Source organism: Sphingomonas immobilis (genome assembly GCF_030580995.1).
Lineage (GTDB): Bacteria > Pseudomonadota > Alphaproteobacteria > Sphingomonadales > Sphingomonadaceae > Sphingomonas > Sphingomonas immobilis.
In genome coordinates this window covers 561,440-602,035 of sequence record NZ_JAUQSZ010000001.1, presented here as the reverse complement: position 1 = coordinate 602,035, position 40,596 = coordinate 561,440, and the positions used below count along the sequence as shown (strand labels likewise).

The 40,596-nt window shown below is 68.2% G+C and carries 36 protein-coding genes and 2 tRNA genes (1 of these 38 running past the window's edge); 7 read left to right on the top strand and 31 right to left on the bottom strand.

Annotation, left to right across the window (positions count from 1 at the left end; genetic code table 11):
• Positions 1-159: 159 nt before the first annotated feature.
• The 3 genes from def to Q5H94_RS02990 form a co-directional block, all read right to left on the bottom strand.
• Complete coding sequence (gene def, locus Q5H94_RS03000; protein ID WP_304559730.1) at positions 160-699, bottom strand: peptide deformylase; 540 nt, start codon at positions 697-699, stop codon at positions 160-162.
• A 125-nt stretch (positions 700-824) separates the two neighbouring features.
• Complete coding sequence (gene recR / locus Q5H94_RS02995) at positions 825-1,421, bottom strand: recombination mediator RecR (protein WP_304559729.1); 597 nt, start codon at positions 1,419-1,421, stop codon at positions 825-827.
• 56 nt (positions 1,422-1,477) lie between these two features.
• Positions 1,478-2,488, bottom strand: a complete 1,011-nt coding sequence (locus Q5H94_RS02990) for a glycosyltransferase family 2 protein (protein WP_304559728.1) — start codon at positions 2,486-2,488, stop codon at positions 1,478-1,480.
• Positions 2,489-2,632: 144 nt separating this feature from the next.
• On the opposite strand from Q5H94_RS02990, the gene fmt reads away from it, so the two are divergent.
• Together fmt and truA are read left to right on the top strand one after the other, a co-directional pair.
• A complete protein-coding gene (gene fmt / locus Q5H94_RS02985; protein ID WP_304559727.1) occupies positions 2,633-3,586 on the top strand; it encodes a methionyl-tRNA formyltransferase in 954 nt (317 codons plus the stop codon).
• A 100-nt stretch (positions 3,587-3,686) separates the two neighbouring features.
• A complete protein-coding gene (gene truA / locus Q5H94_RS02980) occupies positions 3,687-4,427 on the top strand; it encodes a tRNA pseudouridine(38-40) synthase TruA (protein ID WP_304559726.1) in 741 nt (246 codons plus the stop codon).
• A gap of 110 nt (positions 4,428-4,537) precedes the next feature.
• Here truA and Q5H94_RS02975 read toward each other — a convergent pair whose 3' ends face one another.
• The 7 genes from Q5H94_RS02975 to Q5H94_RS02945 all read right to left on the bottom strand — a co-directional run bounded on the left by Q5H94_RS02975 (position 4,538) and on the right by Q5H94_RS02945 (position 12,936).
• Positions 4,538-5,722 carry a class I SAM-dependent RNA methyltransferase gene (locus tag Q5H94_RS02975; RefSeq protein ID WP_304559725.1) on the bottom strand — a complete coding sequence of 395 codons (1,185 nt, stop codon included), beginning with the start codon at positions 5,720-5,722 and terminating at the stop codon, positions 4,538-4,540.
• The gene (locus tag Q5H94_RS02970; RefSeq protein WP_304559724.1) at positions 5,719-7,113 is read right to left on the bottom strand and encodes an NAD(P)H-hydrate epimerase; all 1,395 of its coding nucleotides are present in this window, start codon (positions 7,111-7,113) and stop codon (positions 5,719-5,721) included. The genes Q5H94_RS02975 and Q5H94_RS02970 overlap by 4 nt, the downstream gene beginning before the upstream one ends.
• Positions 7,110-7,514, bottom strand: a complete 405-nt coding sequence (locus Q5H94_RS02965) for a hypothetical protein (RefSeq protein WP_304559723.1) — start codon at positions 7,512-7,514, stop codon at positions 7,110-7,112. The genes Q5H94_RS02970 and Q5H94_RS02965 overlap by 4 nt, the downstream gene beginning before the upstream one ends.
• Positions 7,495-9,216 carry a dihydroxy-acid dehydratase gene (gene ilvD, locus Q5H94_RS02960; protein ID WP_304559722.1) on the bottom strand — a complete coding sequence of 574 codons (1,722 nt, stop codon included), beginning with the start codon at positions 9,214-9,216 and terminating at the stop codon, positions 7,495-7,497. Before ilvD ends, Q5H94_RS02965 begins: the two co-directional genes overlap by 20 nt.
• 10 nt (positions 9,217-9,226) lie before the next feature.
• Positions 9,227-9,919: an N-formylglutamate amidohydrolase gene (locus Q5H94_RS02955; RefSeq protein ID WP_304559751.1), complete on the bottom strand. Its 693-nt coding sequence runs from the start codon at positions 9,917-9,919 to the stop codon at positions 9,227-9,229.
• A 325-nt stretch (positions 9,920-10,244) separates the two neighbouring features.
• Positions 10,245-11,069, bottom strand: coding sequence for a 4-(cytidine 5'-diphospho)-2-C-methyl-D-erythritol kinase (locus tag Q5H94_RS02950; RefSeq protein WP_304559721.1), 825 nt, complete (start codon positions 11,067-11,069; stop codon positions 10,245-10,247).
• Positions 11,070-11,274: 205 nt separating this feature from the next.
• Entirely contained in the window at positions 11,275-12,936 is a 1,662-nt protein-coding gene (locus tag Q5H94_RS02945; RefSeq protein WP_304559720.1) for an electron transfer flavoprotein-ubiquinone oxidoreductase, read from the bottom strand.
• A gap of 115 nt (positions 12,937-13,051) precedes the next feature.
• On the opposite strand from Q5H94_RS02945, the gene Q5H94_RS02940 reads away from it, so the two are divergent.
• Genes Q5H94_RS02940 through moaB form a run of 3 tightly spaced genes read left to right on the top strand, consistent with a single transcriptional unit; the run spans position 13,052 to position 16,084 of the window.
• On the top strand, positions 13,052-13,798 hold the full coding sequence (locus tag Q5H94_RS02940; protein WP_304559719.1) for a uracil-DNA glycosylase family protein: 747 nt from the start codon (positions 13,052-13,054) through the stop codon (positions 13,796-13,798).
• Between the two features lie 17 nt (positions 13,799-13,815).
• Positions 13,816-15,570, top strand: a complete 1,755-nt coding sequence (locus Q5H94_RS02935; protein ID WP_304559718.1) for a lytic transglycosylase domain-containing protein — start codon at positions 13,816-13,818, stop codon at positions 15,568-15,570.
• Positions 15,560-16,084, top strand: a complete 525-nt coding sequence (gene moaB / locus Q5H94_RS02930) for a molybdenum cofactor biosynthesis protein B (protein ID WP_304559717.1) — start codon at positions 15,560-15,562, stop codon at positions 16,082-16,084. The genes Q5H94_RS02935 and moaB overlap by 11 nt, the downstream gene beginning before the upstream one ends.
• Before the next feature lie 7 nt (positions 16,085-16,091).
• On the opposite strand, the gene Q5H94_RS02925 is transcribed toward moaB, so the two are convergent.
• From Q5H94_RS02925 to Q5H94_RS02850, 16 genes are all read right to left on the bottom strand, one after another.
• Positions 16,092-17,207, bottom strand: coding sequence for an acyltransferase family protein (locus tag Q5H94_RS02925; RefSeq protein ID WP_304559716.1), 1,116 nt, complete (start codon positions 17,205-17,207; stop codon positions 16,092-16,094).
• 122 nt (positions 17,208-17,329) lie between these two features.
• A complete protein-coding gene (locus Q5H94_RS02920; RefSeq protein ID WP_304559715.1) occupies positions 17,330-18,193 on the bottom strand; it encodes a flagellin N-terminal helical domain-containing protein in 864 nt (287 codons plus the stop codon).
• Between the two features lie 119 nt (positions 18,194-18,312).
• Positions 18,313-19,362, bottom strand: a complete 1,050-nt coding sequence (locus tag Q5H94_RS02915; protein ID WP_304559714.1) for a Glu/Leu/Phe/Val family dehydrogenase — start codon at positions 19,360-19,362, stop codon at positions 18,313-18,315.
• Positions 19,363-19,384: 22 nt separating this feature from the next.
• Positions 19,385-19,461 (bottom strand) — tRNA-His (locus tag Q5H94_RS02910).
• Between the two features lie 62 nt (positions 19,462-19,523).
• On the bottom strand, positions 19,524-20,243 hold the full coding sequence (gene gspN / locus Q5H94_RS02905; protein ID WP_304559713.1) for a type II secretion system protein N: 720 nt from the start codon (positions 20,241-20,243) through the stop codon (positions 19,524-19,526).
• Complete coding sequence (gene gspM / locus Q5H94_RS02900; protein ID WP_304559712.1) at positions 20,240-20,716, bottom strand: type II secretion system protein GspM; 477 nt, start codon at positions 20,714-20,716, stop codon at positions 20,240-20,242. The genes gspN and gspM overlap by 4 nt, the downstream gene beginning before the upstream one ends.
• Positions 20,713-21,810, bottom strand: a complete 1,098-nt coding sequence (gspL, locus tag Q5H94_RS02895) for a type II secretion system protein GspL (protein WP_304559711.1) — start codon at positions 21,808-21,810, stop codon at positions 20,713-20,715. The genes gspM and gspL overlap by 4 nt, the downstream gene beginning before the upstream one ends.
• Positions 21,807-22,790 carry a type II secretion system minor pseudopilin GspK gene (gene gspK / locus Q5H94_RS02890; protein ID WP_304559710.1) on the bottom strand — a complete coding sequence of 328 codons (984 nt, stop codon included), beginning with the start codon at positions 22,788-22,790 and terminating at the stop codon, positions 21,807-21,809. Before gspK ends, gspL begins: the two co-directional genes overlap by 4 nt.
• On the bottom strand, positions 22,780-23,433 hold the full coding sequence (gspJ, locus tag Q5H94_RS02885; protein WP_304559709.1) for a type II secretion system minor pseudopilin GspJ: 654 nt from the start codon (positions 23,431-23,433) through the stop codon (positions 22,780-22,782). The genes gspK and gspJ overlap by 11 nt, the downstream gene beginning before the upstream one ends.
• Positions 23,430-23,840, bottom strand: coding sequence for a type II secretion system minor pseudopilin GspI (gene gspI / locus Q5H94_RS02880; protein WP_304559708.1), 411 nt, complete (start codon positions 23,838-23,840; stop codon positions 23,430-23,432). Before gspI ends, gspJ begins: the two co-directional genes overlap by 4 nt.
• Positions 23,833-24,306 carry a GspH/FimT family pseudopilin gene (locus Q5H94_RS02875; RefSeq protein WP_304559707.1) on the bottom strand — a complete coding sequence of 158 codons (474 nt, stop codon included), beginning with the start codon at positions 24,304-24,306 and terminating at the stop codon, positions 23,833-23,835. Before Q5H94_RS02875 ends, gspI begins: the two co-directional genes overlap by 8 nt.
• A complete protein-coding gene (gene gspG / locus Q5H94_RS02870; RefSeq protein WP_304559706.1) occupies positions 24,281-24,748 on the bottom strand; it encodes a type II secretion system major pseudopilin GspG in 468 nt (155 codons plus the stop codon). Before gspG ends, Q5H94_RS02875 begins: the two co-directional genes overlap by 26 nt.
• A gap of 11 nt (positions 24,749-24,759) precedes the next feature.
• A complete protein-coding gene (gspF, locus tag Q5H94_RS02865) occupies positions 24,760-25,986 on the bottom strand; it encodes a type II secretion system inner membrane protein GspF (protein ID WP_304559705.1) in 1,227 nt (408 codons plus the stop codon).
• Positions 25,987-26,132: 146 nt separating this feature from the next.
• Positions 26,133-27,635: a GspE/PulE family protein gene (locus tag Q5H94_RS02860; RefSeq protein ID WP_431312131.1), complete on the bottom strand. Its 1,503-nt coding sequence runs from the start codon at positions 27,633-27,635 to the stop codon at positions 26,133-26,135.
• A gap of 65 nt (positions 27,636-27,700) precedes the next feature.
• Positions 27,701-29,905 carry a type II secretion system secretin GspD gene (gspD, locus tag Q5H94_RS02855; protein WP_304559703.1) on the bottom strand — a complete coding sequence of 735 codons (2,205 nt, stop codon included), beginning with the start codon at positions 29,903-29,905 and terminating at the stop codon, positions 27,701-27,703.
• The gene (locus tag Q5H94_RS02850; protein ID WP_304559702.1) at positions 29,902-30,738 is read right to left on the bottom strand and encodes a type II secretion system protein N; all 837 of its coding nucleotides are present in this window, start codon (positions 30,736-30,738) and stop codon (positions 29,902-29,904) included. Before Q5H94_RS02850 ends, gspD begins: the two co-directional genes overlap by 4 nt.
• A gap of 134 nt (positions 30,739-30,872) precedes the next feature.
• On the opposite strand from Q5H94_RS02850, the gene Q5H94_RS02845 reads away from it, so the two are divergent.
• Complete coding sequence (locus tag Q5H94_RS02845; RefSeq protein WP_304559701.1) at positions 30,873-31,541, top strand: prolyl hydroxylase family protein; 669 nt, start codon at positions 30,873-30,875, stop codon at positions 31,539-31,541.
• Positions 31,542-31,612: 71 nt separating this feature from the next.
• On the opposite strand, the gene Q5H94_RS02840 is transcribed toward Q5H94_RS02845, so the two are convergent.
• The 4 genes from Q5H94_RS02840 to lon all read right to left on the bottom strand — a co-directional run bounded on the left by Q5H94_RS02840 (position 31,613) and on the right by lon (position 37,601).
• Positions 31,613-34,201 (bottom strand): TonB-dependent receptor, encoded by a 2,589-nt coding sequence (locus tag Q5H94_RS02840; RefSeq protein WP_304559700.1) that lies wholly within the window; start codon positions 34,199-34,201, stop codon positions 31,613-31,615.
• A gap of 353 nt (positions 34,202-34,554) precedes the next feature.
• Positions 34,555-34,629: transfer RNA gene (locus Q5H94_RS02835), tRNA-Val, on the bottom strand.
• Positions 34,630-34,775: 146 nt separating this feature from the next.
• Positions 34,776-35,048: an HU family DNA-binding protein gene (locus Q5H94_RS02830; RefSeq protein ID WP_304559699.1), complete on the bottom strand. Its 273-nt coding sequence runs from the start codon at positions 35,046-35,048 to the stop codon at positions 34,776-34,778.
• 138 nt (positions 35,049-35,186) lie between these two features.
• Positions 35,187-37,601: an endopeptidase La gene (lon, locus tag Q5H94_RS02825; RefSeq protein ID WP_304559698.1), complete on the bottom strand. Its 2,415-nt coding sequence runs from the start codon at positions 37,599-37,601 to the stop codon at positions 35,187-35,189.
• A gap of 98 nt (positions 37,602-37,699) precedes the next feature.
• Here lon and Q5H94_RS02820 point away from each other — a divergent pair, with 98 nt between their 5' ends.
• Positions 37,700-39,418: a M1 family metallopeptidase gene (locus tag Q5H94_RS02820; protein ID WP_304559697.1), complete on the top strand. Its 1,719-nt coding sequence runs from the start codon at positions 37,700-37,702 to the stop codon at positions 39,416-39,418.
• 33 nt (positions 39,419-39,451) lie between these two features.
• Here Q5H94_RS02820 and clpX read toward each other — a convergent pair whose 3' ends face one another.
• Positions 39,452-40,596, bottom strand: partial view of an ATP-dependent Clp protease ATP-binding subunit ClpX gene (clpX, locus tag Q5H94_RS02815; RefSeq protein ID WP_304559696.1) — the 3' portion only. The gene runs 124 nt beyond the window's last position; only the last 1,145 of its 1,269 coding nucleotides appear in the window; the start codon falls outside the window, past its right edge — the gene reads right to left on this strand; it ends in the stop codon at positions 39,452-39,454.

Sequence of the window (40,596 nt, the reverse complement as noted above, 5' to 3'; positions counted from 1 at the left end):
AGACCCCCGGAACGAAGGGCGAACTTACCGCGTCACGTCGCGTTCGACAACGGAGACTGCGACGAACCGCTCGTCGTGCCGGCGCAGGCCGGGACCGCTGGGGAATTGGCAAGCCGTTCGCCCCGAACACAGCGGCCCCGGCCTGCGCCGGGGCGACGGCTAGGCGGCCCGCCGCGCCTTCGCCAGCTTCTTGAGGATCATGTCGCGCTTCAACCGCGAGACGTGATCGATGAAGACGATGCCGTTGAGGTGATCCATCTCGTGCTGGATGCACGTCGCCATCAGCCCGTCGAACTCCTGCTCGTGGCTCCCGCCGTCGAGGTCGAGCCACGTCGCGCGGCACCGCACCGGCCGGTCCACGTCGGCATAATGTTCCGGCACCGACAGACATCCTTCGGAATAGGTCGCGAGCTCGTCGCTCTGCCAGGTGATTTCGGGGTTGATGAAAACCTGCGGCTGGCGGCCGGGGCGCGGCTCGCCGCCTTCTTCCTCGGGCGGCAGATCCTCCTGCAGGTCGATCACGACGATCGCCTGCTCGATCCCAACCTGGATCGAGGCGAGCCCGATACCGCGCGCGTCGTACATCGTGTCGAACATATCGGACACGATTTTCCGCACCCCGTCGTCGATCGCGGCGACCGGCTTCGCCTTCGCGCGCAAACGGGGATCGGGGACTTCGAGAATTTCCATGATGGCCATGTCAGCGAGCTAGGAAGCGCGCGGTTTCCCGTCAAGCGGCACGATCCCAAACCCCGCTCGCCCTGAGCGAAGTCGAAGGGCACGCGCCTGTGCTTCGACTTCGCTCAGCACGAACGGAAGTTGGATCACGCCACCGGCCGCCGCGCGCGCAATGCCTGCGCCAGCGTGCCCTCGTCGAGATAGTCGAGCTCGCCCCCCACCGGCAGGCCGTGCGCGAGCTGCGTGACGCGCACCGGAAAGCGCTCGATCCGCTCGGCGATATAGTGCGCGGTGGTCTGCCCCTCCAACGTCGCGTTCATCGCCAGCACGACCTCGTCGATACCGCCCGCCTCGATCCGCCGGATCAGCGAATCGATGCCGAGATCCTCCGGCCGCACGCCCTCCAGCGCCGACAGCCGCCCGCCGAGCACATGGAAGCGCCCCGGAAACAGCCGCGACCGGTCGAGCGCCCACAGGTCCGCCACTTCCTCCACCACGCACAGCGCACGCTGGTCGCGGCGCGGATCGGCGCAGATGCCGCACGGATCGGTCGTGTCGACATTGCCGCAGATCGAACAATCGGTCAGCCGCGCCTCGACCGCCGAGAGCGCCGCGAGCAACGGCCCGAGCGCACCCTCGCGCTTCTTGAGCAGATACAGCACCGCGCGCCGTGCCGAACGGGGGCCCAGCCCCGGCAGGCGGGACAGCGCCTGCGTCAGCGCATCGATTTCGGGAGAGGCCATGCGGAACAGATAGGGGGTTTCTGTGCGTCAGTCACCCTATGGCCTCACCTGCGGTGTTATGCCGCCAGCGCCGCCATCTGCCCACGCACCATGTCGAGGTTGCGCCGCGCCAGATGGCTTCCGCGCCCGGCGACGCTGCCCTCCAGATCGGGCCGCTCGCCGATCTCCAGACACCGCTCCCACGCGCCGGTCGCGAGCGGCAGCCACGTCTCGATCGCCTGCGCGGGATCGGAAATCGCACGGTCGAGCAGCAGATTGCCGACGACGAAGAACAGATCGGGCGAATCCGGCCAGCGCGGGATGGCGTCGTCCGCCAGCGCGAGTGCCGCGTCGAGCCGCCCCGCGCGCCCCAGACATTGCAGGCGGCGCGTGGTCAGCTCGTGCAGCCAGCCGGAGCCCGCCGGAGCATCGGCGGCGCGCGCGTACCAGTCGCAGGCTTCCGCGACGTCTTGCCGCCCCTCCGCCTCGCGGCCGAGCTGGAAAGCGAGATAGGGATCGTCCGGCCGCTCGGCGAGATCGAGCATCAGCAGCGTGCGGTTGCGGGTTCGCTTGCGCCCCATCTGCGCATCCTCATAGCCGTCATGGCCGAACACGACGTCGATCCGCCGACGCTCCAGCGGTGACACCACCTGCTCGTGGATCCGCCCCTGATAACGCGCGCCGCGCGGCAGCAGCCGCGTGATCCAGCTCCGTCCCGATCCCGCCTCGCCGCCGGCCGTGAAGCTGCTGTCGATGCAGATCGTCCCCAGCCGCTGCGGCCCCGCGACGAAGCGCCGCAATGCCTCGCCGCCCGATTGCAGCCATTCGTCGGCATCGATCACCAGATGCCAGTCGGCATCGGCGCACGCCAGCGCATGGTTGCGCGCGGCCGAGAAATCTTCGCACCACTGGAAGGTATGCACCTCCGCCCCGGCACGCGCGGCGATCTCCGCCGTGCCGTCGGTGGAGCCGGTATCGACCACCACCACCCGGTCGACCCACGGCCGCACGCTCGCGATGCAGCGCGCGATCGACCGCGCCTCGTCGCGGACGATCAGGGTAGCGGCCAATTGGGAAGATGAGGGCATGAAGGCTCCGGCGATATCGCCCCGTCATGCCGCATCATGGCTAACACCGCGTTAAGCACGACGCCCGGACGGTTGTCTTTGCGGCCCGCTTTCCGCAAAGCGTCCGCCATGCGGCCACAGCGAAGCGTCCACAAAATCGTCTTCATGGGAACCCCGGATTTCTCGGTGCCGGTGCTGCGCGCGCTGGTCGCGGCCGGCCACGACGTCGTGGCGTCATACAGCCAGCCGCCGCGCCGCGCAGGGAGGGGCAAGGCGCTGACCCCCGCGCCGGTCGCCAGGGCGGCGGATGAGCTCGGCATCCCGGTCCGCACGCCCGTCAGCCTGCGCGACGCCGAGGCGCAGGCCGAGTTCGCGGCGCTCGGCGCGGATATCGCCGTGGTCGTCGCCTATGGCCTGATCCTGCCGCGCGCGATCCTCGATGCGCCGCGCGACGGCTGCCTCAACATCCACGCCTCGCTGCTGCCGCGCTGGCGCGGGGCGGCGCCGATCCAGCGCGCGATCCTTGCGGGCGATGCAGAGACCGGCGTGTGCATCATGCAGATGGAGGCCGGGCTCGACACCGGCCCGGTGCGCCTCGAAGAACGCATGCCGATCGCCGACAAGACTGCAGGCGCGCTCACCGACGAACTGAGCGTAATGGGCGCGCGCCTGATCGTACAAGTACTCGCCGATCTCGACGCCTACCCGTCGAAGCCGCAGCCCAAGGACGGCGTCACCTACGCCGCCAAGATCGACAAGGCCGAGGCGCGCATCGACTGGTCGCAGGACGCAGCCCAGGTCGAGCGCCAGATCCGCGCCTTCAACCCCGTCCCCGGCGCGTTCTTCGAGATCGCGGGCGAGCGCGTGAAGGTGCTGGCCGCGAACATCGCCGAGACCCCCCGCCATCCCAGCGAAAGCTGGGATCTCTCGGCAGAACGCGCCCCCGCCATCGCCGGGGAGCAACGTCGGGAAAGCGGCACCGTCCTCGACGACCAGCTCACCATCGCCTGTCGGGAGGGCGCGATCCGCCCGACCTTGCTCCAGCGCGCCGGTCGCGGCGTCATGACGGCGGAGGAGCTGCTGCGCGGCTTCCCGATCGCACCCGGAACGCGGCTGTGACCGGCCATCGTCGCCCCGGCGCAGGCCGGGGCCGCCGCGTCATGTGGCAAGCCAGACGCCCCAAACCCGGCGGCCCCGGCCTCCGCCGGGGCGACGCGCAATGACCCGTTTCGCGCTGACGGTGGAATATGACGGCCGTCCCTTCATGGGCTGGCAGCGGCAGGCGCATGGGCCGAGCGTACAGGCCGCGATCGAGGCCGCCGCGCACGCCATCACCGGCGAGGCGGTCGCGGTCCACGCCGCCGGCCGCACCGATGCGGGCGTCCACGCGACCGGCATGCGCGCGCACCTCGACATCGAGCGCACGATCACGCCCTTCCGGCTGATGGAGGCGCTCAACGCCAAGCTGCGGCCCGCGCCCGTCGCGATCCTCGCCTGCGAGAGCGTCGCGGACGACTGGCATGCGCGCTTCTCCTGCCTCGCACGCCACTATGCCTACCGCATCGTCACCCGCCGCGCGCCGCTCACCTTCGAGACCGGCCTCGCCTGGCGCGTACCCACCCCGCTCGACGTGGACGCGATGGCGGAGGGCGCGGCGCGGCTCGTCGGCCGGCACGATTTCACCACCTTCCGTTCGGCGCATTGCCAGGCCGACAGCCCCTTGCGCACGCTCGACCGGCTCGAGGTGACGGCGCAGGGCGACCGCATCGTCGTCGGCGCATCGGCGCGCTCGTTCCTGCATCATCAGGTGCGCTCGATGGTCGGCTGCCTGTCGCTGGTCGGCCAGGGCAAATGGACGCCCGATGACGTGACGGCAGCACTCGAAGCCCGCGACCGCGCCGCGCTCGGCTTCAACGCTCCGCCCGACGGCCTCTACTTCCTGCGCGCGGATTATCCCTGACCAACGAAAACGCGCGCGACAGCGCGCTACGCTTTCTCTCTGCGGCCTCTGCGCCCCCTGCGCGAACCCAACCCTCTTCGCGCCTCCGCGCCTCCGCGTGACCCGATCTTCTACCGGCTCAACCGCGCCGCCAGCTCGACATGCGTAGACCAGCGGAATTGCCCGACCGGCTGCACCCAGTCGATCCGGTATCCACCCTGACACAAGATCTCGCAATCCCGCGCAAAACTGCTGGGATTGCAGGAAACATAGACGATCGCCGGCACCGAAGAAGCCGCCAGTTGCACCGCCTGCTCCCGCGCCCCGGCGCGCGGCGGATCGAGCACCACCGCCCCGAACCGATCGCATTCCGCTGCCATCAGCGGCCGCCGGAACAGGTCGCGGTGGTCGGCGAATACTGCTCGCCCCGCCATCGCAGCCCCCGCCTTCAACGCCAGGATCGCATCACGCGCCGCCTCGCCAGCGTAGACCTTGCCCGCCAGCGACAGCGCAAAGGTGCCGAGCCCCGCGAACAGATCCGCCACCACCCGCGCGTCGCCCACGCCCTCGCGCACCGCCGCGACCAGCGCCGCCTCGCCTTCGCGCGTCGCCTGCAGGAAAGCGGCAGGCGGCAGCGCGACCGGCACGCCGCCAAGCGTAATGGTGACAGGCTCCGGCTCCCAGCGCGTCTCCGGCCCCAGCCCGGAATCTATCGCCAGCCGCGCGACACCGTTCGCCTGCGCGAAGGCGGTGATCGCCTCGGCCGCAGCCAGCCCCTCCGCCTCGATCCCCTCGATCAGCAGGTCGATACCCTGATCCACCTCGGTCAGATGCAGCCGCGCGCGTCGCCCCTTCTTCATCCACCGCGCAAGGAACTTCCGCAAAGGCACGACAATCGCGAACAATTCCGACGTCAGGATGTGACATTCGATGAGATCGACGATGGCATGGCTCGCATTCTCGCTGAAGCCGATCCGCACCCGCCCGTCCTTCAGCTCGGCCTGCAGCGCGGCCCGCCTGCGGCTGCGCGGCGGCGAGAGCAAGGGTGGCCGGATCACCGCCTCCAGCTTCTGCGCGGCGAGCGCCCCCGCGATCCGGTCGGTCACGAACTGCGCATAGCTCTCGTCGTCGAGATGCTGGAGCTGGCACCCCCCGCACGCCGGGAAATGGCGGCACGGCGGCGTCTGGTGGTGCGGCCCCGGTATCACCTCACCCGCCGCGCCCAGCGTGTCCCCCGGCGCGGCGAAGGCGGCATGGCGGCCGTCCGCCGTCACCCCCTCCCCACGCGCCGCGACGCGGACGATCGTATCGCTCACAGCGAAGCCCTGACGGCCGACAGTTCGCGCGCCAGATCGTCGGCGATAAACGCCCCGCCCAGCCGCCGCGCGGCCTCGGCATGGAGCCAGACGGCGTCGCCGACCCAATATCGCGGCCCGCGACCCAAGGCATAGCCAGCCATCGCCGCCACCGCGCCCGCCAGCACGTCGCCCGTGCCCGCCGTCGACAGCCACGCGGAGCCGCCCGGCGCGACCGTCACATGCCCGCCAGGCTCGGCGATCACCGTATCCGGCCCTTTGAACACGATCGTCGCACCGCTTTTCGCCGCCGCCGCGCGCGCCGCCTCGATCTTGCTGCCCTCGGGCTTGCCGAACATCGCCGCAAATTCGCCCGCGTGCGGCGTCACGATCACCGGCTGGCCCCGATCGTGGAAGGTGCGCCCGTCAAGCAGGTGCAGCGCGTCGCCATCGATCACCAGCGCATGATCGCTCGCCAGCGCCGCATAGAGCTTCGCGCGCGCCGCCTCATCGCGCCCGAGCCCGGGCCCGACCAGCACGCAGCCGATCCGCTTCTCTTCCAGCGCCTCCGCCGACCATCCCCGCCGCACCAGCGCATGCGGCGCACCGGGCGGCGACTTCCCGCCGAGCAGCAGGACATAGCCCGCTCCGGCCCGCATCGTCGCCTCAGCGGCCAGCGCGGCGGCACCCGGCATCGCGCCGCTGATGATCGCCACCATGCCGCGCGTGTATTTGGTGTCGTCCACACCCGGCGTCTCGAAGCATCTCGGGCCAAGCACCATGTCGCCGCCGCGAGAAATATCGATGCCGAGATCGATGATACGCACCGTTCCGCAATGCCATGCCGAGTGCGCCAGCACATGCGCAGGCTTCACCGCGCCGAGCGCGAGCGTGATGTCATAGGCTCGCAACGGCGGGTTGAGCAGCGCGCCGTCATCGGTGCCAAGGCCACTCGGCAAATCGACCGCGATCGATAAGCGTGCCGCCCCCACGAGTTTCCCAAGGCGAAGGCCGATCGCCGCTTCGACTTCGCGCGATACGCCCGTCCCGAAGATGGCATCCACTAGTATCGGCGCGGGAGACACTTCCGAAAACGCCTCCACCGCCCCGCCCCAACCCTTCCGCGCCGCAATCGCAGCCTCGGTCTTCGGCTCTCCCGTCGCCGCCACGCGCACGGCCACGCCCGCCGCCTTCAGCACCCGCGCCGCCACATATCCGTCGCCGCCATTGTTGCCCGGCCCGCACAGGATCAGCACCGGCGATCCCGCCGCCAGCCGCCGCACCGCGTCCGCCACGCCCGCCCCGGCGCGCTCCATAAGGCTCTCGACCGTCGCGCCGCCGGCGATCGCCGCATCCTCCGCCGCGCGCATCTGCGCGGCGGTGAGGATCGGCTGGCCTTCGATGCGGATCATGGCTTGGCCGTCTGGCCCTTCACCGTCGCCGGCAGGCGGTATCGGTCGCCGCCCAGCGCGACCTCGATCTGGCCGTCGCCGATCACCGTGACGACCGCTTTCTCCGCCCCGTCCGCCGCCACCACGCCGCGCCCGTCCTTGGTGACGAGCAGGCGGTGGAACGCGCCGTCGGCGTGGCGCACGGTCAGCACCAGGCCCTGGTCGGTCTCTGCGCGGTCGACGGTGCAGGTGCGCGCGAAATCGCCCGATCCGGCCTTGGCGCAGACGATCCGCCCGTCCTCGTCGGCGGTCGCGCGCGCCTCGGCCTCGGCATTGGCCAGCGTCACGTTATCGGCCCTGGGCTGGCCACATGCCGCCAGCAGAAAGGCCAGCGCAACCGCGCTAGATATCCGCGTAGACATGCGTCTCCGCCTTCCCGCCGGGGTGCGTCACCGCGCCCTGATAGGCCGGGCCGACATTCTGCGCGTAGCGGTAGAGCGCGCCCGACTGGTAATCGTTGGTGCGCGGCCGCCACGCCGCCTTGCGCGCGGCCAGCACGTCCTCGGCAATGTCGAGATCGATCGTCCCGGCCTCGGCATCGATGCGGATCGTGTCGCCGTCCTCGACCAAGGCGATCGGCCCGCCGTCGGCTGCTTCCGGCCCGACATGGCCGATGCAGAAGCCGCGCGTCGCGCCCGAGAAGCGCCCGTCGGTGATCAGCGCGACCTTCTCGCCCATGCCCAGCCCATAGAGCGCGGCGGTGGTCGACAGCATCTCGCGCATGCCGGGGCCACCCTTCGGCCCTTCGTAGCGGATGATGACGACTTCGCCCTCGTTGATCGAACGCGCCTCGACGGCCGCGAAGCAATCCTCCTCGCAATCGAAGCAGCGCGCCGGGCCTTCGAACTGCAGGCGGTGCATCCCCGCGACCTTCACAATCGCGCCGTTCGGGGCGAGGCTGCCGCGCAGGCCCACCACGCCGCCGGTCGGGCTGATCGGCGCCTTCACGTCGTAGATCACCTTCTGGTCGGGGTTCCACGTCACCTGGTCGATGTTCTCGCCGAGCGTCTTGCCGGTGACGGTCAGGCAATTCCCGTCGAGGAAACCGCCCGCCAGCATCGTTTTCATCAGCATGTAGACGCCGCCCGCCTCGTACATATCCTTGGCGACGTACTTCCCACCGGGCTTGAGGTCAGCGATGTAAGGCGTTGACTTGAAAGCCTCCGCCACGTCGAACAGGTCGAAATCGATCCCCGCCTCATGCGCCATCGCCGGCAGATGCAGCGCGCCGTTGGTCGATCCCCCCGTCGCCGCCACGACCCGCGCCGCGTTGATGAAAGCCTCCCGCGTGCAGATGTCGCGCGGGCGGATGTTGTGCTCGATCAGCTCCATCACCTGATAGCCCGCCGCAACCGCGATCTGTTCGCGCGACGAATACGGTGCGGGCACCATGTTGCTGTTCGGCAAGGACAAACCGATCGCCTCGCCCACGCACGCCATCGTGTTCGCGGTGAACTGCCCGCCGCACGCGCCGTGGCCGGGGCATGCCACGCGCTCCATCGCATGCACTTCCTCGATCGGGCAGGTGCCCGCCGCGAAGCGCCCGACCACCTCGAACACGTCGACGACCGTGATGTCCTTGTCGTGGAAGCGCCCCGGCAGGATCGACCCGCCATAGACGAAGATCGACGGGATATTGAGCCGCAGCATCGCCATCATCATGCCCGGCAGCGACTTGTCGCACCCCGCGAAGCCGACCAGCGCGTCATAGCAATGCCCGCGCACGCTGAGCTCGACCGAGTCGGCGATCACCTCGCGGCTGACGAGCGAGGATTTCATCCCCTGATGCCCCATCGCGATGCCGTCGGTCACGGTGATCGTATTGAAGCGGCGCGGCATCCCGCCGTTCTGCTTCACGCCCTCGCGCGCGGCATCGGCCTGCGCGTCGAGCGTGGTGTTGCACGGCGCGCTGTCGTTGCCGGCCGAGGCGAGCGCGACGAACGGCCGCGCAATCTCCTCCTCGGTAAGGCCCATGGCGTAATAATAGCTGCGGTGCGGTGCGCGCTCCGGGCCGACCGACACGTGGCGGCTGGGGAGCTTCGATTTGTCGAAACGGTTGGTCATAATGCGCGCCCTATGTCGCGGGAGGGGGCTCCGGCGCAAGTCCGTTGCGTAACGCGGTGAGGATCGGCGCAATGATCGCCGCCCATTTCGCGACTCCGGCGGACGTGTCGATCAAATCGTTGCGCACCTCGATCGACAGGCTGGCGATCCCCCGCCCCTCGCCATGCCGGTCGAGCGTCGCGTTGAGCGTGCGGCCCGAATAGGGCTCGTTGTCGCCAACGATCACGCCCGCGTCGGCGAACAGCGCCAGCGCAGGCTCCGCCGCGCGGCGGTCCGTGTTGGAGAGGATGCCGATCTCCCACGGCCGCGGCGGCCCGCCCTGCTCCAGCGCGGGCGTGAAGCTGTGGATCGCGGCGATCAGCACCGGTTGCCCGGCTTCGATCGCCGCCTCGATCGCGGCATGATAGGGCGCGTGGAAGCGCGTCAGCCGGTCGGGAATGTCCGCCGCCACGTTGCCGGGAATCGCATGCCCGTCGCTCGCCAGCGGCACCAGCCCGGCCTGTTCCGGCGCGCGGTTGAGATCGATCACCAGCCGCGAGACAGTGCCGATCACCGCCGGCGCATCGAGCATCCCGGCCAGCGCCTCGGTCAGCGCCCCCGCCCCGATATCGAGCGCGATGTGCAGATCGAGCAGCCGCGCATCCACGCCGAGGTCGACCCCCTCTGGCACCGTGTTCGACGCATGGTCGCACAGCAGCAGGATGCCGCTCACACTATCACCCCCACCGTTCGTCCTGAGCGAAGTCGAAGGACGGGCCACAAGCGCTGCACCCCGGAACACGTGCTTCGACTTCGCTCAGCACGAACGGTTTCCAGGAAGTGCTGGACACGGAAAAGGGCGGCGAACCTCGGCCCGCCGCCCTTCCTGAAAGATGGCGCACGGAGGGACCGGGGACCACCTGCGGGCGAGCGGCTGAAAGCGGCGGACCCGTTCGCAGGTCGAACAGCACGTCCCGTGCCAACGGCGGAAATCCGTGCTTTCGCCACGGCGTTAACCGAAGTGCGTATCGTCATGGCACGGAAAACCGTCACGCGAGTCGCGTTTCGAGACACCACCAGTCCGGCGCGGCGGCGCGGATGGCGGCAACGGCGGCGGTGCGCGCCGCCTCCTCCTCGTACAAGGCGAAGCACGTCGCGCCCGATCCCGACATGCGCGCGATCAGCGGCCCGGTCGCCTGCAACCGCGCGACCACCGCACCGATCACCGGCGCGATCGACCGTGCGGGCGGCTCCAGATCGTTGCGCCCGGCGAGCGCACGCGCCAGCGTCGCCCCTTCCGCGATCGGCCCGCGATCGACCCCGTCCCACGCCCTGAACACCGGCCCCGTAGACACCGCCACCAGCGGATTGACGAGCAGCGCAGGCAGCGGCGGCAGATCGTCGAGCGGAACGAGTTGCTCCCCCCGCCCCGTCCCCAGCGCCGCGCGCCCGAGCAGGCACGCCGGCACGTCCGATCCCAGCGCATCGGCGACCGCGAACAGGCGCGGATCGTCCAAACCGACGCCATGCAGCCGCGCCAGCGCGCGCAGCGCCGCCGCCGCATCTGCCGATCCGCCGCCGATCCCCGAGGCGACCGGCAGGCGCTTGTCGAGCACCCACGCGCCCTCCGCCGCAACGCCGAACGCATCCGCGAACCCCCGCGCCGCGCGCAGGACGAGGTTGTCACCCTCCCCCGCCAGCGAGTCCGCGAACGGCCCGGTCACGGCGAAGCTCGCGGGGCCCGGCGCGAACGTCAGCACATCCCCGTCCGCGACGAACGCGAACAGCGTCTCCAGCTCATGATAGCCATCCGCCCGCCGCGCGCGGACGTGCAGCGCGAGGTTGATCTTCGCGGGGGCGGGTTCGGTGATCACCGTGCCGTACTTACCTTCTTCGTCACCCCGGACTTGTTCCGGGGTCCAACGCGCCGCGAAGGCTGACGTCGGCGGTTCCTGTAACGCCGCGGCGAAGCCGCAAGCCCGCCCCCGCGAAGGCGGGGGTCGGTCGGCGCCTGGAGCGCCGCTGGCCGGAGGCGCTGCGAGAGCCTCGTGGTAGCTGCGCTACGCCTCGGGCAGCGCGTCACATATTCGGATAGTTCGGCCCGCCGCCACCCTCCGGCACCACCCAGTTGATGTTCTGCGTCGGATCCTTGATGTCGCACGTCTTGCAGTGGACGCAATTCTGCGCGTTGATCACGAACTTCGGCATGCCCGTGTCCTCGCCGGTGATCTCGTAGACACCCGCGGGGCAATACCGCTGCGCCGGCTCGTCGAACATCGGCAGGTCGTACTCGACCGGAATGTTCGGATCCTTCAGCGTGAGGTGGACCGGCTGATCCTCCTCGTGATTGGTGTTCGACAGGAACACCGAGGAAAGCCGGTCGAAGCTCAGCACGCCGTCGGGCTTGGGATAGTCGATCGGCTTGACCTGGTCCTTGCGCCACAATGTCGTGTGGTTGGCATGGTGCTTCATCGTGAAGGGCATCTTCACGCCCCAGCTCTCCAGCCACATCGTCGCATTGCTCAGCCCCGCGCCGACCAGCTCGCCGAACTTCTCGACCAGCGGCACGACGTTGCGAACGACCGACAGCTCCTGCTTGACCCAGCTCGTCTCGAACGCCTCGGGATACGCCGTCAGCTCGTCATGCTCGCGGCCCGCCGTCACCGCCGCGAAGGCGGCCTCGGCGGCCATCATGCCGCTCTTCATCGCGGTATGCGTGCCCTTGATGCGCGGCACGTTGAGGAAGCCCGCGCTGTCGCCGATCAGCACGCCGCCCGGAAAGGTCAGCTTCGGGATCGACTGCAACCCGCCGTCGCTGATCGCGCGCGCGCCGTAGGAGATGCGCTTGCCGCCCTTCAGGATCGCCGCGATCTCGGGATGCGTCTTCCAGCGCTGCATCTCCTGGAACGGCGAGAGGTACGGATTGGTGTACGACAGCCACGTCACGAAGCCGAGCGCGACCTGCCCGCCCGCCTGATGATAGAGGAACCCGCCGCCGTTCGATCCGTGCGTCTGGTTGAGCGGCCAGCCCTGCGTGTGGATCACCCGGCCGGGCACATGCTGCCCGGCAGGAATGTCCCACAATTCCTTGATGCCGATGCCGTAGACCTGCGGCTGGCTGTCCTTCGCAAGATCGAAGGTGCGGATGATCTCCTTCGACAGATGCCCGCGCACGCCCTCGCTGAAGAAGGTGTATTTCGCGTGCAGCTCGAGCCCCGGCGTATAGTCCGGCTTGTGCGTGCCGTCGCGCGCCACGCCCATGTCGCCGGTCGCGACGCCCTTCACGGAGCCATCCTCGTTGAACAGGATCTCCGCCGCCGCGAAGCCCGGAAAGATCTCGACGCCCAGTTCCTCGGCCTGCGAGGCCAGCCAGCGGCACAGATTGCCGAGGCTGCCCGTGTACGTGCCCTTGTTGTGCATGAAGCCCGGCGTGATGAAGTGCGGGACGGCGATCTTGCCCTTCTTCGACAGCATCCAGTGCTGGTTGTCCGTCACCGGCACCTCGGCCAGCGGGCAGCCCTGCTCCTTCCACTCGGGCAGCAGTTCGTCGAGCGACCTGGGATCGATCACCGCGCCCGACAGGATATGCGCGCCCACTTCGGAGCCCTTTTCCAGCACGCACACCGACAGCTCGGCACCGGCCTCGTTCGCCAGTTGCTTCAGCCGGATCGCCGCGCTGAGGCCCGAGGGGCCCGCACCGACGATCACGACGTCATAAGGCATCGACTCCCGTTCGCTCATCTCAATCTCCATAAGGGGCGGGAAGGTCACACGCCGTCGCACCCCAGCAACGTCTTGTCCTTGCCCGCGTGCCAGCGAATTGACCGCGCCGTCAACATGCTAGTCTAAGGCGGGCATGGGGGCCGACCAGAATTTTGCGTGGGAAGCGACGGTCGCAAGCGCGCTCGAATGGTGGCGTGACGCCGGAATCGACACCCTCGCCGACGAAACCCCGCGCGACTGGTTCGCCGCGCCCGCCCCGCCGCCGCAGGCGAAACGGCCCGCCACGCAGTCGCCCGCCGCCGCGCCCGAGCCCGTCGCCGCGCCCCTGCCCGCCACGCTCGATGCGTTTCTTGCGTGGCGCGCCGGCCCCGATGCGCCGGAAGCGGGCTGGAACGGCCCGCGCTTCGCGCCGCAGGGCGATCCCGCATCAGATCTGATGATCCTCGTCGACATGCCCGACCGCGAGGACGAGCGCCTGCTCGACGGCGCCACCGGCCGCCTGTTCGATCGCATGCTCGCCGCGATCGGCCACAGCCGCGAGAGCGTCTACATCGCCCCGGTCTGCACCGCCCGCCCGCTCGCCGGCCGGATCGCGCCCGAAAGCGAGGATCGCCTCGCCGGGATCGCACGCCACCACGTCGCGCTCGCCGCGCCGAAGCGCGTGCTGCTGATGGGCAATGCGCCGAGCCGTGCGCTGCTGGCGGCGGACGTTGTGCGGGCGCGCGGATCTTTACGCCTCGTTAACCTTGATTTGGGCAATACGACTGTCGCCGTCGAGGCGGTGGCGAGCTTCCACCCCCGCCTCCTGTTGGAGCGGCCGGCTCAGAAGGCCGAGGCGTGGAAGGACTTGCAGATGGTCGTTGGGGGTTCGGGCTCGTGAAATATGTGATCGCCTGCGTGGCAGCACTCCTCCCGGTCGCCGCTACCGCCGCACCCGCCGCCCCGACGATTCCCGTCGGCACCGCCCCCGCGATCAATCCCCTCATCCCGTCGCAGCTCGATGCCGAACAGCGCGCCGGCTACGCCGCCGTCTTCGCCAGCATCCGCGCGCAGAAATGGCTCGACGCGCAGCTCCAGCTCGCCTCGATGAAGCCCGGCCCGCTGCACGCCATCGCCAAGGCCGAGCTCCTCACCGCCAAGGGCACGCCCAAGGCCGATCTCGATCCGCTGATGCAGCTCCTCGCCGAAGCGCCTGAGCTGCCGCAGGCGCAGCAGATCTACACGATGGCCTCGTCGCGCGGCGGCGTCGGCCTGCCGCCGCTCCCCGAAGCGCGCAAGCTCACCTGGATCGACGGCGCACCCGCGCGCATCCGCGCCAAGGCGATCAAGAGCGACATGGTCGCCGCCGAACTCGCCATCCGCATGCAGCCTTTCGTGAAGGCCGATGACGGCGTCTCCGCGCAGGCTTTGCTCGATTCGACCTTCGGCCTCTCCAGCGACGCGCTGACCGAATGGCAGCAGAAAGTTGCCTGGATGTATTTCCTCGCCGGCGACGACACCAACGCCCGCACGATGGGCGCGAAGGCCGCCACCGGCTACGGCGACTGGGCCGTGCAGGGCCATTGGGTGCAGGCGCTCGCCGCCTGGCGTCAGCGCGACTATGCCGCCGCCGGCGCGGAATTCGAGACCGTCGCCGCGCGCGCCGCCGATATCGATCTGCGCTCGGCAGCACTCTACTGGGCCTCGCGCGCCGATCTCGCCTCGGGCCGTCCCGACAAGATCGAGGGCCATCTCAAGACCGCCGCGCAATACCGCGAAACCTTCTACGGCCTGCTCGCGCGCCAGACGCTCGGCATCCGCGATCCGCTCGAACAGCATGCCAACGTCTCCGTCGCCGCCGACTGGCAGACGCTGTCGCGCCGCCCCAACATCCGCGTCGCCGCCGCCCTCGTCGAAATCGGCGAAAGCGACCTCGCCGACGAGGTGATCCGCCAGCAGGCGCGCATCGGCGATCCCGGCGAATACAGCGCGCTCGTCCGCCTCACCGGCGCGATGAACCTGCCCTCGACGCTCGTCTGGCTCTCGCACAACGGCCCCGTCGGCGCGCAGCCGCCGGTCGAGGCGCGCTTCCCCGCGCCGAACTGGACGCCCGACGGCGGCTGGCGCGTCGACAAGGCGCTGGTCTACGCTCACGCCCTCCAGGAATCGCGCTTCCGCACCACCATCGTCAGCAAGGCCGGCGCCTACGGCGTGATGCAGGTGATGCCCGCCGCCGCGATGGATATCGCCCGCAAGCAGGGCCGCAGCTTCGATCGCACCGCGCTCAGCAACCCCGGCACCAACATGGAAGTCGGCCAATCCTATCTCGAACAGCTCCGCGACCAGCCCTGCACCGGCGGCCTGCTGCCCAAGGTCATCGCCGCCTATAACGCCGGGCCGCTGCCGGTCAGCCTGTGGAACGCGCAGGCGCGCGACGGTGGCGATCCTTTGCTCTACATCGAATCGATCCCCTATTGGGAAACGCGCGGTTACGTCACGACCGTGCTGCGCAACTACTGGGTCTATGAGGGCCAGACCGGCAAGAAGGCATCGCCCAGCCGCGCCGCGCTCGCGCAGGGCCTCTGGCCGCGCTTCCCCGGCATGAAGGGCGAACCCGCCGTGCGCCTCACCTCCTCGGGGGCGAACCCGGTCGCGATCGCCAGTGCCCGCTGAGGGCGACGGCTTCCTGCCCGTCAGGATCGCCGTCCTCACCATCTCCGACACCCGCACCTTCGCCGACGACCGTTCGGGCGATCTCCTCGCCCAGCGCCTGACCGACGCCGGCCACCTCCTCGCCGACCGCGGGATCGTGCCCGACGATGCCGATCACATCGTCGCCCGCCTCCATGCGCTGATCGACGATCCCCAGGTCGATTGCATCATCACCACCGGCGGCACCGGCGTCACCGGCCGCGATGTTACGCCCGAGGCGATCGAGCGCGTCGCCGACAAGATGATCCCCGGCTTCGGCGAACTCTTCCGCTGGCTCAGCTTCCAGACGATCGGCACCTCGACGGTACAATCGCGCGCCTGCGCCTGCGTGACGCGCGGCACGTATATTTTCGCGCTGCCCGGCTCGACCGGCGCGGTGAAGGACGGCTGGGACGGCATCCTCGCCCAGCAACTCGACAGCCGCCACAAGCCCTGCAACTTCGTGGAACTGATGCCGCGCCTCATGGAGCGTTGAGACGCCGTCAGGGCGCGCTGTGCGCCTTCAGGCCGCTGCCGAAACGCGCGGTCAGGCGTGTCAGCATCTTGCGCGCCGCCACGTCGTAGGTCTGCGCCAGCCCCCACGCGGCGAGCGCCAGCACGACGATCAACGCGATGCCGATCGCCGGCGCGAACTGCTCGACACGCCCGCCGGTGAACTTCGCCATCACGCCCGTCACCAGCGCCAGTGCCGGCATGTGAATGGTGTAGAGCGGATAGGAGATCAGGCCCGGCACCGTATAGGCGCGGATATTGGCCTTCGGCTCGTTCGCCAGCGCGGCAATCACCAGCAGCGGGAACAGCGCGATCACGGCGAAGAGATCGAAGAACGGCCGCGCGCCCGCGCTGACGGATATGCTCAGCACGGCCACGCTCGCGATCAGGATCATCACCGGCGGCACGCGCCACGCCGGCAGACGCTTCAGCCGGTGCAGACGGCACAGCAACACGCCGAGGAAGAACGAGAAGCCCACGCGTGCGAAGCCGACGACGAAATCGTTCCAGTGCGCGCCGCCTTCCAGATTGCCGAACGCGAACGCCGACGCGACGAGGCCCAGCGCCGAAACCGCGATCAGCAGCTTGACGATCCGGTCGCTCAGCACCGGAAAGATCGCGGCGAACAGAAGGTTGCTCAACAATTCGTAGAACAGCGACCAGGCCGGCGGGTTGAGCACGAACAAAGTCAGGCTCTTGCCCGGAATCGGCGGCGACGGCAGCATCAGCAGCGCCGATGCCATCGCGGTGGAGAAGCCGCCGACCGTCCACACCAGATCCTTGCGCATCAGCAGCGCCGCCGCGATCGGCAGCGCGAAGATCGCGGTGCCGAGGATATACATCGGGTACAGCCGGATCACGCGCACCAACATGAACTTGCCCACGCCCATTCCGCTCGCGAATTTGCGTTCGTAGGAATAGGCGATAACGAAACCGCTCATCAGGAAGAACAGGTCGACCGCCAGATACGAGCTGCCCAGCATGACCGGCGCGACCAGCGGCGCGAAATGGAACATCGCCACGGCGATCGCCGCGACCCCGCGCAGCCCGTCGAGCGTGTAGAATTTGCGTTGACGTTCAGCCTCTTGGATCAGATCGCTCGTCACGTCGCTCTCCGCCCGCCATTCCGTCCGCAGCAACCTGCCACGCACGGAGCGAACGAACAACGCTTATTGCTGCGATGCAGCGCAGCGGCGGGCGGACCCTATCTGCATCGCGCGAATAGGCGTCAGTTCAGCAGCTTCAACACGCTCTGCTGGCTCTGGTTCGCCTGCGCCAGCATCGCCGTCGATGCCTGCGACAGGATCTGCGCCTTGGCGAGGCTGGTCGTCTCCGCTGCGAAATCGGCATCCTCGATCCGGCTGCGCGCGTCGGTCAGGTTGGTGGCGGTGGCGGTCATCGTGTTGATCGCCGACTGCAGCCGGTTCTGCGCCGCACCCAGCGTCGCGCGCACGCCCGAAATCTGCGCGACCGCATTGTCGTAGCGCGTCAGCATCGGCGGCGAGGTGCCGTCGCCGGGCCAGACGTTGCCGTTATTGACGTCGACCACGCCGGATATGGCGTTGTTGACCCAACTCGCCTCCAACAGATCGGGGATCGATACGCTGATCGTATCATTGGCGTTGGCGCCGCTCTGGATCGAAACGACGGTCGGCGCCACCGGGCTCATGTTGAGCTTGCCGAACAGCGTCTTGCCGTTGAAACTGGTGTTCTGGAGGATCGAATAGATTTGCTGGGACAGCGCGTCCTGTTCGGTGCCGATATTGGCGGTGTCTCCGCTGGCATAAGTGCCGTTGAGCTTCTGGATCTCCAGCTCGCGCATCCGCTGCAGCATGTTGGTCACTTCGCCCAGCGCGCCGTCGGCGGTCTGGACGAGGCTGATGCCGTCGTTCGAATTGCGGATGCCCTGGGCCATGCCGCGGATCTGCGAGGTCATCGTCGCGGAAATCGCGAGGCCGGCCGCGTCGTCCGCCGCCGAATTGATGCGTTTGCCCGTCGCGAGGCGGTTCTGCGCCGTCTGCATCATCGCGCTCGATGACGTCGTGGCGTTCGCGGCCCGCAGCGCGGCGATGTTCGTGCCGATAACCGTCATTGATCCTACCCCGTGTGCGCCCGCTCACCCCCCGTGAGCACTCCCGGCGTAACGGGGTGAACGACGATTAACCGGCAAGGTTTAGCCGGTTTTCCGGCAAGCGCTTGCCGCTTTCGGGATTATCCGCGCCCGATCAGGCGCTTGGCGATCGTGTCTGCCACGTCCGAAGCCGGTGCGCCGGTGCGCGCGCTCTCGTCCCACACCTCGGCCAGCCGCTCGGGGATCTTGGCGATCCGCGCCTCGACCTCGGCACGGCTGCCCTGCCCGAGATATTCGAGCGCGACGTTGATGATGCCGCCCGCGTTGATGACGTAATCCGGCGCGTAGAGGATGCCCCGGTCCCGCAACCGCGCACCGTCCTCACGGCGTGCAAGCTGGTTGTTCGCGCCGCCCGCGACGACCGTGGTCTTGAGCGCGCCGATCGACGCCTCGGTCAGGATCGCGCCGAGCGCATTGGGGCTGACGATATCGGCCTCGATGCCGAGGATCGCATCCGCCACCACCGTCTCCGCGCCCAATTCCGCCGCCAGCGCGGCGGCGCGCGCCGCGTCCACGTCCGCCAGCGTCAGCCGCGCGCCGTCCGCCGCCAGCAACCGCGCAAGGCCCCCGCCGACGCTGCCGACCCCCTGGATCGCGACATGCACACCCTTCATGTCGCCCGCGCCCAGCCCGCGCCGCGCCGCCGCCTTCACGCCGAGGTACACACCCATCGCCGTCGACGGCCCCGGATCGCCGCCCGCGCTGCCCGCCGCCACCGGCAGGCCGGAGACGTGGCGCGTCGTGCCCGCGATCGTCACCATATCGGCGTCGCTCATGCCGACGTCCTCCGCCGTCACGTAGCGCCCGCCGAGCGACTCGATCGCGCGGCCGAACGCCTGCAGCAGCTCCGGCGTCTTGATCCGGTCGGCAGGCGCCAGGATCACGCCCTTGCCGCCGCCCATCGGCAGCCCCGCCATCGCGTTCTTGAAGCTCATGCCGCGCGACAGCCGCAGCGCGTCGGTGATCGCCGCATCGCTGTCGGCATAGCGCCAGAAGCGCACGCCACCCGCCGCCGGCCCGAGGTGCGTGGAATGCACCGCGATGATCGCGCTCAGCCCCGATGCCGCATCGGTGAAGAGATGCACGCCCTCATGATCATCGAAATCGGGGAAGCCCCAGCTGTTCGGCACGGCTGATATCCTTGGGGGAAAATGGGGCGACCGACGGGACTTGAACCCGCAACATCCGGCATCACAAGCCGACGCTCTAACCAATTGAACTACGATCGCCGCAGAACGCGGGCCTCTAGCGGGAGGGAGGCCGATGCGTCAAGAATATCAGCGCACCAAAATCACAGCTTCCCCTCGATCGGCAGCGACCAGCCCCCCGGCCCCGACTGGAATCCCGCCAGCCGCAGCCGGTCCGCCGCCGCCGGATCGGTCGGCTGGACGGAAAGATCGGCACGGAAATGCCCGTCCTGCCACACGCGCACCGTCGCGCGTTCGGTCCCCGCCTGGCTGGCGAGCGGCAGCAGCAGCGCGCCGGCATCGCAGCGCGCCTCGCCCGACAGGCCCTGCCCCAGGCTGATCCCGGCAATGTCGCCCGACAGCGTCGCCTTCACCCGCCCGCTCGCCGTCCTGCAATTGCCCCCCTCGAAACGAAGATCGACCTCGGTCAGGTCGAGTGCGGAGATCGGCACCGGCGCGAAGATGTTCCCGGCAGGCAGCGTCGCCGTCATCTTGTCGATGCCGATCGCGTGGCGACTCGTCTCGATCGCGCCGTGCAGGCTGCGGCCCATGTCGCCCGCCTGCCCCGCCAGCCCGATGCGCGCGCGCCCGGTCAGCAGCGGCAGCGGCGACAGCGCGACGTCGAGATCGCCCAGCGCGATTCGCCCGACCTGCGCCTCGCGCACCGATCCGCACCATACGGCACCGCTCACTTCGCGCGCCGTCAGCCCCTGCTCGCCCACGCCGAGCGCGCCAAGCACGAGTCGCATCGGCAGCAGCACGATGAGTGCGACGACGAACACCGCGCCGAAGATCGTCAGCGGGCTCGCGCTCAGCCGGATCATCGCGCCGCCGCCTTCAGCGTCATGCGCACCGACACCGTCTTGTTGCCGTTGTCGCTCGCCGTGAGCTGGTCGACGAGGATGCCGCCCCCCTCCAGCCCGGCGATCCACGTCAGCAGCGCGGCGGGCTTGGCCGATGTGATGGCGATCGCCACGCCGCCGCCCGGCGCGGGCTCTACAGACGCCAGCTGGAACCCCGCCTCGCTCGCACGGTCGCGGATCACGGTGTCGAGCGGCCCGCTCAAACCCGGCACCTTCGCCTTGCCGAGCAGCTCGACCTGGCGGACGCGCGCCTTGGTCTCGCCGTAACGGATCACCGCATCGGCATGCCGCGCCCGCGCCGAGGACAGCGCATCGGTCAGCGGCAGGTACAGCAGCCACAGAATCGTCACCACGAAGAGCCCCGCCATCGCCACCAGCAATTGCTTCTCGCGCGGCGAACGCTCCTCGAACCAGCTCTTGAAGGTCTCGATCATGGCTGCTTCACCGTCAGCACCCCCGTCACGCGCGTGCCCGTCACCGCCAGCGCCGCGCCGGGATCGACCGACAGGCCCGCCGCGCGCAGCCGCTGCTGGAGATCGACGGCGGCGCCCTGCCCCTCGGTCGCGATGCCGATGCGCAAGCTGCCGTGCGGATCGAAGTCGAGGCTCGTCACCTCCGCCCCCGGCACCGCGCGCACGGCAGCGAACACCGTCGCGGCGGTGCGGCTGAACCCGAGCCCTGGCCCCCGCAGCCGCGCCAGCCGTTCGTCGAGCTGGCGGTCGGCATCGTTCACCGTCTCGCCCTTCGGCAACCCGGCGCGCGCGGCCAGATCGGCCTGTTGCTCCAGATCGGCGGCGGCGAAATTGTACCGCGCGATCTGCACCACCGCGATCGTCACCGTCACGCCCAGCACCGCCAGCGCCAGCCACGCCAGCCGCCGCACCAGCGCCCAGTCGATCGCGAACCGGCTCTTTCGCGCGAACGGCCCCTGCCGCAGATCGAGCACCGGCGACGTCACCGCCGCCACGATCGCCGCCTCCAGCGCCTCGCGCGGCAGCGCCGTCGGCGTGACACCTTCGGTGACGATCTCGGTCAGCCCCGCCTCATCGGCAAAGCCGCTCGCCGTCCCGCGCACGACCGTCTCGCCGCCGAGATCGGCCGAAACGAAACCCTGGTCGGGGCGCGGCAACAGCATCGGCGCGGGCAGCAACATCGCCGGATCGACATTGTTCTCTGCCAGCGCCGCCAGCCAGCCACGCATCTGCGCCAGCTCCACCACGCCGATCGGCCGCTCGCTCCCGTCCGCCTCGCGCCCGACCGCGACGTGCAGGTCGGCGATCGGCGAGGCGCTGGCATCGGCGGCGAGGATGCGCGCCGCCGTCACCGATTGCGCGGTCGAGCGATCGGGCAGCTCCGCCCAGTGCAACGTCACCGCATCGCCGGGCACCACCGCGACCGGCGGCGGCGCATCGCCCTCCGGCGCCGGCGGAAAACCCTCGCCGCGCGCCGTCACGGCGTCGCCCGCGATGCGCAGCCAGCGCCAGGACGCATCGGCGCCGGGCAGGAAAAGGACGAGAGTCTCGCTCATGTTGCCTCGCCCCATTGCCGCGAGACGAGCCGCGCGGGAAGCGCGGAAGCGTCGATCAGCCCATTTTGCTCCAGTTCGCCGTCTTTCAGCCGCACATCGACGCGCAGCGCGAACCATTTGCTCGTCACCGACGAATCGGTCGATGCGCTGCCGGTGTCGCCGATCCCGCCCAGCGCCGACGACGCCCAGAATTTCTCGACCGTATCGTATCCCAGCGCCGGCCGCCCGAGCAGCGCCCGCTGCATCGCCGCGACATTGGGTGCGCCCGGCGTCAGGATCGCCAGCAACGGCGCCTGTTCGGGCCGCAGGGTGTTGACGTTGACCTTCGATTGCAACGCCATCGGCAACGCGCAGATCCACGGCCGCAGCTTGGCGTAGAGTTCGGGCGTCACGCCCTTCACCGCGCGCAGTTCGCTGACGTCGGTCATCAGCATGTTGGGGGTGCGATACGGCACGGCGAGGCCGGCATAATCGCTGTCCTCCGCGCCGTTCGGCTGCACCTCGGTGTCGGTGTCGATCCAGTCGGCCGTCGCCGCCGCGATCGCTTCGGGGGATCGCGCGGGCGCGCCGATCACGCGGATCAGCTTGGCGAAACGCTCCATCGCTGCCGGATTGGCGGTATAGACGCCGTCGCCCGCCTTCAGCACCAGGCCGTTGAGATTGAAGCAATTCCCGCCGTCGACGATGCGCGCGGTGGCGATGCCGCCCGGCACCGGCAGCGCGAACGGCGTCCCGCTCCAGTCGCCCACCAACGAGACCCGGTCGGGGCTCTTGCGGAGCAGGTCGCTGACCTTGATCGTCGCCAGCGCCTCCGTCGCGATCGCCGCCGCGCGCGCCTGATCGAGCGCGATCGCATTGCCGCCGATCTTCGTCGCGATCCGCAATCGCTCCAGCGCCGTCGCCGCCAGCACCGCGATCACCGCGACCAGCAGCAGCACCGTGAGCAGCGCGGCCCCGCGTTCGGATGGCTTACCCGGCATCGACATGCTCGCCATAGCCCGATCCGACGAGGAACAGCGCGCGGAACGGCACGCCGTCACCGCGCACCACGCGCAGCTCGATCGCTTCGGGAAGCGGGATGCGCGCGGACCCCTCCCAATGGTCGCTCCACGCCCCGCCGACGCGGTAGCGCAGCGCCACCGCGCGCACGCCGCCCAGCATCGCGGTCGGCGCATCGGGCTGCGCGCCGTCGAGCATCGGATAGGACACGCGCTGGATCGCGCCATCCGCCAGCCGGTATTCGACCTTCTGCTCCCCCGGCCGCCGCGCGCCGTCGAGGTTGCTCCACCCGCCGCGCACCATCCGCAGCATCGGCGAGGAACCACCGTCCTTGCCGCCCGCGAACGCCGCGACCGGATCGCCGCGCGTATCGCGGCTGTTGCGGTTCACCGCCTGCGCGAGATCGGCCGCCAGCACCGACGTCAGCCGGTTCAGCGCGGACACATCGTCGAGCTTCGCCGCCGTCGCCGTCTGCGCCCGCACGCTGAACGACAGCAGCGCGACCCCGGCGGCGGCGAGCAGGCCGAAGATCATCAGCGAGATCATCACCTCGATCAGCGTGAAGCCGCCTTCTCGGCTCCCCTCCCTGGAAGGGAGGGGATTAAGGGAACGGTCGCCCCTCACAGGCCCGCCCGCACCATCGTCAGCCGCCCGGCCGGACGGCCTGCATCATCGATCACCGCGACGTCGATGCGCAGCACGCGCGGGTCGCCGGTCGGCGCGACGGTGCGCGTCCAGCGCCAGGCCTTGCCGCCATTCTCCTCGACGCCGTTCGCCGTGCCGGTGGCGGGCGGCTTGGCATCGGTCACCGCCTCGATCGCGACGTTGCGCGCGACCATCTGCCCGGTCAGCATCGCATCCAGCACCGACGCCCCGCGGATCGTCGCGCCCTCCAGCCGGATCAGCGCCAGCGCCGCCAGCGCGAACACGGCAAGCGCGACCATCATCTCGATCAGCGTGAAGCCGGTTTCGCGCTCGCGCGGAACCGCCCCGGCACCGGCCGGGGCCCATGAAAAGCGCCCTTCAGCCACCGACCACCACCGATCCGTCCGCCCCGATGCGCACGTCGCGCGCCTCGCCGTCGCGCGACAGGCGCAGGTCGATCGCGTGATCGGCGACGCCGGTCTCGTCGAAGACGACGCGCTCACGCCCCTCGATGCCGCCGATCGCCGCCTGCGTGCCGTCGCTCCATTTGGCCACCTCGAACGGCTTGTCGCTCACCGCCTGCCAGCGGCCACCGGCGCGCGCCTCGAAGCCGTATCCGGCCGGCGTCACCCACACGCTGACCGGGCGCGCCTGGACGATGGCAAGGTCGCGCGCCGCCTTCGTCCGCACAGCAAAACGCGCCGCGTCATCGCTGAGGCGGCCGCGCGGATCGGGCATGGCGAGCACCACCACGGCGGATGCGAGGCCGATGATCGTGATGACGACCATCAGCTCTACCAGCGTGAAGCCGCTCTCGCGGGGTCGCTTATTGCCAACTGCCGATATCGGCATCGACGCCCTCGCCGCCTTCCTTGCCGTCCGCGCCCAGCGTCCAGACGTCGACCTCGCCGTGCGTGCCGGGCGAGGCATAGAGATACGGGTGCTTCCACGGATCGAGCGGCAGTTTCTTGATATAGCCGCCCTTCTGGTATTTCGATGCGTCCACCCCCGGCGGTGCGCTGACGAGCGCGTTGAGTCCCTCCGACGTGGTCGGGTAGCTGCCGTTGGCGAGCTTGTAGAGCTCCAGCGCATTGTCGAGATTGGCGATGTCGGCCTTGGCGGCGGTGATCCGCCCCTTGTCGCCGAGCGGCAGCACATTGACCACGACGATCGTCGCCAGCAGGCCGAGGATGACGATCACGACCATCAGCTCGACAAGCGTGAAGCCGTGTTCGGCGGAACGCCTCAAAGGCGTGAAGCCTTCTTCCTCGCGACGTTTGAACTCAGATTTCATTGTTTTCCTCATCACTGGCCGGCCAGCGTATTGAGCTGCAGGATCGGGAGCAGGATCGATAGCACGATCGTCGCGACGATGCCGCCCATCAACACGATGATCAGCGGCTCCAGCAGCGACAGCGCGGTCGCGGTGAAGCGGTCGAACTCGCGTTCCAGATACTCCGCGGCGCGCGCCAGCATGTCGTCGAGCTGCCCCGCCGCCTCGCCCGATGCGACCAGATAGGTCAGCAGCGGCGGGAACACGCCCGCGCGCCGCATCGCCGCCGACAGGCTCCCGCCGCCGCGGATCGATTCGACGATCTCCTCGGTCGCCAGCCGCAGCCGCGCGTTGTGGATCGTGCCCGTCGTCAGCGTCAGCCCCTCCAGCAGCGGCAGGCGGCTCGCGACCATCGTCGCCAGCGTGCGCGCCATGCGCGCGGCGTGGAGATCGCGCAGCAGCCGCCCGATCAGCGGCAGGCGCAGCACCCAGCTATCGACTGCGAGCTTGATCGCGGGCCGCTTCATCGCCTGCCAGAAGCCGAAACCCGCCAGCGCGACGACGAGCAGCAGTGCCCACCAATAGCCGACCAGAAACGCCGACACCGCGATCACCGCGCGCGTCAGCCAGGGCAATTCCTGGCCCACGGTGTCGAACTGCTCCACCACTTGCGGCACGACGAACATCATAAGCGCAGTGACCACCGCCATCGCCACCACCGCCAGCACCGCCGGATAGGCGAGCGTGGTGATGATCTTGCCGTTGATCTCCGCCTGCCGCTCGAGCAGCGTCGAAAGCCGTTCGAGGATCGTCGGCAGCGCGCCCGATCGCTCGCCCGCCGACACCATCGCGCGATAGAGCGGGGGAAAACTCTTCGGCTCGCGCCCCATCGCATCCGCCAGCCGCCGCCCCTCGACCACGCCCGAATGCACCGATTGCACGATCGCGCGAACATGCTCCTGCTCGGTCTGGCGTGATATCGTACGTAATGATTCCTCCAACGGCGAAACCCGGTTCAGCGTCGCCAACTGGCGCGTGAACAGCGTGAGCTGCTTCGTCCCCATCCGCCGGCGACCGATGCGGAAGCCCGTGACGAGCGCCTTGCCGCGCGGCGGCGGCGGGGCACCGGGATCGACGCGTACGACATACAACCCGCGCCGGTCGAGCGACGCGCGCGCATCGTCCAGCGACGGTGCGGCGATATGCCCCCGCGCCTCCCGGCCCTTCGCGTCGATCACGAGGTAATCGAAGTCAGCCACGCAGCCGCTGTCCTACAGACTTCTGCGGCGCTATGATCGGCGCGCTCTTTCGCATCGTCATCACGTTCGTTCCCGCGAATCCAACGCAAGACCAGACACCGCCAGACCGCCCGATCAGTGTGACTGCAGTGTGACCTTCCGAACGCTCACGCATCGGTATCGACTGCCAGCGGCGCCTCGATATCGGCCATATCGCGCCGCGAGACGCGCACCGCTTCCTCAGGCGTCGTCAGCCCCTCGCGCACCAGTTGCCGCGCCGCCGCGCCGAGGTTCTGCGCGTGGAGGAAAGCATGGCGCGCGATCAGCGCCTCGTCGCCGCCGTCGTTGATCATGCGGCGGATCGTGTCGTCGATGCGGATCGCCTCGAACACGCCGATCCGGCCCTTGAAGCCGGTGCCGTTGCAATGCTCACAGCCGACCGGCTCGTACACCACCGTGCCCGAATCGAAGCCGAGCAATGCCGAGACCGAGCCATGCGCCTGCACCGGCTTGCGGCAGACTTCGCACAATTTGCGCACCAGCCGCTGCGCGATCACCGCACGCAACGTCGAGGCGAGCAGGAACGGCTCGACCTTCATGTCGCGCATCCGCGTGATCGCGCCGACCGCGTCGTTGGTGTGGACGGTCGACAGCACGAGATGCCCGGTGAGCGACGCCTGCACGGCGATCTCGGCGGTCTCGCGGTCGCGGATCTCGCCGACCATCACCACGTCCGGGTCCTGCCGCAGGATCGCGCGCAGGCCCGCTGCGAAGGTGAGGCCGACCTTGGGATTGACCTGCGTCTGGCCGACGCCCTCGATCGCATATTCGACCGGATCCTCGACCGTCAGGATGTTACGGCTGCCGTCGTTGAGCAGGCGCATCGCGGCGTAGAGCGTGGTCGTCTTGCCCGATCCGGTCGGCCCGGTGACGAGGATGATGCCGTTGGGCTCGGTGAGCGCGCCCTTGAGCATCGTGTTCATCGCGGGCGTCATGCCGAGCACGTCGAGCGTGATGCCGGCATTCTCCTTGTCGAGGATACGCAGCACTACGCGCTCGCCCGCGCGGCTGGGCAGCGTCGAGACGCGCACGTCGAGCAGCTTGCCGCCCAGCGTCAGGCCGATGCGGCCGTCCTGCGGGATGCGGCGCTCGGCGATATCGAGCCGCGCCATAACCTTGACGCGGCTGACCACCACGGGCGCCACGTGCGGCGGCATCCGCAGCGTCTCGCGCAGCACGCCGTCGATGCGCATGCGGACGACGAGGCCGGACTCATAAGGTTCGATGTGAATGTCAGACACGCCGTTGCGGGCGGCATCGGCGATGATGCCGTTTATGAGCCGGATCGCGGGCGCATCGTCGGCGGTGTCGAGCAGATCGTCGGCGGTCGGTAGATCGGTCGCGAGGATATCGAGCTCGTCGCCGAGGCCGATGCCGCCCGCCGCCATCGCCGCCGCCTGACCGTCCATCGCGTAGCGATCCGAGAGCAGGCGGTCGAAATCCCCGGCCGACACGATCTCCACCGCGAACGACCGCGCGAGATGGCGGCGCAGTTCGAGCAGCACCTTGGGATCGCTCCCCTCGCGCATCGCCACGCCGAGCCGCTCGCCCTGCACCTCGCCCAGCACCACGCCGAAGCGGCGGGCGAAGGCGTAGGGGATCGCGACCATCACGGACGGCAACGCCACGGGCTCCGGCAGCGCGGCGATGATATCTTCGCTCACGCTCGGCTCGCTCATTTGTCGCGCGCCCGCCGCGTCGGCTTGGTGCCGTTGCGCTGCACCGGCACGCCGACGCGCAGATCCTCGATATTACCAGGCACCGGCGCGCTCGGAACCGGCGGCGCGGCGCCCATGTAATCGCGCACCAGCTCGTCTATCGAAGGCTCGTCGACCGGATTCTGCTGACCCTGCTGGAGACGTAGATAGCCATAACGGCGCGAGGTCACGTCGCGCTGGTCCTCGGCGCTGCGCAGCACGGTCGGGCGGATGAAGATCATCAGATTGGTCTTGGTGCGCTGCTTCGCCTTGGAGCGGAAGAGCTGGCCGAGCGCCGGGATGTCGCCGAGCAGCGGCACCTTCTCGATCGTGCGGCGCTCGTCGTCCGACAGCAGCCCGCCGATGATCGCGATCTGGCCGTCATCGACCGTCATCGTCGTCTCGACCTCGCGCTTGTTGAGGATGAGGTCGCTGTTGTTGGACGAGACCGGACCGGCGATCGAGCTGACCTGCTGGTGCAGGATCAGCTTGATCGATCCGCTGGAATTGACCTGCGGCCGCACCTCGAGCTGGATGCCGACATTCTCGCGCTGCACCGTGCGGAAGGCATTGTCGAAATTCTGGCTGAGCGCCTGCCCGGTCGTGATCGGGATCTCCTGCCCGACGAGGATGCGCGCCTGCTGGTTGTCGAGCGTCGTTAGCGACGGCGCCTGCAGCAGATTGGACGTCGTGTCGGATTTCACCGCGTTGATGATCGCGCCGAACACCGCGTTGTCGCCGATCTTGGTCGCGCCGCCGCCGAAGCCGCCGGTCGTGCCGAGGATCGACTGCAACGCCGACTGCGCGAGCGTATCGCCGACCGCGCTGCCGGTGGTGGTGACGGTGGTGGTGCCATTGACGGTGGTGGTGGTCGTCGCCAGTTCGCGCGCGCCGATCGCGCCGGCGATTGTGAGCAGATTGGGCGCGGAATTGCTGTAGCTGGTGGCAAAGGCCGGCACGCCGCTGCCCGGCAGGCCACCCAACAGAAACTGCACGCCGAGCTTGCTGGCGGTCGCATCGGACACTTCGGCGATGATCGCCTCGACCAGCACCTGCTCTCGGCGCGTGTCGAGCTGGCGCACGACATCGGCGAGCTGGCGCTGCACCTCGGCGGGCGCGGCGATGACGATGGCGTTGGCCCCGGCGAAGCGGGTGACGACGGCGGCGGTCTTGCCGCCCTCGGCGGTGATCGCGACCTGGCTGGGGGCAGCGCCCGCGCTCTGCTGATTCTGCTGCGGCTGGACTACGTTTGTATTGGCCGCCCCTGCACCGAAGCCACCGTTCGACCCGCCGCTGCTCGCGCCACCGAAGTTCGATTGCGAAAGCTGCTGCGTCGGCACCGCGCTCGGCGCCTGTCCGACGAGCTGCTGGAGGACGGGCAGCAATTGCTCGGCATCGGCATTCTCGAGGAAGACGACCTTGATCTCGGTGCCGTTCTTGGCGCGCGCATCGAGATCTGCCGCCACGCCGGCAAGCCGCGCCACCGAGGCGGGATCGCCGCGCAGCGCGACCGAGTTGGAGCTCGTCACCGCCACCACGCTGACCGTCTGTCCGCCCGGCGCCGATCCGCTTTGCCCGACCAGCGCCTGCAACGCCGTCGCGATCTCGCGCGCGCCGGCGTTCTTGAGCGCGACGACGCGCGTCGCGGCGTTGTCGAGATCGATCCGGCGCAGCACCTCGCGCACGCGGCGCACGTTGTCGGCGAAATCGACGACGACCAGCGAATTGCCGGCGCGGTTGGCCGTCACCGACCCTTGCGGGCTCACCAAACCGCGCACGGTGTCAACGGCGGACGCGGCGTCGATCGAGCGCAGACGGACGATCTCGGTCACCAGGCTGTTGCGCGCGGCGCCGTTCGTGCCGACGCGGCTTGGTTGCGAGGCGGCATTGTCGCTCGGCTGGATGCGGAACGCGCCGCCCGCCGTCGGTATCGCGACCAGCCCGTTGGCGCGCAGCGTCGAGAGGAACACCTCGAAATATTCGGAACGCGACAGGGGGCGATCGGTGACGACCGTCACCTTGCCCTGCACGCGGGCGTCGATGATGAACGTCCGCCCCGTCACGCGCGCGGCATCGGCGATGAAGGCGCGGATATCGGCATCGCGCACGTTCATGCTCGTCTGCGCCAGGACGGGCCCGGCGGCGGTGACCGCCAGCAGGGAAGCGAGAATCAGTTTTTTCATGGACCTGCGATCGTGATGGCGAGCGGAACGGGCGCGCCGCCGCGTTCGACGGTTACCGAGAGTGTGCCGCCGTTGGCAAGCTGGGGACCGAGCGCATCGAGATCGGCGGCGCTCGACACCGGGCGGCCGTTGATGGCGGTGACGATGTCGCCTTCGCGGAAACCGGCCTGGCGGAACACCGCGCCCGCACCCTGCGGCCGCACGGCGAGCCCGCTCACCCGGCCGCCGTCGATGCGCGGGATGAAGCCGGTGTCGGCGCGCAATTGCGCGACGGTGACGCCGGTGCCGGGGGGCGCCATCGGCGGCGGCGCGACCGGAACGGCCTGCCCCTGCGGAGGCGGCGGCGGCGCGCTGCCCGCATCGCCCTGGACGATGAAGAGATCCTCGACCGCGCCGCCGCGATCGATGGTGATATGATCGAACGCCACCGCCTTCAGCGTCGCGCCCGGCACGATCTCCTGCCCGACGGCGATGCTTTTCTGTTCGCCGTCCGGCCCCGCGACGATGGCGCTGCCGCCACCCATCGCGCCATCGATGCGCGTGCCGAACAGGGTGAGTTGCAGCGGCGTGACCGTCGCAGGCTGGGCATCACCGCCCGACAGGCGGAAGAACGGATCGAAGCCACGCAGGATCTCGCTCGGTGCGCCCGGCACCGACACGCCGACAGGACGCCAATCGCCGAGCGGGCCGACCGGCGTTACTATCGCCCAGACGAGCCGCGCGCACTGGATGGCGAGCACCGCCAGCAGCAGCACCTCCAGCGCGGAATAGACGGTGACGCGCGGCAAGCGGCGAAGCAGCGACCGGGCGCGAGGATCAAGTACCAGCCGCATTCGAACTTCTACCCCCGCCCCGGCGGCCACCGCTAGGAACGAAGTGTTACAGTCGTAGGTCGCTTCTGTGAACCTCTCACGACTGCGCGTTGGCACTCTGGAAATCGAGCGCGGTTCGCGGCTAGATCGCGGCCATGTCCTCGAATGAATCTGCGACCTTCGGCTCCGGCGAACCGTCCGAGGCAATGATCCGCCATCTCGCCGCACAGCCCAAGGTGCAGCGCGTGCCCTCGCCAAAGGTGACGATGTTTTTGCGCTGTGCCTTTCTCGATGCGGAGGCCTGCGCCTCCTTGTGCGCGGCGATCGACCGCACGCGCCGGCCCTCGACCGTCTCCGACTACAACGGCGACGATGCCTATCGGACGAGCGAGACATGCGATCTCGACGCCGCCGATCCGACCGTCGCCGCGGTCGAGCAGCAGATCCTCGCGCTGACCGGGCTGGAGGCGCAATATGGCGAGCCGATGCAGGGCCAGCGCTATGCCGTCGGCCAGGAATTCAAGCAGCATACCGATTATTTCGAACCCGATGGCGCGGACTACGATCGCTATTGCAGCGTGGCGGGCAATCGCACCTGGACGGTGATGATCTACCTCAACGAACCCGTTGCGGGCGGAGCGACGCGTTTCAAGGTGATCGACAAGATCATCCAGCCCGAAACCGGCAAGCTGATCATGTGGAGCAACCGCCGTCTCGACGGTTCACTCAACCCCGCCTCGATCCATCACGGCATGAAGGTGCGCGAGGGCACCAAGTACATCGTGACCAAATGGTTTCGCGAGCACCCCTGGGGCTGGGCCTGACAATCCTCCAAACGAAACGAGGCGCCCGTGCTTTCGCACGGACGCCCCGATTTCCTGAGAGTCGTTTCCGATCAGAACTTGAACGACATCTCGGCACCGAAGGTGCGCGGCGCGTTGAAGTTGCCGTAGTCACCGAGGATGCCGGCGTTGTTGCCGATCACGGTGATGTTGGGCACGCCGGCGACCGAGGTGGTCTGCACGGCCGGCAGGCTGTTCGACGGGTCGCGGCGGAAGATGTACTGATAATCGAACATGTTGCGGACCCAGACGCTGAAGGTCACCTTCTGCTTGTCGCCCAGGCGGACGTCGGCGAGCGAGAGGCGGCCGTTGACGATGAACGATTCGTCGGCAAGCGTCGCGAACTGGTCGAAGGCCTGCGTGGCCTGCGCATAGTTGGCGTCGAGGTGGATCTTCGCCTGTGCGCCATTGTCGCCGAAGGGCAGCCCATAGTCGATCGAGCCGCTCGCCGCGTTACGCGGGGTGAACACGATGTAGAACTTTTGGTTCACCGTCGTCGACGTGCCGTTGCCGACGTCCGTGTAGGTCACCGGCACCGGAGGAATGTCGGTATAGGTGTAGACGTAGGATGCGTTGAGCGTCAGGCCCTCGATCGGCGCGAGCGTCAGGTCGGCCTCAACGCCGCGAATCTTGGTCGTGCCCGGCGCGTTGAAGGTGACGAGATTGTTGAAGTTACCCGTCGCGGTCGGCTGGATGGTGCTGAGATCGACCTGGCTGCCATCGCGGTCCATCATGTACGCCGCGATGTTGAAGCGCGCTTTGCGGTTCCAGAAATCGGTCTTGAAGCCGATTTCGTAGGACCGGACGTCCTCGGGGTTGAACGCGCGATAGTCGGACGTGCGCGAGCTGGCGCCGCCGGCGCGGTAGCCCGTCGCATACTTTGCGTAACCGTGGATGGTCGGGCTGAAGTCGTAGGCCACCGTAACCATCGGGTTGAAGCGGTTCCAGGTCTTGTTGAGCGGCGTGTAGCCCTGCAGCGCGAGCGTTGCCGCGCTGGCCGTGTCGTAGTTGATGTTGCGCGAGAAGTGCAGGACGCCGCGCTTCTCGTCATGCGTGTAACGGCCACCAAGGGTGACGTGGAGGCTGTTCTCGAAGAAGTTGCCGGTTACCTGACCGTAAACCGCATAGCTCTTCGACCAGACTTCGGAAGCGCGGTCGATCGAGCAGCCGTTGACAGCCTTGCCGACGAACAGCGGCGTGCTGGCGGTGCAGAAAGGAATGTCGACATAGTTGCCGGCGGTTGCAAAGCCGTTCGTGCCGACGGCGGTCGTCACGAAGCCTTTGGAGTTCGGCGTCGCTGCGTCGTCGCTGACATGCTCATTGAAGTAGAAGCCGCCGACGACATAATCGAAGTTTGCGATCGAGCCGACCGCCTGCAATTCCTGGCTGAACTGCGTCTGGCGCAGATCGGCGAGGCTGTAGCGGCTGAACTGGCACGGCGCGGCGGCGGTGCAGGCCGCAGTCGGCTGGAACACCGGCACGCGATGCAGGCCGCCCGCATTGTCCCACTGCTGCACATTCACGCCGCGCCACGCGGTGATCGAGCGCAGCTCGATCTCAGGGGCGATCTTCCACTTCAGCGTGTTGGTGAAGCCGTGCGTACGATCGACGCTGTCCTGCTGCGGCACGCCGATATCGGCGGTGTCCATGCGGCTCGTGCCGTTGACGACGACGCCGGGTGCCAGCGGGCGGATCGCGCCCTGCGTGCCGGTGAAGGCCGTGCCAGGCAGCACGCAGGCAGTGTTGCCGTTCGCAGGGCTGATCGCGATCGGCGCGGTATTGCTCCCGCCGCTGGCGCAGTTGTTCGGGTTATAGTTGAGCAGCTGGCTGTAGAGCGGCGTGTTCTGATCTTCCGCGACGTCATAGGCGAAATCGTTCGTCAGCCCCTCGAACGGCTGCCAGCGGACGGCGGCGCGCAGGCCGCGGCGGTGGTAATAGTTCCAGCCGGACTGATCGGGCATCGGGTTCTTGGTGGTCGCGTCCTGATGCTGGACCACACCATCGAGCTTCAGGCTGAAGCCCTTGTATTCCGGGAAATCGACGTGGGCGTCGAGCGTGTAGGCGCCGTAATTGCCGATGCCAGCGTTGAACCGGCCGCCGAATTCGCCGGTGGGTGCCTTGGAGACGAGGCTGAGCGCGCCGCCTTCGGTGTTGCGGCCGAACAGCGTGCCCTGCGGGCCCTTCAGGACTTCGATGCGCTCGATATCGAACAGGCCGGCGTTGAGGCCGTGCTGGCGGCCGAGATAGACACCATCGATGTAGATGCCGACGCCCTGCTCACGGGCGGGCTGGTTGGCGTCGAGCGGCACGATGCCGCGGATACCAACGGTCAGCGCCGACTGGCGCGCTTCGAACGTGGCGATACGAAGCGACGGCACGCCGCCATCGGCAAGATCGTACAGGCTCTGGACGTGGCGCTCCTTGAGCGTCTCCGCATTGACGACCGAGATCGAGATCGGCGTGCGCTGCAGGTTCGTCTCGCGCTTTTCGGCGGTGACGACGATGTCGGCGATACCGGTTTCCTCGGGCGCTTCGGCAGCAGGCGCAGGATCAGCCGCGGGCTGCGCAGCGGGAGCTGCAGTATTCGCAAATACCGGTGAAGAAATAAACCCAACTGCCGCAGTACCGGCAAGAAGAGCCATACGAATATTGCTATTAATGAACATTTTAGTCCCCTGCTTCACGATGTCCGTGCCTTGCAGGGGGGCCGCTACAGGCGGTCCATGTCAGCTTTGTTACAGAGACTGTAACCAGATTGTCGCAATTGACGTCATATAACTGTCATCATCTGGCAGACCTGGTTAACTGCAGCGGGACACCTTGAATTTACGGAGCGTTTGCGCCTCGAAACCCATTCCGGGTGCCGACGGGCTATGGTGCGGCGCAGCGGTTTTAGGCAGAGTGTGACATTCGCGCCACGCCAACGGCTCGCGATTTCAGTCGCGAAAGTGAGATGTGGACAAAGCTCGACCGCGACTCCGATGCCACTAGGCGATGGTGGGCGCGACAGGGATTGAACCTGTGACCCCACCCGTGTGAAGGGTGTGCTCTACCGCTGAGCTACGCGCCCATCGCCTGGTCCGTTCCGGGCCGCGATGCTTCGTCGGCTGATCGCCAACGTAATAGGGCGGCGTCGCCGCCGCCCCTTGTGACCGGGCTCTTAAGACAGCCGGTCGCCACTTGTCCAGCCCTTGCGAGCGGGGCGGACGTCTCGCTTTAGTTGACCGAGTCCTTCAGGCCCTTGCCGGCCTTGAACTTCGGCTGCGACGATGCCTTGATCGTCATCGGCTCGCCGGTGCGCGGGTTGCGGCCCGTCGATGCCTTGCGCTTGCTGACGGCGAACGTCCCGAAGCCGACCAGGCGCACTTCGTCGCCCTTCTTCAGCGCTGCCGAGATGGTATCGAACACCGCCTCTACCGCCTTGCTCGCATCGCCTTTGCCCAGCCCCGACGCGTCGGCGACGGACGCGATCAATTCCTGCTTGTTCATCCTTACGGAACCCCCGTTTACGAAAATACGCCCCGGCGCCCGGGCCGGGTCTCCTAGTAAGGCGGCTTGGCGAAGGGCTGTCAAAGCAAAATGCGACAGGGCGCTGCGGAAACGGCCAAAAAGCCGTTTACCTCAGCATCAGTGGTGTACTTCTCCGCCGATCGGCGCCACTCCGGCGGGCGGCTGCGCGGCAAGATCGTCCGCCTCGGTCCAGTCGATCGGCTCGATCGGACCGGTGAGCGCGAGTCGCAGCACTTCATCGACATGGCTGACCGGCACGATCTTGAGGCCCTCGCGGATGTTCGCGGGAATCTCGGCGAGATCCTTCTCATTCTCCTGCGGGATCAGCACGGTGGTGATGCCGCCGCGCAGCGCCGCGAGCAGCTTCTCCTTGAGGCCGCCGATCGGTAGCACACGGCCGCGCAACGTCACCTCGCCCGTCATCGCCACCTCGCGCCGCACCGGCACGCCGGTCAGCGTCGAGACTATCGACGTGACGATACCGATGCCAGCCGACGGACCATCCTTCGGCACCGCGCCCTCGGGCAGGTGGATGTGGATGTCCTTGCGCGCGAACACGCTCGGCTTGATGCCGTAGCTGGGCGAGCGCGCCTTGACGAAGCTGAACGCAGTCTCGATCGATTCCTTCATCACGTCGCCGAGCTTGCCGGTGACCTTGGCGGCGCCCTTGCCGGGCACGGTGACGCTCTCGATCGTCAGCAATTCGCCGCCGACTTCGGTCCAGGCGAGGCCCGTGACGGCACCGATCTGGTTCTCCTCCTCGCTGAGGCCGTGGCGGAATTTCTTCACGCCCGCGAAATCGGCGATGTTGTCGGGCGTGATGACGACCTGCGTATCCTTGCCCTCGAGGATGCGGCGCAGTGCCTTGCGTGCGAGCTTGGCGATCTCGCGCTCCAGCGTGCGGACGCCGGCCTCGCGCGTGTAATATTGGATCAGCGCGCGCAGGCCCTCGGTGGTGAGCGTGAACTCACCGTCCTTCAGCCCATGCGCCTCGACCTGCTTGGCGATCAGGTGACGCTCGGCGATCTCGACCTTCTCATCCTCGGTGTAACCCTCGAGCCGGATGATCTCCATGCGGTCGAGCAGCGGCTGCGGCAGGTTGAGCGTGTTGGCGGTGGTTACGAACATCACGTCCGAAAGATCGACGTCGATCTCCAGATAATGGTCGTTGAACTTGTTGTTCTGCTCCGGGTCGAGCACTTCGAGCAGCGCCGAGGCGGGATCACCGCGGAAATCCTGGCCGAGCTTGTCGATCTCGTCGAGCAGGAACAGCGGATTGCTGGTGCCGGCCTTCTTGAGGTTGGTCACGATCTTGCCCGGCAGCGAGCCGATATAGGTGCGCCTGTGGCCGCGAATCTCGGCCTCGTCGCGCACGCCGCCGAGCGACTGGCGGATGAACTCGCGCCCCGTCGCCTTGGCGATCGACTTGCCGAGGCTGGTCTTGCCGACGCCCGGCGGGCCGACGAGGCACAGGATTGGGCCCTTCAGCTTGTTGGTGCGCGCCTGCACGGCAAGATATTCGACGATCCGGTCCTTGACCTTCTCCAGCGCATAATGATCCTCGTCGAGGACCGCCTGCGCGGCGGAAATGTCCTTCTTGATCTTCGACTTCTTGCCCCACGGCAGGCCGAGCAGCACGTCGAGATAATTGCGCACGACGGTCGCCTCGGCGCTCATCGGTGCCATCGTCTTGAGCTTCTTGAGCTCGGCGGTCGCCTTGGTGCGCGCTTCCTTGGAGAGCTTGAGCGTCGCGATCTTCTGCGTCAGCTCGGCGATCTCGTCGCCCTCGCCCTCGTCGCCCTCGTTGCCGAGTTCGCGCTGGATCGCCTTCAACTGCTCGTTGAGGTAATATTCGCGCTGGGTCTTCTCCATCTGGCGCTTGACCCGCGACTTGATCTTCTTCTCGACCTGCAGGACGCCGAGTTCACCCTCCATGAAGGCGTAGACCATCTCCAGCCGCTTGCCGGCGTCGAGCTCGATCAGCAGCGACTGCTTGTCGGCGACCTTCACCGAGATGTTGGCGGCGACCGAGTCGGCGAGCCGGCCCGCTTCCTCGATCTCGCTGAGCTGCACGGCGGTCTCGGCGGGCAGCTTGCGGTTGAGCTTGGCGTAATTCTCGAACTGATCGACCACCGAGCGCATCAGCGCCGACATTTCGTGGCCGACCTTCTTGAGCTCTTCCTCGCCCTCCTCGCCTTCGAGCATCTCGACCTCGGCGGTGAGATGGCCGTCGGCGGGCGTCAGCGCGTTGAGCTTCGCGCGGCGCTTGCCCTCGACCAGCACGCGCACCGTGCCGTCGGGCAGCTTCAGCAGCTGCAGCACCGTCGCCGTCACGCCGATATCGTAGAGATCGTCGCGATCGGGATCGTCCTCTGCCGGATCGAGCTGGGCGACGAGGAAGATCTCCTTGTCCGCCGCCATCGCGGCCTCCAGAGCCGAGACAGACTTGTCGCGACCAACGAACAGCGGCACGATCATATGCGGAAAGACGACGATGTCACGCAGCGGAAGAACAGGGTAGGCTTGGGTCATGAACACTCCGGTGGGCGCGAACGACGCGCCCGATTGCCCTTATATGGTGCGGGTAACATTTCCATCAATTGCCGAAATCGGATTGTGATCGCGGCAAGATGAACGCGCGCTTGCTGCTGCTCCCGCTCGCCGCGCTGTCGCTGGGCGCGGCCGATCTTCCCAAGCCCGGCGAGCCGGCACTGACACCGCAGACCGCGGCATCGGGCGGTCCGGTCGATCCCGAACAGGCGAAGCTCGCCTTCGACGATGCCGATCTGGTGTTCGAGATCTTCCCGGAGCGGCAGGCGATCACCGGAGTCGCGACGCTGCGTTTCACGGCGAAGGCGCCGCTTGCGCGGCTGGTCGTCGATCTCGACCGCAACCTGCCCGTCGGCGGCATCGTGCTGAACGGCGAGCCGCTGTCCAAATCCGCGTGGAGCAATCCCGAGGGCAAGCTGGCGATCGCCCTGCCTCGCCCCGCCCGCACGGGCGACACCATCGTCGCGCGCATCACCTATGGCGGCACGCCGCACGTCGCGGTCGAGGCGCCGTGGGACGACGGCTTCGTCTGGGCCAAGACGCCGGACGGACGGCCCTGGGTCGCGACGACGGCGGAGGGCTATGGCTGCGACCTGTTCTGGCCCTGCCTCGATTTCCCGACCGGCAAGCCCGGCGCGGTCACGCTCCACATCACCGTGCCCAAGGGGCTGAAGGCCCCCGGCAACGGCAGGCTGCTCGGCGTCGATACGCTGGCGGACGGGCGCACGACCTGGAACTGGCGGATCAAGCGGCCCAACACTTACGGCATCGCGCTGACGGTCGGGCCGTATGAGGAGATTTCGGGCAGTTATCGCAGCCGCTACGGCAATACGGTCCCGATGTTCTATTGGTATCTCGCCGGGGAGGAGGCGCAGGCGAAGGCGCTTTTCGCCGAATTCGCGCCGACGCTCGATTTCTTCGAGAGCGAGATCGGTCCTTACCCCTTCGGCGACGAGAAGCTCGGCGTGGTCGAGACGCCGCACAAGGGCATGGAGCATCAGACGATCAACGCCTACGGCAATGGCTATGCCAAGGCGCCCGAGGGGTTCGACTGGCTGTTCCAGCACGAGTTGAGCCACGAATGGTTCGGCAACCAGATGACGGCGGCCAACTGGGACGACATGTGGCTGCACGAGGGCTATGCCACGTACATGCAGCCGCTCTACGGGCGCTGGCGCGACGGCGAGGCGCGCTATGCCGTGATGCTGGAGGGCGAGCGCAACCTGATCGGCAACGTCCGCCCGCTCACGTCAGGCATCGAGCGGACCGAGGAGGACGTCTATCGCCTCGATCGCGGCGGGCCGGGGCAGGATATCTACTACAAGGCGTCGTGGATGCTCCACACGCTGCGCTGGCTGATCGGCGACAGGGATTTCAAGGCGGTGACGCTGCTCGCCGTCTACGGCCGGCTCGATCCGAAGCCGGGCAATTTCACGCCGCGCTATGCCAGCAGCGCGGAATACGAGGCGATCGTGAAGCGCGTGACGGGCAAGGACTATGGCTGGTTCTTCGACGTCTATCTGCGCAAGGCCGCACTGCCCGAGCTGATCGAGCGGCGGGCGGGCAACATTCTGGCGCTCGAATGGGCGGTGCCGGGCGGCGGTGCCTTTGCGATGCCGGTAGACGTCCGCGTCGGCACGCGGACGGTGCGGCTGGCGATGGCGGACGGTTCCGGCAGCGTCGCGATCCCGACGGGCGCGCACGTGACGATCGACCCCTACGCGCGGGTATTGCGGCGATCGGCAGCGGTGGAGGCGTTTCAGGCGTGGCAGGCGGCGCAGCGCAAGGCGGCGAAGTGACGCAGGTGCGCCACATTCGCCGCTAGCGCGGAGTCAGGCCGCGCCTGCCCCCGACTTTTCCTTCTTGGCGTAGACGCGGACCGGTTCCTTGCGGCCTTCGATCACGTCCTTGTCGATCATCACCTCGTCGACGCCGTCCATGCCGGGCAGGTCGAACATCGTGTCGAGCAATATGCCCTCGAGGATCGAGCGGAGGCCGCGCGCGCCGGTCTTGCGCTCGATCGCGCGCTTGGCGACCTGCACGAGCGCATCGTCGGTGAAGCCGAGCTTAACCGTCTCCATGTCGAACAGCTTCTGATACTGTTTGACGAGAGCGTTCTTCGGCTCGGTGAGGATCGTCACCAGCGCCGGCACGTCGAGATCCTCGAGCGTGGCGATGACCGGGAGGCGGCCGACGAACTCGGGGATCAGGCCGAACTTGAGCAGATCCTCGGGCTCGACCGACTTGAGCGTCTCGCCGGTGCGGCGCTCCTCGGGCGAGGCCACATAGGCGCCGAAGCCGATCGACTTGCCCTGCAGGCGGTCGCCGATGATCTTTTCGAGGCCGCTGAACGCGCCGCCGCAGATGAACAGGATGTTGGTCGTGTCGACCTGCAGAAATTCCTGCTGCGGATGCTTGCGCCCGCCCTGCGGGGGGACCGACGCGGTCGTGCCCTCCATCAGCTTGAGCAAAGCCTGCTGCACGCCCTCACCCGACACGTCGCGCGTGATCGAGGGATTCTCGGCCTTGCGGCTGATCTTGTCGATCTCGTCGATATAGACGATGCCGCGCTGCGCCCGCTCGACATTGTAGTCGGAGGCCTGGAGCAGCTTGAGGATGATGTTCTCGACATCCTCGCCGACGTAGCCGGCCTCGGTCAGCGTCGTCGCATCGGCCATCGTGAAGGGCACGTCGAGGATGCGCGCCAGCGTCTGCGCGAGCAGCGTCTTGCCGCAGCCGGTCGGCCCGACGAGCAGGATGTTCGACTTCGCCAGCTCGACGTCGGCGCCCTTCTGGCCGTGGTTGAGGCGCTTGTAGTGGTTGTGAACGGCAACCGACAGTACGCGCTTGGCGCGCTTCTGACCGATCACGTAATCGTCGAGGACGTCGCAGATTTCCTGCGGTGTCGGCACGCCGCCGTCCTTCTTGCTGACGAGCGCGGACTTGGTCTCCTCACGAATGATGTCGTTGCAGAGCT

Bases quoted from the DNA above. Each gene is read 5' to 3' on its own strand.
- def (WP_304559730.1), bottom strand. From the start codon at position 699: ATGGCCATCATGGAAATTCTCGAAGTCCCCGATCCCCGTTTGCGCGCG.
- recR (WP_304559729.1), bottom strand. From the start codon at position 1,421: ATGGCCTCTCCCGAAATCGATGCGCTGACGCAGGCGCTGTCCCGCCTG.
- Q5H94_RS02990 (WP_304559728.1), bottom strand. From the start codon at position 2,488: ATGCCCTCATCTTCCCAATTGGCCGCTACCCTGATCGTCCGCGACGAG.
- fmt (WP_304559727.1), top strand. From the start codon at position 2,633: ATGGGAACCCCGGATTTCTCGGTGCCGGTGCTGCGCGCGCTGGTCGCG.
- truA (WP_304559726.1), top strand. From the start codon at position 3,687: ATGACCCGTTTCGCGCTGACGGTGGAATATGACGGCCGTCCCTTCATG.
- Q5H94_RS02970 (WP_304559724.1), bottom strand. From the start codon at position 7,113: ATGATCCGCATCGAAGGCCAGCCGATCCTCACCGCCGCGCAGATGCGC.
- Q5H94_RS02965 (WP_304559723.1), bottom strand. From the start codon at position 7,514: ATGTCTACGCGGATATCTAGCGCGGTTGCGCTGGCCTTTCTGCTGGCG.
- ilvD (WP_304559722.1), bottom strand. From the start codon at position 9,216: ATGACCAACCGTTTCGACAAATCGAAGCTCCCCAGCCGCCACGTGTCG.
- Q5H94_RS02945 (WP_304559720.1), bottom strand. From the start codon at position 12,936: ATGAGCGAACGGGAGTCGATGCCTTATGACGTCGTGATCGTCGGTGCG.
- Q5H94_RS02940 (WP_304559719.1), top strand. From the start codon at position 13,052: ATGGGGGCCGACCAGAATTTTGCGTGGGAAGCGACGGTCGCAAGCGCG.
- Q5H94_RS02920 (WP_304559715.1), bottom strand. From the start codon at position 18,193: ATGACGGTTATCGGCACGAACATCGCCGCGCTGCGGGCCGCGAACGCC.
- gspN (WP_304559713.1), bottom strand. From the start codon at position 20,243: ATGATCCGGCTGAGCGCGAGCCCGCTGACGATCTTCGGCGCGGTGTTC.
- gspM (WP_304559712.1), bottom strand. From the start codon at position 20,716: ATGATCGAGACCTTCAAGAGCTGGTTCGAGGAGCGTTCGCCGCGCGAG.
- gspL (WP_304559711.1), bottom strand. From the start codon at position 21,810: ATGAGCGAGACTCTCGTCCTTTTCCTGCCCGGCGCCGATGCGTCCTGG.
- gspK (WP_304559710.1), bottom strand. From the start codon at position 22,790: ATGCCGGGTAAGCCATCCGAACGCGGGGCCGCGCTGCTCACGGTGCTG.
- Q5H94_RS02875 (WP_304559707.1), bottom strand. From the start codon at position 24,306: ATGCCGATATCGGCAGTTGGCAATAAGCGACCCCGCGAGAGCGGCTTC.
- gspG (WP_304559706.1), bottom strand. From the start codon at position 24,748: ATGAAATCTGAGTTCAAACGTCGCGAGGAAGAAGGCTTCACGCCTTTG.
- Q5H94_RS02860 (WP_431312131.1), bottom strand. From the start codon at position 27,635: ATGGTCGCGATCCCCTACGCCTTCGCCCGCCGCTTCGGCGTGGTGCTG.
- gspD (WP_304559703.1), bottom strand. From the start codon at position 29,905: ATGAAAAAACTGATTCTCGCTTCCCTGCTGGCGGTCACCGCCGCCGGG.
- Q5H94_RS02850 (WP_304559702.1), bottom strand. From the start codon at position 30,738: ATGCGGCTGGTACTTGATCCTCGCGCCCGGTCGCTGCTTCGCCGCTTG.
- Q5H94_RS02845 (WP_304559701.1), top strand. From the start codon at position 30,873: ATGTCCTCGAATGAATCTGCGACCTTCGGCTCCGGCGAACCGTCCGAG.
- Q5H94_RS02840 (WP_304559700.1), bottom strand. From the start codon at position 34,201: ATGGCTCTTCTTGCCGGTACTGCGGCAGTTGGGTTTATTTCTTCACCG.
- Q5H94_RS02830 (WP_304559699.1), bottom strand. From the start codon at position 35,048: ATGAACAAGCAGGAATTGATCGCGTCCGTCGCCGACGCGTCGGGGCTG.
- lon (WP_304559698.1), bottom strand. From the start codon at position 37,601: ATGACCCAAGCCTACCCTGTTCTTCCGCTGCGTGACATCGTCGTCTTT.
- Q5H94_RS02820 (WP_304559697.1), top strand. From the start codon at position 37,700: ATGAACGCGCGCTTGCTGCTGCTCCCGCTCGCCGCGCTGTCGCTGGGC.